Source organism: Kitasatospora sp. NPDC042419 (genome assembly GCF_056437345.1).
The window spans coordinates 56,417-111,568 of sequence record NZ_JBWKAW010000033.1; the positions used below are offsets into that span (position 1 = coordinate 56,417).

Annotated in this window: 51 protein-coding genes and 1 pseudogene (1 of these 52 running past the window's edge); 21 read left to right on the forward strand and 31 right to left on the reverse strand. The window is 74.8% G+C overall.

Annotated features, from left to right (window positions below):
• The 5 genes from AC067J_RS37470 to AC067J_RS37490 form a co-directional block, all read right to left on the reverse strand.
• Positions 1-560, reverse strand: the 5' portion of a protein-coding gene (locus AC067J_RS37470) for an ABC transporter ATP-binding protein (RefSeq protein ID WP_478307065.1). Its footprint begins 418 nt before the window's first position; the window shows 560 of its 978 coding nt (coding positions 1-560); the start codon lies at positions 558-560; the stop codon falls past the left edge of the window.
• The gene (locus tag AC067J_RS37475; protein WP_478307067.1) at positions 557-985 is read right to left on the reverse strand and encodes a GntR family transcriptional regulator; all 429 of its coding nucleotides are present in this window, start codon (positions 983-985) and stop codon (positions 557-559) included. The genes AC067J_RS37470 and AC067J_RS37475 overlap by 4 nt, the downstream gene beginning before the upstream one ends.
• 89 nt (positions 986-1,074) lie before the next feature.
• The gene (locus AC067J_RS37480) at positions 1,075-2,637 is read right to left on the reverse strand and encodes a DUF2079 domain-containing protein (RefSeq protein WP_478307069.1); all 1,563 of its coding nucleotides are present in this window, start codon (positions 2,635-2,637) and stop codon (positions 1,075-1,077) included.
• Positions 2,638-2,854: 217 nt separating this feature from the next.
• Complete coding sequence (locus tag AC067J_RS37485; protein WP_478307071.1) at positions 2,855-3,499, reverse strand: response regulator transcription factor; 645 nt, start codon at positions 3,497-3,499, stop codon at positions 2,855-2,857.
• Positions 3,487-4,794, reverse strand: a complete 1,308-nt coding sequence (locus tag AC067J_RS37490; protein ID WP_478307073.1) for a sensor histidine kinase — start codon at positions 4,792-4,794, stop codon at positions 3,487-3,489. Before AC067J_RS37490 ends, AC067J_RS37485 begins: the two co-directional genes overlap by 13 nt.
• A gap of 195 nt (positions 4,795-4,989) precedes the next feature.
• Between AC067J_RS37490 and AC067J_RS37495 the strand changes: the two genes are divergently transcribed.
• Complete coding sequence (locus AC067J_RS37495) at positions 4,990-6,051, forward strand: fatty acid desaturase family protein (protein WP_478307075.1); 1,062 nt, start codon at positions 4,990-4,992, stop codon at positions 6,049-6,051.
• A gap of 124 nt (positions 6,052-6,175) precedes the next feature.
• On the opposite strand, the gene AC067J_RS37500 is transcribed toward AC067J_RS37495, so the two are convergent.
• Positions 6,176-6,688 (reverse strand): GNAT family N-acetyltransferase, encoded by a 513-nt coding sequence (locus tag AC067J_RS37500; protein WP_478307077.1) that lies wholly within the window; start codon positions 6,686-6,688, stop codon positions 6,176-6,178.
• An 87-nt stretch (positions 6,689-6,775) separates the two neighbouring features.
• Between AC067J_RS37500 and AC067J_RS37505 the strand changes: the two genes are divergently transcribed.
• Complete coding sequence (locus AC067J_RS37505; protein WP_478307079.1) at positions 6,776-7,903, forward strand: hypothetical protein; 1,128 nt, start codon at positions 6,776-6,778, stop codon at positions 7,901-7,903.
• Between the two features lie 122 nt (positions 7,904-8,025).
• Here the strand turns inward: AC067J_RS37505 and AC067J_RS37510 are convergent, their stop codons facing one another.
• Positions 8,026-8,352, reverse strand: coding sequence for a rhodanese-like domain-containing protein (locus tag AC067J_RS37510; protein ID WP_478307081.1), 327 nt, complete (start codon positions 8,350-8,352; stop codon positions 8,026-8,028).
• Positions 8,353-8,399: 47 nt separating this feature from the next.
• Here AC067J_RS37510 and AC067J_RS37515 point away from each other — a divergent pair, with 47 nt between their 5' ends.
• Complete coding sequence (locus tag AC067J_RS37515; protein ID WP_478307083.1) at positions 8,400-9,137, forward strand: TetR/AcrR family transcriptional regulator; 738 nt, start codon at positions 8,400-8,402, stop codon at positions 9,135-9,137.
• A gap of 181 nt (positions 9,138-9,318) precedes the next feature.
• Here the strand turns inward: AC067J_RS37515 and AC067J_RS37520 are convergent, their stop codons facing one another.
• Positions 9,319-9,606, reverse strand: coding sequence for an SHOCT domain-containing protein (locus tag AC067J_RS37520; protein ID WP_478307085.1), 288 nt, complete (start codon positions 9,604-9,606; stop codon positions 9,319-9,321).
• A gap of 85 nt (positions 9,607-9,691) precedes the next feature.
• Positions 9,692-10,171 (reverse strand): DUF6325 family protein, encoded by a 480-nt coding sequence (locus tag AC067J_RS37525; RefSeq protein WP_478307087.1) that lies wholly within the window; start codon positions 10,169-10,171, stop codon positions 9,692-9,694.
• Between the two features lie 370 nt (positions 10,172-10,541).
• On the opposite strand from AC067J_RS37525, the gene AC067J_RS37530 reads away from it, so the two are divergent.
• Together AC067J_RS37530 and AC067J_RS37535 are read left to right on the forward strand one after the other, a co-directional pair.
• Entirely contained in the window at positions 10,542-10,919 is a 378-nt protein-coding gene (locus tag AC067J_RS37530) for a YciI family protein (RefSeq protein ID WP_478307089.1), read from the forward strand.
• 266 nt (positions 10,920-11,185) lie between these two features.
• Complete coding sequence (locus AC067J_RS37535) at positions 11,186-12,466, forward strand: RNA polymerase sigma factor (RefSeq protein ID WP_478307161.1); 1,281 nt, start codon at positions 11,186-11,188, stop codon at positions 12,464-12,466.
• Between the two features lie 4 nt (positions 12,467-12,470).
• Here AC067J_RS37535 and AC067J_RS37540 read toward each other — a convergent pair whose 3' ends face one another.
• The gene (locus AC067J_RS37540) at positions 12,471-12,992 is read right to left on the reverse strand and encodes a MarR family winged helix-turn-helix transcriptional regulator (protein ID WP_478307091.1); all 522 of its coding nucleotides are present in this window, start codon (positions 12,990-12,992) and stop codon (positions 12,471-12,473) included.
• A gap of 125 nt (positions 12,993-13,117) precedes the next feature.
• On the opposite strand from AC067J_RS37540, the gene AC067J_RS37545 reads away from it, so the two are divergent.
• Positions 13,118-13,900, forward strand: coding sequence for a dioxygenase family protein (locus AC067J_RS37545; protein WP_478307093.1), 783 nt, complete (start codon positions 13,118-13,120; stop codon positions 13,898-13,900).
• A gap of 122 nt (positions 13,901-14,022) precedes the next feature.
• Here the strand turns inward: AC067J_RS37545 and AC067J_RS37550 are convergent, their stop codons facing one another.
• Positions 14,023-14,715 carry an NAD(P)-dependent oxidoreductase gene (locus AC067J_RS37550; protein WP_478307095.1) on the reverse strand — a complete coding sequence of 231 codons (693 nt, stop codon included), beginning with the start codon at positions 14,713-14,715 and terminating at the stop codon, positions 14,023-14,025.
• Positions 14,716-14,825: 110 nt separating this feature from the next.
• Between AC067J_RS37550 and AC067J_RS37555 the strand changes: the two genes are divergently transcribed.
• Positions 14,826-15,425, forward strand: coding sequence for a maleylpyruvate isomerase N-terminal domain-containing protein (locus AC067J_RS37555; RefSeq protein ID WP_478307097.1), 600 nt, complete (start codon positions 14,826-14,828; stop codon positions 15,423-15,425).
• Between the two features lie 73 nt (positions 15,426-15,498).
• Here the strand turns inward: AC067J_RS37555 and AC067J_RS37560 are convergent.
• Positions 15,499-15,870, reverse strand: a pseudogene (locus AC067J_RS37560) (VOC family protein); the annotation flags it as partial.
• A 202-nt stretch (positions 15,871-16,072) separates the two neighbouring features.
• Complete coding sequence (locus tag AC067J_RS37565; RefSeq protein WP_478307099.1) at positions 16,073-16,531, reverse strand: group II truncated hemoglobin; 459 nt, start codon at positions 16,529-16,531, stop codon at positions 16,073-16,075.
• 170 nt (positions 16,532-16,701) lie between these two features.
• Here AC067J_RS37565 and AC067J_RS37570 point away from each other — a divergent pair, with 170 nt between their 5' ends.
• The 3 genes from AC067J_RS37570 (at position 16,702) to AC067J_RS37580 (ending at position 19,616) form a co-directional block, all read left to right on the forward strand.
• Complete coding sequence (locus tag AC067J_RS37570; protein ID WP_478307101.1) at positions 16,702-17,487, forward strand: SDR family NAD(P)-dependent oxidoreductase; 786 nt, start codon at positions 16,702-16,704, stop codon at positions 17,485-17,487.
• Positions 17,488-17,586: 99 nt separating this feature from the next.
• A complete protein-coding gene (locus tag AC067J_RS37575) occupies positions 17,587-17,946 on the forward strand; it encodes a MerR family transcriptional regulator (RefSeq protein WP_478307103.1) in 360 nt (119 codons plus the stop codon).
• Between the two features lie 137 nt (positions 17,947-18,083).
• The gene (locus AC067J_RS37580) at positions 18,084-19,616 is read left to right on the forward strand and encodes an AMP-binding protein (protein WP_478307105.1); all 1,533 of its coding nucleotides are present in this window, start codon (positions 18,084-18,086) and stop codon (positions 19,614-19,616) included.
• 60 nt (positions 19,617-19,676) lie between these two features.
• On the opposite strand, the gene AC067J_RS37585 is transcribed toward AC067J_RS37580, so the two are convergent.
• On the reverse strand, positions 19,677-20,453 hold the full coding sequence (locus AC067J_RS37585; RefSeq protein WP_478307107.1) for a helix-turn-helix transcriptional regulator: 777 nt from the start codon (positions 20,451-20,453) through the stop codon (positions 19,677-19,679).
• Positions 20,454-20,620: 167 nt separating this feature from the next.
• Here AC067J_RS37585 and AC067J_RS37590 point away from each other — a divergent pair, with 167 nt between their 5' ends.
• Together AC067J_RS37590 and AC067J_RS37595 are read left to right on the forward strand one after the other, a co-directional pair.
• Positions 20,621-21,454 (forward strand): TIGR03084 family metal-binding protein, encoded by an 834-nt coding sequence (locus AC067J_RS37590; RefSeq protein ID WP_478307109.1) that lies wholly within the window; start codon positions 20,621-20,623, stop codon positions 21,452-21,454.
• A 94-nt stretch (positions 21,455-21,548) separates the two neighbouring features.
• A complete protein-coding gene (locus AC067J_RS37595) occupies positions 21,549-22,034 on the forward strand; it encodes a hypothetical protein (protein WP_478307111.1) in 486 nt (161 codons plus the stop codon).
• 177 nt (positions 22,035-22,211) lie between these two features.
• On the opposite strand, the gene AC067J_RS37600 is transcribed toward AC067J_RS37595, so the two are convergent.
• Both AC067J_RS37600 and AC067J_RS37605 read right to left on the reverse strand, forming a co-directional pair.
• The gene (locus AC067J_RS37600; protein ID WP_478307113.1) at positions 22,212-22,841 is read right to left on the reverse strand and encodes a DUF7691 family protein; all 630 of its coding nucleotides are present in this window, start codon (positions 22,839-22,841) and stop codon (positions 22,212-22,214) included.
• Positions 22,842-22,990: 149 nt separating this feature from the next.
• Positions 22,991-23,803 (reverse strand): DUF4232 domain-containing protein, encoded by an 813-nt coding sequence (locus AC067J_RS37605; protein WP_478307115.1) that lies wholly within the window; start codon positions 23,801-23,803, stop codon positions 22,991-22,993.
• A 73-nt stretch (positions 23,804-23,876) separates the two neighbouring features.
• On the opposite strand from AC067J_RS37605, the gene AC067J_RS37610 reads away from it, so the two are divergent.
• Positions 23,877-24,680 carry a serine/threonine protein kinase gene (locus tag AC067J_RS37610; RefSeq protein ID WP_478307117.1) on the forward strand — a complete coding sequence of 268 codons (804 nt, stop codon included), beginning with the start codon at positions 23,877-23,879 and terminating at the stop codon, positions 24,678-24,680.
• A gap of 64 nt (positions 24,681-24,744) precedes the next feature.
• Here the strand turns inward: AC067J_RS37610 and AC067J_RS37615 are convergent, their stop codons facing one another.
• The 3 genes from AC067J_RS37615 to AC067J_RS37625 all read right to left on the reverse strand — a co-directional run bounded on the left by AC067J_RS37615 (position 24,745) and on the right by AC067J_RS37625 (position 31,276).
• Complete coding sequence (locus tag AC067J_RS37615) at positions 24,745-28,119, reverse strand: error-prone DNA polymerase (protein ID WP_478307118.1); 3,375 nt, start codon at positions 28,117-28,119, stop codon at positions 24,745-24,747.
• Between the two features lie 168 nt (positions 28,120-28,287).
• Positions 28,288-30,444, reverse strand: a complete 2,157-nt coding sequence (locus AC067J_RS37620) for a DNA polymerase Y family protein (RefSeq protein ID WP_478307119.1) — start codon at positions 30,442-30,444, stop codon at positions 28,288-28,290.
• A 1-nt stretch (position 30,445) separates the two neighbouring features.
• Complete coding sequence (locus AC067J_RS37625; protein ID WP_478307121.1) at positions 30,446-31,276, reverse strand: hypothetical protein; 831 nt, start codon at positions 31,274-31,276, stop codon at positions 30,446-30,448.
• A 399-nt stretch (positions 31,277-31,675) separates the two neighbouring features.
• On the opposite strand from AC067J_RS37625, the gene AC067J_RS37630 reads away from it, so the two are divergent.
• Positions 31,676-31,921 carry a hypothetical protein gene (locus AC067J_RS37630; protein ID WP_478307123.1) on the forward strand — a complete coding sequence of 82 codons (246 nt, stop codon included), beginning with the start codon at positions 31,676-31,678 and terminating at the stop codon, positions 31,919-31,921.
• 246 nt (positions 31,922-32,167) lie between these two features.
• Here AC067J_RS37630 and AC067J_RS37635 read toward each other — a convergent pair whose 3' ends face one another.
• A complete protein-coding gene (locus AC067J_RS37635) occupies positions 32,168-32,974 on the reverse strand; it encodes a class I SAM-dependent methyltransferase (RefSeq protein ID WP_478307163.1) in 807 nt (268 codons plus the stop codon).
• Positions 32,975-33,423: 449 nt separating this feature from the next.
• Between AC067J_RS37635 and AC067J_RS37640 the strand changes: the two genes are divergently transcribed.
• Positions 33,424-34,032, forward strand: coding sequence for a DinB family protein (locus AC067J_RS37640; protein ID WP_478307124.1), 609 nt, complete (start codon positions 33,424-33,426; stop codon positions 34,030-34,032).
• A gap of 103 nt (positions 34,033-34,135) precedes the next feature.
• On the opposite strand, the gene AC067J_RS37645 is transcribed toward AC067J_RS37640, so the two are convergent.
• The 6 genes from AC067J_RS37645 to AC067J_RS37670 all read right to left on the reverse strand — a co-directional run bounded on the left by AC067J_RS37645 (position 34,136) and on the right by AC067J_RS37670 (position 41,213).
• Entirely contained in the window at positions 34,136-35,008 is an 873-nt protein-coding gene (locus AC067J_RS37645) for a class I SAM-dependent methyltransferase (RefSeq protein WP_478307126.1), read from the reverse strand.
• A complete protein-coding gene (locus AC067J_RS37650; RefSeq protein WP_478307165.1) occupies positions 35,005-36,294 on the reverse strand; it encodes an RNA polymerase sigma factor in 1,290 nt (429 codons plus the stop codon). Before AC067J_RS37650 ends, AC067J_RS37645 begins: the two co-directional genes overlap by 4 nt.
• Positions 36,295-36,425: 131 nt before the next feature.
• Entirely contained in the window at positions 36,426-36,818 is a 393-nt protein-coding gene (locus tag AC067J_RS37655; RefSeq protein ID WP_478307167.1) for a YciI family protein, read from the reverse strand.
• A 366-nt stretch (positions 36,819-37,184) separates the two neighbouring features.
• The gene (locus AC067J_RS37660) at positions 37,185-38,834 is read right to left on the reverse strand and encodes a trypsin-like serine protease (RefSeq protein ID WP_478307128.1); all 1,650 of its coding nucleotides are present in this window, start codon (positions 38,832-38,834) and stop codon (positions 37,185-37,187) included.
• A 166-nt stretch (positions 38,835-39,000) separates the two neighbouring features.
• Entirely contained in the window at positions 39,001-40,647 is a 1,647-nt protein-coding gene (locus AC067J_RS37665) for a trypsin-like serine protease (protein ID WP_478307130.1), read from the reverse strand.
• Between the two features lie 77 nt (positions 40,648-40,724).
• Positions 40,725-41,213, reverse strand: coding sequence for a hypothetical protein (locus AC067J_RS37670; RefSeq protein WP_478307132.1), 489 nt, complete (start codon positions 41,211-41,213; stop codon positions 40,725-40,727).
• A 468-nt stretch (positions 41,214-41,681) separates the two neighbouring features.
• Here AC067J_RS37670 and AC067J_RS37675 point away from each other — a divergent pair, with 468 nt between their 5' ends.
• Positions 41,682-45,224 (forward strand): ALF repeat-containing protein, encoded by a 3,543-nt coding sequence (locus AC067J_RS37675; protein WP_478307134.1) that lies wholly within the window; start codon positions 41,682-41,684, stop codon positions 45,222-45,224.
• Positions 45,221-45,751 (forward strand): hypothetical protein, encoded by a 531-nt coding sequence (locus tag AC067J_RS37680; protein ID WP_478307136.1) that lies wholly within the window; start codon positions 45,221-45,223, stop codon positions 45,749-45,751. Before AC067J_RS37675 ends, AC067J_RS37680 begins: the two co-directional genes overlap by 4 nt.
• 107 nt (positions 45,752-45,858) lie before the next feature.
• Here AC067J_RS37680 and AC067J_RS37685 read toward each other — a convergent pair whose 3' ends face one another.
• The gene (locus AC067J_RS37685; RefSeq protein ID WP_478307138.1) at positions 45,859-46,311 is read right to left on the reverse strand and encodes a MarR family winged helix-turn-helix transcriptional regulator; all 453 of its coding nucleotides are present in this window, start codon (positions 46,309-46,311) and stop codon (positions 45,859-45,861) included.
• 71 nt (positions 46,312-46,382) lie between these two features.
• On the opposite strand from AC067J_RS37685, the gene AC067J_RS37690 reads away from it, so the two are divergent.
• The 3 genes from AC067J_RS37690 (at position 46,383) to AC067J_RS37700 (ending at position 50,181) form a co-directional block, all read left to right on the forward strand.
• On the forward strand, positions 46,383-47,498 hold the full coding sequence (locus AC067J_RS37690) for an ABC transporter substrate-binding protein (protein ID WP_478307140.1): 1,116 nt from the start codon (positions 46,383-46,385) through the stop codon (positions 47,496-47,498).
• 218 nt (positions 47,499-47,716) lie between these two features.
• Positions 47,717-49,153, forward strand: coding sequence for an APC family permease (locus AC067J_RS37695; protein WP_478307142.1), 1,437 nt, complete (start codon positions 47,717-47,719; stop codon positions 49,151-49,153).
• Between the two features lie 8 nt (positions 49,154-49,161).
• On the forward strand, positions 49,162-50,181 hold the full coding sequence (locus AC067J_RS37700; protein ID WP_478307144.1) for an acetamidase/formamidase family protein: 1,020 nt from the start codon (positions 49,162-49,164) through the stop codon (positions 50,179-50,181).
• Between the two features lie 116 nt (positions 50,182-50,297).
• Here the strand turns inward: AC067J_RS37700 and AC067J_RS37705 are convergent, their stop codons facing one another.
• From AC067J_RS37705 to AC067J_RS37720, 4 genes are all read right to left on the reverse strand, one after another.
• Positions 50,298-50,672, reverse strand: a complete 375-nt coding sequence (locus tag AC067J_RS37705; RefSeq protein WP_478307146.1) for a hypothetical protein — start codon at positions 50,670-50,672, stop codon at positions 50,298-50,300.
• 34 nt (positions 50,673-50,706) lie between these two features.
• Positions 50,707-52,092, reverse strand: coding sequence for an MFS transporter (locus AC067J_RS37710; protein ID WP_478307148.1), 1,386 nt, complete (start codon positions 52,090-52,092; stop codon positions 50,707-50,709).
• Positions 52,093-52,239: 147 nt separating this feature from the next.
• Positions 52,240-53,220: an aminoglycoside phosphotransferase/kinase family protein gene (locus tag AC067J_RS37715; RefSeq protein WP_478307150.1), complete on the reverse strand. Its 981-nt coding sequence runs from the start codon at positions 53,218-53,220 to the stop codon at positions 52,240-52,242.
• A 152-nt stretch (positions 53,221-53,372) separates the two neighbouring features.
• Complete coding sequence (locus AC067J_RS37720; protein WP_478307152.1) at positions 53,373-53,882, reverse strand: SgcJ/EcaC family oxidoreductase; 510 nt, start codon at positions 53,880-53,882, stop codon at positions 53,373-53,375.
• A 328-nt stretch (positions 53,883-54,210) separates the two neighbouring features.
• Here AC067J_RS37720 and AC067J_RS37725 point away from each other — a divergent pair, with 328 nt between their 5' ends.
• Positions 54,211-54,975 carry a MerR family transcriptional regulator gene (locus tag AC067J_RS37725; RefSeq protein WP_478307154.1) on the forward strand — a complete coding sequence of 255 codons (765 nt, stop codon included), beginning with the start codon at positions 54,211-54,213 and terminating at the stop codon, positions 54,973-54,975.
• Positions 54,976-55,152 lie beyond the last annotated feature (177 nt).

The window sequence follows — 55,152 nt, forward strand, 5'->3', positions numbered from 1 at the left end:
GTGCCGCGGTCGGCGGCCTCGGCCATCAGGGTGCCCATCAACTCGTGCCGGGCGAGCGGGTCGAGGTCGGCCATCGGCTCGTCCAACAGGAGCAGGTCGGCGCGCTTGCCGAGGGCCACGGCGAGCGCGACCCGCGTGCGCTGGCCGCCGGAGAGCGAGCGGATCCTCGCCCGGTGGTCCAACTCCCCCATGTCGACGACCCGTTGCGCCGCCTCCTCGTCCCAGTCGGGGTTCAGCTCGCTGCCGAGGCGGAGGGTGTCGGCCACGGTGAAGGAGGGGTAGAGCGGCTTATCCTGGGTCACGTAGGCGACCCGGGCGCGCAGCTCCGGGGTGATCGACGGCTCGCCGAAGACCCGCAGTTCACCTTCGGACGGCTTGATCAGACGGGCCGCCAGGGCCAGCAGGGTGCTCTTCCCGGCCCCGTTGGCGCCGACCACCCCGCAGATCCGGCCGACCGGGACGGTGAAACTGCAGTCGCGCAGCGCCCAGCGGTCCCCCCGGTAGCGCTTGCCCAGCCGCACGGCCTCGACCGCCGGTCGGTCGTCAGCCTCGGATGTCATGCGGTCCCCCCGCCCTCCTTGTTCGGCGCCGCCGGGGCGACCCCGGTCTCGAAGCGCTGTTCCAGTACGGAGGCCATCAGTGCGGCGATGTCCTCCCGGTCGAGCCCGGCCTCCCGGGCCTCGTCCACCCACCCGACCAGTCCCGCCCGCAACGGTCCGTCGGCGGCCGCCTCCGGTCGGGCGAGGGAGCGGCGGACGAACGTGCCGAGCCCCGGCCGGGGTTCGACCAGCCCTTCGCGTTCCAGCTCGCGGTAGGCCTTGAGCACGGTGTTGGGGTTGATCGCGGTCTGCTCGACCACCTCCCGCGCGGTCGGCAGCTTGTCTCCCGGCTGGAGCACTCCGAGCCGCAGCGCCTGCTTGGTCTGCAACACGATCTGCTGGTAAGTGGAGACGCCGCTGCGCCGCTCGATGCGGTACTCGATCACACTCGCTTCGCCCTTTCACTAGTTCAATAGTGGAATGGTGGCGCACCGCGGCACCGCGGTCAAGTCGGACCAGGGGGGCGTTCTGCGGGCTACGGCCGTTCCAGCAACAGGAGATCGTCGCCGTGGACGACGGTCCGGTAGCCGTCCCGCTCGTAACGGGCGAGCATGCGCCTGGTGTCCTCGATCGCGCAGGGTGCCCGCACGCTCGGGTCCGAGAGGTCGACGGCCACCCACTGCGGCCCGTCCGGCACCGGCGCACCGGGGCCCGGCGCGGGCTCGCGGCAGACCAGCGCGACCGTCGCCCGCCCGGTCAGCTGCGCGGCGAGCCGGTTGGACGCGGCGACGGTCGCACCGTCGGGTATCCGGGCGAGCAGCTCCCGGGTCTGCGTGAGCCGGGGCGAGGTCCGCCAGGCCTCGGGCATCACCACCTCGTGCAGCGGGTAGGCGGGGAGCGTCACCGCGGCGACCAGCCCGCTGACCGCCAGCGCACGCCGGGCGCTGCGGACACGGCGGGCACGGCCGGCGGGGTCGGCGGGGTCGGCGTGCCGCTCGGGACGGGTCCGAGGGGCACCGGCGGCGGCGCCGTCCGGCGGTTCGTCCGCGGCCCCCGGAGCCGGAGCCGCCCCCCGCACGGCCACAGCCGCAGCCACAGCCGGAGCCCCCGCCCGCACGGCCACAGCCGCCCGGCCCGGCAGGTCGGCCCGCCCCAGGGCGTCCACCAGGGCCGCCACCGCCAGTGGCATCAGCACCGCGCTGTAGTGGTAACTCACCCCCCAGTAGTGCGGGTTGTCGGCGAGCATCCGCCAGGCGAGGGTGGGCACGCAGAGCAGCGCGAGCGGCGATCGCAACCCGAGGAACCCTGCGGTCGCGGCGAGCAGGAACAGCAGCAGCCACTTCAGCGGCGGCCACCCGAGACGGGCCGCCGCGGCCCACGGCGACACCGCGCCGTCGCCGGAGCCGAGCTGCCGCCAGTAGTCGAAGCCGCCGTCCGGATTGAACGACGGCAGCACCACCAGCACGGTCAGCGCCGTGGCGGCGACCCCGAGGAGCGCCACGGCGAATCCCATCGCCCGGCCCCCGCCCGCCCGCGGCGCCCGCCGGAAGATCAGCACCCCGAAGGCGGCGACGGTCAGCCCGAGGTCCTCCTTCACCAGTACCAGCGGCAGCGCCCAGAGGGCCGCCGCCACCGGTCGCCCCCGCCCGAGCGCCGTCGCCGCGAAGGCGAGCAGCGGCACGGCGAACGCGATCTCGTGGAAGTCGTCGGCGGCCGCGTTGACGATCCCCCAGGACGCCCCCGTGACGACGCCGACGGTGAGCGCGACCCGCCGCCCGCCCACCTCGTACGCCCAGCGCGTGAGCGGCACGACGGCCAGCGCCATCAGCACCGCCTGTGCGAGGAGCAGCGTCTCGGCGTGGGGGAACAGGCGGTAGAACGGGGCCAGCACGGCGAGCACCGGGTGGAAGTGGTCCCCGAGCAGGTGGTACCCGGGGCCCTTGAGCAGGACGACCGGCGCTTCGCCGTGCGCGTAGGCGCGCACCGCCTGCTCGAAGATCCCCAGGTCGTACGCCTGGGTGAGCACGCGCCGGTGCCGGTTGACGGCGACGCAGCCGTACAGGGCGGCGAACAGGCCGGCCAGTGCCCAGGGCAGCACACGGGCCGGCACCCGCGGTCGGCGGGGTCGGGAGCGGAGGCGGGAGCGGAGGCGGGACCGAGGACGGGAGCGGAGGACGGACACGGACGGACGCACGGGCAAAGTACCCTTCCACTATTGGATTAGTGGAAGGGTTATTCAGTTCCGGACGGGTAGTCAACCCCGGACCGGCCGACGCCGGTCCGGCCTCCGGCCTGCCCGAACGTCGGCCGGCGGGTCAGAAATTGAGGTGCGCGAGGACGGCGAGGACCCGTCTGTTGTCGTCGCCCGACTGGGCGAGGCCGAGCTTCCCGAAGATGCTGTTGGTGTGCTTGCTCACCGACTTCTCCGTGATGCAGAGCTCCCGCGCCACCGCCGCGTTGCTGCGCCCCTCGGCCATCAGGGCGAGCACCTCGCGCTCCCGGGTGGTCAGCGAGCGCATCGAGTCCTTCGTCGAGTTGCGTTGCAGCAGCTGGGAGATGACCGAGGTGTCCATCGCGGTCCCGCCCGCGGCGACCCGCCGCACCGCGTCGACGAACTCGCTGACCTCGAAGACCCGGTCCTTCAGCAGGTAGCCGATGCCGCCCCGGTGGTCGGTGAGCAGCTCCCTGGCGTAGAGGTGTTCCACGTGCTGCGACAGCACCAGCACGGGCAGGTCGGGGAGTTCGCGCCGGGCCCGGGTGACCGCCTGCAGCCCCTCGTCGGTGAAGGTCGGCGGCAGCCGCACGTCGACCACCGCGACGTCCGGGCGGTGCTCCAGCAGGGCCGTCAGCAGGCTCGGGCCGTCGTCCACCGCCGCGACCACCTCGAAGTCGTTGAGGGTGAGCAGCTGGGTGATGCCCTCCCGCAGCAGCGCCAGGTCCTCGGCGATCACAACACGCATGGCAGCTCCATCGTCACCGTGGTGGGGCCACCCACCGGACTGTCCAGGTCGAGCGTCCCGTCGAAGGGCGCGAGCCGCCGCCGCAGGCCGGCCAGCCCACCGCCCTCGCGGACGGTCGCGCCCCCGCCGCCGTCGTCGCCGACGACCAGCCGGAGCCGGCCGTCGGCGTACCCGAGCCGGACCCAGGCCGAGGCGGCGGCGCTGTGCTTGGCGACGTTCGCGAGCACTTCGGCGGCGGCGAAGTAGCCGGCCGACTCGACCGGCGGCTCCGGACGCCCGGGCAGGTCTATGTCGACCCGGACGGGGATCGGCAGGTCGAGGGCGAGCGCCCGGACGGCGCCGTCGAGGCCGCGTTCGGCGAGGACCGGCGGGTGGATGCCGCGGACGAGGTCCCGCAGCTCGGCGAGGGCCTGGGCACTGGCCGCGCGGGCGTCGGCCAGCAGCCGGTACGCGGTGTCCGGGTCCTTGCGGAACATCTGCGACGCCAGCCCGAGCTTGAGCCCGATCGCCACCAGCCGGGCCTGGGCGCCGTCGTGCAGGTCGCGCTCGATCCGGCGCAGTTCGGCGGCCTGCGCGTCGACCGCCGCCGACCGGGTCTCGGTCAGCTCGGCGACCCGCCGGGAGAGGTAGGCCTCGGCGGTCGGGGAGAGGAGCCGGCGGCTGATCCGGCTGTGCGCGCGCAGCAGCCGTTCCGCGCTCCAGAACCCGAGGAGGAGGAAGCCCACCCCCTGGAAGAAGGAGAGCAGCGCCGCCGTGGTGCTGTGCACGGGCCAGATCAGCCCGTACCCGTAGCCGGGGTCCATCAGCGGCCAGAACAGCGGGGTGGCGACCACGCCGTGGGCGCCGTAGATCATCAGCCAGCCGGGCAGGAGTCCGAGGAGCAGGCCCACCGGGACGTCGATCAGCAGCCAGAGGAGGTCCCGCCAGGTCGACCGGTCGGTCAGCAACAGCCGGCAGTAGCGCACGCTGCTCGGCACGTCCAGCAGCTCGAACTCGTCTCCCTCGCGGGGCCGGTACGGGCTGGGAATGGCGGCCCCGCACCAGCTGCCGAGGAACCGCCGGTGCAGGTCGGCGAGGCCGCGGACGGCGAACAGCGCGATCGGCAGGGTGATGAAGCCGACCCCCAGCGGGAGCAGCCCCAGCGACACGACCGAGAGCACGAGCAGGGGGACGGCGCCGAGCTGGGAGAGCAGGGCCACGGCCAGCCCCCGCCGCGCCGCCACCAGACCGTCCCGCAGCCAGGTGAGGAGATCGGCACGCGGCCACGGCGGCCACCGGGCACTGGTCAAGGGCACTGTCGGCTCCCGGCTCACGGCTCGCGTCCACGGCTCGTCCGCCCACGGCTGCCGCCACGGACCCCCACCACGTCTCCCCCGCACGAAGGGTACTTGAGCAGGACAGCCCCAGGACGCGAAGGGGGGTTAACTCCCCCTCCAGGAGGGGGGTTATTCCGGTTCTCCCGGCACCTCCCGCCGACCAGACTTCTCGCCATGAGCGCTGAGTCCGCGACATTGCCCGAAGTCCCCGCCCTCCGCCGGGGCGCCGCCCGGCCCGAGTCCGGCGGCAGCGACTTCGCCCAGCTGGGCCGCCGAATAGCCGCCGAGGGACTGCTCGACCGGCGCCCCGTGTACTACACGGTCCGGGTCGGTGTGGTGCTGACCGCGTTCGCCGGCGGCTGGTGGGCGCTCTTCGCCCTGGGCGACACCTGGCTGCAACTGGGCCTCGCGGCGGCGATGTCCGTCGTCTTCGCCCAGCTCGGACTGCTCTCGCACGACCTGGCCCACCGCCAGGTGTTCAACCAGCGCCTCCACAGCGAGGTCGGCGGGCGGATCGCCGCCAACCTGCTGATGGGGATGAGCTACGGCTGGTGGATGAACAAGCACACCCGCCACCACGCCAACCCCAACCACGAGGAGCGGGATCCGGACGTCAACCCGGAGATCGTGGTGTGGTCCCAGCGGCAGGCCCGCCAGGCGCGCGGGGTGGCCCGGTTCATCGGCCGGCGGCAGGCCTTCCTCTTCGTGCCGCTGCTGACCCTCGAAGGCCTCAACCTCAGCTTCAACAGCTTCCGTGCGCTCCGCAGCCCGATCATGAAGCGCCCCTACCTTGAGGGCACCCTGCTCGTCCTGCACTTCGCCGCCTACTTCGGGCTGGTCTTCGCCGCCCTCCCGGTCGGCAAGGCGTTCGCCTTCCTCGCCGTCCACCAGGCGCTGCTCGGCATCTACCTGGGGTGCGTCTTCGCCCCCAACCACAAGGGCATGCTGATGGTGACGCCCGAGATGAAGCTCGACTTCCTGCGCCGTCAGGTGCTGACCTCGCGCAACGTCCGCGGCGGCTTCGCCATCGACGCGCTCATGGGCGGCCTCAACTACCAGGTCGAGCACCACCTCTTCCCGAGCATGCCGACCCCGGCCCTCGCCCGCGCCGCGCAGCTCACCCGCGAGTTCTGCGCGGAGAAGGACATCCCGTACTACGAGACCGGTCTCCTCCGTTCCTACCGCGAGATCTTCGCCCACCTCCACCGCACGGGCGAGCCGCTCCGCAGCGAGTGAGCGGAGGACCGGCCGGCAGGGGGCGCCTCCTCCTGCCGGTTCGCGCCGTCGGGGGGGTGACGGCGCCGGCGGGACGGCGCGCGCGACGGTGGCGGCGGGACGGCGCCGGCGGCGCCCGGCCGGGCTAGACGAGTTCGTCGGCGAGCAGGTCCATGAGCAGGTTGTCGTGCCACGTCCCGTCCGGTCCGCGCTCGTACTGGCGCATCGTCCCCACCGGCCGGAAGCCGACCTTCGCGTAGCAGCGGATCGCCGCCGCGTTGTCGGCCGCCGGATCGATGATCAGCCGGTGGTAGTGGTGGTGGTCGACGAGGTGGCGGGCCAGGGTGCGGACGGCGTCGGTGCCGTACCCGCGGCCGTGGGCGGCCGGGTCGACGTAGATGTCCATGCCCGCGTGGCGGTACTCGTCGTCGTTCTCGGCGTACCACTGGATGGCGCCGACGATCCGGTCGACCGCCTCGATCACCAGGGTCTCGGTGCCCGGTTCGGCGAGGTCGGTGGTGACGGCGTCGGTGAGGTCGTCACCACCGCGCCAGCGGGCGTAGACCTCGGGCGTGCGGCGGATGGCGACCAGGGCCGGGATGTCGTCCGCCGTGGCCGCGCGGAGCGTGACGTGGGTGCCGTGCAGAATCGTCCCCATATAGCGCATGTTTCCACGGAAAGGCACATTCGGCGAGCCTTTTTCCGCGTTGCACGCACCCCCTGCCACCAGGAATGATTCGCCGCCGTGACACGTCTGCTGCTACTGCTGGTCTTCCTCGCCGGCTACATCGTCTACCGGGTCGTCCGCCGGAACCGCCACCGCAAATGGGCGCTGACCGGATTCGATCCCGCCGTGTACGGCCTTCCGCCGCGCGAGCGCCTCGACCCGAGCCGCTCCGGGCCGCCGACGCCGCTGGAGAAGCGGGAGCGCTCGCAGGCGATGGCCGACGCCGCCTGGGCCGGGGACTGGCGTCCGGCGGCGGCGTACCTCGCCGACGCCGGGGACGACTGGGACGAGCACTGGTCGCGGATGGACCTGCTCGCCGCGATCGCCAAGCAGGGCGACGGCTGGCTGACCGCCTGGCGCACGGCCGACCCGAACTCCTGCGACGCCGCCACCCTGGAGGCCAAGCTGATGGTGCGCCGCGCCTGGGAGGTCCGCGGGTCCGGGTACCGGCACGAGGTGGGCGACGACGCGATCAACGAGTTCCGGGAGCTGCTGCCGGCCGCGATCGAGGCGGCGCGCCGGGCGGCGCTGCTGGCACCGGAGAACCCGGGCCCGTGGGTGGTGATCGTGACGGCGGCGCGCGGCGCGCAGTTCACGCCGGAGCAGTTCCGGGAGGTCTGGGACGAGCTGGTGAAGCGCGCCTGGTACCACTACGAGGGCCACTGGCAGGGCATGCAGTACTGGTGCGAGAAGTGGTTCGGCTCGAACAAGCAGATGATGGAGTTCGCCGAGCGCGCGATGGACGCCGCGCCGCCCGGGAGCCCGCTGGGCGGGATCTACCTGCACGCCCTCGCGGAGCTGGAGGGGCGCGGGAGCAGCGCCTCCACCCTGACGGCCGACAAGACCAAGTGGCGGATCCGGAACCTGGCCGCCCAGCTCCGCCTGGTCCGGCCGGACGACGACCGCCTGCCGCCGCTGCGGCACCTGCTCGCGCACTACGCGGGCGAGGTGGAGGAGTACGACCTGGCGCTGGAGCAGTTCCGGGCGATCGGTCCGTGGTGCGGGGCGCGCCCGTGGGCCGAGGAGGACGACCCGGTGGCGGCGTTCGACCTCGCGCGCGGGCTCGCGGTGAAGCGGGCCAAGGCCCGGCCGCTGGCTCCGGAACTGCGGCCGGCCAAGAGCTCGGAGCACCAGCACAGCCGGTGACCACGTCATCCGCGGCGAGCTGACGGTCCGTCGACCGGGTGCGGTGCGGCCGTCGGAGGCGCCCCCCGAAGGGGACGGGACGAGCCCGGCCGGGTGCCGACGCACCCGGCCGGGCTCGCCGCTCAGGCGCTCTCGACCGGCAGCCCGGCCCCGGACCAGTCCTGGATGCCCTCGCGGTACTTGCGGACGTCGGTGTAGCCGAGGGCGGTGAGGCGGTCGGCGACCTGGCCGCTGTTCGGGCAGGCCTCGTTCGAGCAGTAGGTGACGATGGCGGCGCCGAGGTCCGGGAGCAGGGTGGGGGCGAGGCGGTCGACGTCGGCGCGGACCAGCTCGACGGCGCCGGGCAGGTGCTGCTGCGCGTAGTACTCGCCGCCGAGGGTGTCGACGACGGTCACCGAGCCGGTTTCGATGGCGTGCGCCAGCTCGTCCCGGGTGATGAGTGCGGTCATGGAGCGGCCTCCTGGGGCTGCGAGCCGATTCGGACTATAGTCCGCTTATGACTCAGGACAGTACCGGACCGCAGTCCGCTTATGCAACGGGTGGGAACCCCGCCGGGCCCGTTCCGCTGGAACTGCTGCGCACCCCGCCGCCCGTCGAACGCGCCGACGCCGCCCGCAACCGGGCCGCCGTCCTGGAGGCGGCCGCCCGGCTGTTCGCCGCGCACGGGGTGGAGTCGGTCTCGATGGACCAGGTGGCGGCGGAGGCGGGCGTCGGCAAGGGCACGCTGTTCCGCCGGTTCGGCGACAAAGCCGGGCTCGGAGCGGCGCTGCTGGACGCGCGCGAGCGCATGCTCCAGGACGCCGTCCTGCGCGGACCGGCACCGCTCGGCCCGGGCGGCGGGGAGGCGGGCGGCCGGGAGGCCGAGGCCGGCGGGGAGAGCAACGGCGGGGAGAGCATCGGCGGCGGGGAGGCGGGCGGCGGCGCCCCGGCCCCCGGTGAACGGCTCGCGGCCTTCGTCACCGCGTACCTGGACTACCTGCTGGAGCACCTCGACCTGGTCCGGATGTCCGAGACCGCGGGCCGTGGTGCCCGCTACCGCATCGGCGCGTACCGGTTCTGGCACCGGCACATCACCGTCCTGCTCGTGGCGGCCGGCGCCACCGACGATCCCGAGCACGACGCGCACGCCCTGTTGGCGACCCTCGGGGCGGAGCACGTGGCTTCGCTGCTACCGGAGTTGGGCGAGGAGCGGATCCGGGCGGGCGCACTACGGCTCGCCGCCCGGCTGGTGTGAACCGGCCGGGCGGCAGTGGATTCGGGCGGCGGACGCCAGGCGGCGGGCAGCGGACGGACGCCTTCGAGCGCCGGGCGCCGGACGCCGGGCTCCTCGCGGGCACGCGGGCACGCGGGCACGCCGCCGCGCAGGGCGGAGGACGAAGCGGAGACGGGCCGGGGCGGCCGGCCGCCCCGCACGGTCAGCTGCTGAGGATGCGGGCCTTCTGGGCCGCGAACTCCTCCTCGGTGAGGACGCCTTGCTCCTTCAGCGTGGCGAGTTCCTTGAGCTGGTCGAGCTTCGCCTCCATGGAGGTCGGCGCCGCGGCCGCGGGGGGCGGAGCAGCGGGCGCGGGAGCGGGCGCCGGAGCAGCGGCGGTCTCCTGCTGGGCCCACCGGCCGGCCTGGCGGCGGGACACCCGGTTGGAGACGGCTGTCGCCGTGCCGGCGACGACCGCGGTGCGGGCGACCCCGCGGAGCAATCCGGGCATGGTCTCCTCCTTCGGGGAGCGGGGACGGACGTGCGTCGCGACGGACGTCCGTCGGGACGGGGCGGGCGTGGTTCGTCGGGTGCTGTCAGCGGAGCGTTTCGAGGGCGTCCAGCGCCTCCACGAGGTCCTGCAGCGGGACGCGCCCGCTCGCGATCATCCGGGCGCCCGTGCGGCGCAGCGCGGCGGCGAGCGGCGCGGCCCAGAGGTTCTCGTAGAGGAGCACGGCGGCGGAGTCGCCCGGCTCCAGGAGGGCCCCGGCCTCGGCGACGTCCTCCTCGTCGACCAGACCGGTGGAGGCGCCCTCGAAGACGGTGAGGTCGAGTTCGCCGTCCCCGTTGACGTCCGCCAGTTCGAGGCCGACCAGTGAGCCGTCCTCCTGCTTCTTGACGAAGGTCAGGTCGAGGATGCGGATGATGCCCCGGTCGACCAGGTCGACCAGCAGCGGCATCCCCTCGCCGGTCAGCCGGCTGCCGGGGAACTGGATGATCACGTAGTCGATGGGGCCCGGTTCGAGCGGTTCGCCGGCTTCGCCGGTCCCGGCGGCTTCGGCGGGTTCGTTGCTCACATCAGCTCCTGGGGGGCGCGGCCCGGGGGGAGGGCGGGCCCGGCGCCGCCGGGGAACCGTGCCGCGGCGGGGGCCCGGGCGTCGGATCGACGCCTTCGGGCACGACGTGGCGGCGACCGGGGCGGCCGCGAGCGGGCCGGGGAGAAGTGTCGTCTGTGACGCTACCCCTCCGGGCCGGGCCCGGCATCACGGACGAGGGCGGGGGCGTCGAGGGCCGGGGGCGGCGGCCCGCGCCGGGCCGGCCCCGGTGGCCGGGCCGAAGATCTCTCGGAAGAATTCCGGCGTGGGTGTCGATCCGGCCGCTGCCCGTTCGACGCAGGGGTGAGAGGCGGGGAGAGGCCCCGCCGCCATCGACGAGGAGTGAGCCACCATGCCGCGCTTCATGACGCTGATCCGTATCGACGAGCAGAACGGCCCCGGCCAGGCCGAGCCGGACCCCGGCTTCGAGGAGCGGATGGGGGCGCTGTTCGCGGAGATCACCAAGGCCGGGGTGATGCTGGACACCGCCGGGCTGCTGCCGACGAAGGAGGGCACCCGGATCCTCTGGGAGGGCGGGAAGCTCAGCTACACCGACGGGCCGTTCACCGAGACCAAGGAGGTGGTGGGCGGCTACGCGCTCCTGCAGTGCAAGGACAAGGCCGAGGCGCTGGAGTGGACCAGGCGCTTCCTGGAGACCCACCCGGTGAACTGGACGGTGGGGGCCGAGCTGCGGCAGATCGACGAGGCCGCCGCGCCGCCGGAGGCCTGACCGTCCGAGGCCTGAGCGCCCGGGGCCCGACCCGCCGGGAGGACCGACCCTCCCGGGGGGCCGGCCGCGTTTGCCCCGGCCCCGCGCGGCTGCTCTGATGGGTGACCGTGACGGAGCGCAACGGGGCCCACGCGGCCGGCCCGGTCGGCGGCACCGGTTCGGTCGACGGGACCGGTTCGGTCGGCGGCAGTGACCCGGCCGACGGGAACGCCCCGGCCGACGGGGCGGGAGCAGCGGACGCGGCCCGGGCGGCCGACGTCGCCGCGATGGTCGAGACGGTGTTCAGGATCGAGTCCGCCCGGATCATCGCCGGCGTCACCCGGATCGTGCGCGACGTCGGCATCGCCGAGGAGCTGGCGCAGGACGCGCTGGTCGCCGCACTGGAGCAGTGGCCGGAGTCGGGCGTCCCGGAGCGTCCGGGCGCCTGGCTCACGGCCACCGCCAAGCACCGCGCGATCGACCTGGTCCGCCGCCGGGAGACCTACGCGCGCAAGCTCGCCGAGGTCGGCCGGGCCCTGGAGGACGTCCCGCCGCCCGAGCCGGCCGGTCCGGACGACATCGACGACGACCTGCTGCGGCTGATCTTCACCACCTGCCACCCGGTGCTGTCGGCGGAGGCCCGGATCGCGCTGACCCTGCGGCTGCTCGGCGGGCTGACCACGCCCGAGATCGCCCGCGCCTTCCTCGCCCCCGAGCCGACCGTCGCCCAGCGGATCGTGCGCGCCAAGCGGGCGCTGGCGAAGGCCCGGGTCCCGTTCGAGGTCCCGTACGGGGAGGAGCGGGCGGCGCGGCTCGCGTCCGTCCTGGAGGTCGTCTACCTGGTCTTCAACGAGGGCTACTCGGCCACGGCCGGGGACGACCTGCTCCGGCCGGCGCTCTGCGAGGACGCGCTGCGGCTGGCCCGGGTGCTGGCCGGGCTGGTGCCCGAGGAGCCGGAGGTGCACGGGCTGGCGGCCCTCCTGGAGTTCCAGGCCTCCCGGACGGCCGCTCGGACCGGGCCGGACGGCCGGCCGGTGCTGCTGGCCGACCAGAACCGCGCCCGCTGGGACCGGCTGCTGATCCGGCGCGGGTTCGCCGCCCTCCGGCGGGCCGGCACCGGGCCGTACGCGGTCCAGGCCGCGATCGCCGCCTGCCACGCGCAGGCCGCGCGGTACGAGGACACCGACTGGGCCACCATCGCGGCGCTCTACGCGCGGCTGATGGCGCTCACGCCGTCCCCGGTGGTGGAGCTGAACCGGGCGGTGGCCGTGTCGATGGCCGAGGGTCCGGCCGCCGCGCTGGAGGTGGTGGACGCGCTGGCGGCGGAACCGGCGCTGAGCGGGTACCACCTGCTGCCCAGCGTCCGGGGTGACCTGCTGGCCCGGCTGGGCCGGGGCGCGGAGGCCCGGGCGGAGTTCACCCGGGCGGCGGAGCTGACCCGGAACGCGCGGGAGCGGGAGCTGTTGCTGGCGAGGGCTGCGGAGGCGGATTCCCCGGCCGGAGCGGACACCTCGGCGGGGGCGGACACCTCCGTGAGGGCGGGAGGGGACGGGCGGGCGGAGGGGTGAGGGCTCAGAGCGCCTCGTCCAGCCGGAGCCGGGCGCTGACCTCGCCGAGACCCCGTGCCAGGACGGCGAGTTGCTCCCGGCTGAGGACGTCGATCAGCAGTTCGCGCACCAGGGCGACGTGGCCGGGGGCGGCGTCGCGGAGCATCTCGTGCCCTTCCTCGGTGAGTTCGGCGAAGACCCCGCGCACGTCGCTGGGGCAGGAGCGGCGGCCGACCAGCCCCATCCGCTCCAACTGGGTGACCTGGTAGGTCAGTCCGCTCTTGGAGGTGACCAGCTTCTCCGCCAGTTCGGTCATCCGCAGCGAGCCGGCCGGGGCCGCGGAGAGGTGGACCAGGATCTCGTACTGGGTGTGGGAGAGGCCCGAGTCCTCCTTGAGCTGGCGTTCCAGGCGGCGGTTCAGGAGGTTGCTCGCGGTGACGAAGCTCCGCCAGGCGGCCATCTCCTCCTCGTCCAGCCAGCGGGGTTCGCTCGGCGGTCGGGTGGAGGGCGCGGGGGGCGCGGACGGTGCGGACGGCGTGGAGGGCATGGATTGATCGTACTCCTGTTGTTCAAATTCGAACGAAGGTGTACGGTCCAAGTGTCGGAGTTCAAATTTGAACTACTCGCCGAAGTCGCCCGACCACCCGCCCGAGGAGCAGAGGAAGAGACGACATGAGCACCGCGGCACCCGAGCGCATGCCCGCCCTCTACCTGTCGCACGGCGCGCCGCCGCTCGCCGACGACCCGATCTGGCCCGGTCAGCTGGCCTCCTGGTCCGCCGAGCTGCCGCGCCCCAAGGCCATCCTGATGGTCTCCGCGCACTGGGAGGAGGCCCCGCTCGCCCTCGGCGCCGTCACTCCCGTGCCGCTGGTCTACGACTTCTGGGGCTTCCCCGAGCACTACTACCGGGTCCGGTACGCCGCCCCGGGCGCACCGGAGCTCGCCGAGCGCGTGCGCAAGCTGCTGCGCGCCCCCGGCACCCCCGTCCAGGACATCCCGGACCGCGGCCTCGACCACGGCGCGTACGTCCCGCTGGTGGAGATGTTCCCGGAGGCCGACGTCCCCGTCCTCCAGGTCTCCATGCCCACCCTCGACCCGCAGCGGCTGATGGAGATCGGCCGCCGGCTCGCCCCGCTGCGCGACGAGGGCGTGCTGATCGTCGGCAGCGGCTTCTTCACCCACAACCTGCGGGCGCTCAGCCAGGACGGCCGGGTCACCTCGGTGATGGCCGAGTTCGACGACTGGGGCCGGCGCGCCCTCGCGGCGCAGGACCTCGACGCCCTGCTCGACTTCGAGCAGAAGGCCCCGGCCGGGCGGCTCGCCCACCCCCGGACCGAGCACTTCGCGCCGCTGTTCGTCACGCTCGGCGCGGGCGAGGGAGAGCTCGGCAGCCAGCGCACGGTCATCGACGGGTTCTGGATGGGGCTGGCGAAGCGGTCGATCCAGGTGGGATGACGGCGAGTCCGCGCGGGGAGTCCGGGCGGGGAGTCCGCGCGGGGAGTCCGGGCCGGCCGTCGGCGCCGGCCCGCCCGAGCAGGGCGCCGCCCGGGCGGCGCCCTGCTCGGGCGGCGCGGCGCTCAGGCGGCGCAGCAGGTGAAGCGCTCGCCGATGTGCTCGGGCTGCTCGATCTCGTCGACCAGGGCCACCGCGTAGTCCGCGACCGAGATCCGGCTCTCCCCTGTGGAGTCGGTGAGCAGGTGCTCCAGGCCGGTGCGGTAGCGGCCGGTCCGCTCCCCCGGGCCGATCCGCGCGGCCGGGCTGAGCACCGTCCAGCGGATGTCGGTGACCGTCCGGTAGTACTCCAGGGCGTCGCCGTGCGCGTGCATGATCTGCAGCACCGCGTCCGGCAGGCCCGGGGCGTCCCAGACCCGCACGCCCGGCGCGGTCTGCAGGCTGCCGGCGCCGCCGACCGCGAGCAGTCTGGGCGCCGCGCCGCCGAGTGCCCGCAGACCCTCGACCAGCGCGCGGGCGGCCGGTTCGATCAGCGCCCGGTGGCCCGGCCCGTCGCCGCCCCCGACCGCGCTCACCAGGACGTCCCGCCCGGCCGCGACCCGGGCCACGTCCGCGGGGTCGAGCACGTCACCGGCGACGACGGAGACCCCTCCCCCGCCGGGCGCCTCCCCCGCGGACCGCCCCGGGTCGCTCCGGGACGGGTCGTACCGGGACGGGTCGCGGACGACCGCCGTCACCCGGTGGCCGCGTGCGGCGGCCTCCGCGACGACCGCGCTGCCGATACTGCCGTTGGCGCCGAACACGGCGATCCTGGCCATGGGCTACCTGCCTGCTCTCCGGGGTCAGGGGGGATTCCGGTGACAGCAGTAGCACCCCGGGGCGCACGGAGCCCTGGTGGACACGCGGACCCTGATGAGACGGTGGTCCGATGACTGCCACCCCGATGAACGGCGACGATGTCCGGGCCGCCCTCGACGAATTGACGGCGGTGCTGGCCCCGCGGGCGAAAGCGGACGGCGCGCGCTGGGACGCCCCGGCCGGACCGCTGGAGTGGAGCTGCCGGGAGACCGCCGCACACATCGCGCACGACCTGCTCGCCTACGCCGGCCAGCTCGCCGCCCGGCCCGCCGACCGCTACCTGCCGTTCGACCTCACCGTCCCGCCGGACGCCGGGCCGGCCGAGGTGCTGACCGTCGTCACGGCCTGCTCGCAGCTGCTGGCCACCGCGCTCGACGCGGCCCCGCCCGACCTGCGGGCCTGGCACCACGGGCCGTGCGACCCGGCCGGGTTCGCCGCGATGGGTGTCACCGAGACCCTGCTCCACACCCACGACATCACCCTCGGGCTCGGGCTGGACTGGCGGCCGTCCGAGCGGCTCTGCCGCGCCGCGCTGGAACGGCTCTTCCCCGACGCGCCGGGGGCCGCGCCCGGTCGCGCGGCCGACGTCCTGCTCTGGTGCACCGGCCGCGGAGAACTGGACGGCCGCCCGCGCCGGACTTCGTGGAGCTGGCGGGCGGCCGTGGCGTAGTGGAGGGGACGGGGTCGCGTGGTGACGGGGTCGGGTGGTGGCGGGGTCAGGCGGTGGCGGCGGCCGACTCCGTCGCGCTCCGCTCGGCGGCGCTGCGCTCGACGCAGAACTCGTTGCCCTCGATGTCCCCGAGGGTGACCCAGCCCCTGCCGTCCGGCGTGCGGCGGTCCGCGAGCAGCGTCGCGCCCAGGGCGAGCAGGCGCTCCACCTCCTCGTCCCGGGTGCGGTCCTGCGGCTGGACGTCGAGGTGGACGCGGTTCTTCACCGACTTGCCGTCAGGAACCTGGACGAACAGCAGCGAGGCGCCCGGCGAGTCGACCAGGGCCTCCGGGTCGCCGGGGTTGTCGTCGTCGCCGAGCTTGCCGTCCAGCACCTGCGCCCAGAACGTGGCCAGGCGGTAGGCGTCGGCACAGTCGATCGTCACATGTCGTACGAGAGAAGCCATGAGGGCCACTCTGACCTGGTTCTTCGCTCCGGTCCAGCGCATAGGTGCGGGCCGTGCGTGCGACGGCGGTCCCCGCGTGCGCGGGGCGTGGTCCCAGTCGGAGTTCTCCCGGACCGTCTGAACGGAGCCATCCCCGCGTGCGCGGGGCGGGGGGCCTGCCGGGCTTCGGGTCAGTCGGCCGTCGGCGCGGCGGGCGCGGTCGTCACTTCAGGCCCTCCCAGCCCCAGCGCGGGGTGGGGCCGGGGTCGCCGAGGTCGGTGCCGGCCGGGGAGGCGGAGACGTCCTTGGCGATCCTGGTGCCCCACTCGAAGTACTCCAGGACGCGGCGGCGGAGCAGTTCGTCGTCGGGCAGCTCCTTGCCGACGGCCTCGGCCATCAGCTCCACCCAGCGGGCGCGCTGCTCCTCGGTGATGGCGAGTCCGAGGTGGGAGCGGAGCAGCGACTGGTGGCCGCCGAGGTCGGTGGTGAAGCGGTCCGGGCCGCCGAAGATCTCGGCCAGCCAGACGGCGACGTGCTCGATGTGGGTGCGTGTGAAGTCCGCGAAGACCGGCGCCAGCAGCGGGTCGGCGAGGACGCCCTCGTAGAAGGTGTTGCTGAGTCCGCGAAGGGCGTCGAGGCCGCCGATCGCGTCGTAGAGGCTGTCGGAGTGGTGGTCGCTCATCTGCGGTACTCCCCCGTGGGTCGGTGTGTCGTGACCCTTCCTAGCAGTGGTGCGGAGTACGCGATTCCCCCTCCCGGGCGTGTTCGCCGCCGGCTCAGCAATCGGATGTCCGGGCTCCGGTTCGAACCGGCTTGACCTTGACGCTGGCGGCAGGGTCGGAGGGTTGCGGCATGAGCGAGACGACGCGAACGGACGAGGCAGTGCGGCGGGGACCCCGGGTGGTCGTGGTCACCGGGGCGGGGACGGGGATCGGGCAGGAGACCGCGTGGGCGTTCGCCGCGCAGGGGCCGGACGTCCGGGTGGTGGCGGTCGGGCGGCGGGCCGAACCGCTCGCGGAGACGGCGGGCCGCGCGCCGGGCCGGATCGTGCCGCTGACCGCGGACGTCACGGCGCCGGACGGGCCGGAGGCGATCGTCCGGGGCGCGCTGGAGCGGTTCGGGCGGCTGGACGTCCTGGTCAACAACGCCGGCATCGCTCCGCACGGGCAGCTCGGCGACTACACCCGGGACGGCGTCGAGGCCGTGCTGGCGACCAACCTGACGGCCCCCGTCCTGCTCGGCCAGGCCGCCCTGCCCGCGCTGACGGAGAGCCGGGGCGTGATCGTCAACGTCAGCACCGCCGTCGGGCAGCGCGGCTGGCCGACGAACTCGGTGTACGCGGCGGGCAAGGCCGCCGTCGACACGATCACCCGCAGCTGGGCGGTGGAGCTGGCGCCGCGCGGCATCCGGGTCGTCGCGGTCGCGCCCGGCGCGATCGGGACCCCGATCGGCCGGCACGCGGGGTTCAGCCCGGAGCGGCAGGCGGCCGTCCGGAAGTGGCAGGTGGAGAACACCCCGCTGGGCCGGATCGGCGAGCCGGCCGAGGTGGCCTGGGCCATCGTGCAACTCGCCTCGCCGCAGGCCTCGTTCGTCACCGGAGTAGTGTTGCCGGTGGACGGCGGCGCCGTGGTGGGGTAGCGCGGCGCCGGTGGGCACCGGTGGGCGGTGCGCGCCGGGCACCGGGCGCCCGGCGGGATCGGGCGGGGAACGGACGGGGAACGGACAGGGAGCGGACGGATGCGGATCGGGGAGCTGGCACGGGAGACGGGCACGAGCACCCGGGCGCTGCGGCACTACGAGCAGGCCGGGCTGCTGTCCTCCGAGCGTGCGCCCAACGGGTACCGGGTGTACGGCGACGGCGCGGCGGTCCGGGTCCGCAACATCCGCGGGCTGCTGGACGCCGGGTTCACGCTGGAGGACGTCCGGCCGTTCCTGGGCTGCCTGGACCGCGACGCGCTCGGCCCGCCGTCCGCCGGCGCGCTGCGGATCGCCCGGGAACGGCTGGCCGTGCTGGAGCGCCGCATCGCCGCGCAGCACGAGGCCCGGGACCGGCTGGTCGCGGCGATCGCGGCCGCGGAGGCCGCCGTTCCGGCCTGACTCCCGCGTCCGGCGACGGCCCCGGGGTTCGGGGTCGGCCCCGGGGCCGGGCGTCGGCCCCGGGGGGCGGGCGCCCGTACGGGTGACACCCCCGATCGGGGGTGTGCAGGGGGCGGCGCGCGGAGGACAGTGGGCGCATGCAGATTCCACTCTCCGTGATGGACTTCCTCGACCGGGCCGAGCTGGTCTACGGCGACCGGGTCGGCATCGTCGACGAGCCGGTCCAACCGGCCGAATCCTGGGGCGATCTGACGTACCGTCGTGTGGCCGAACTGGCCCGGGCCCAGGCGGCCGGCCTCGACCGGCTGGGCGTCGGGCCGGGCGAGCGGGTGGCCGTCGTGTCGCACAACTCGGCCCGGCTGCTGACCTCGATGTACGGCGTGAGCGGCCACGGCCGGGTGCTGGTGCCGGTGAACTTCCGCCTCCGGGCGGAGGAGGTGTCGTACATCGTCGAGCAGAGCGGCGCCTCGGTGCTGCTGGTCGACCCCGAACTAGCCGACCCGCTGGCCGGGGTGGTCGCCAAGCACAAGTTCGTGATCGGCGCGGACAGCGACGCCGTGCTGTACGACTTCGACAACGCTCCGCGCCGGTACGCGGTCGCCGAGGACGACACCGCCACCATCAACTACACCAGCGGAACCACCGCCCGCCCCAAGGGCGTTCAGCTCACCCACCGGAACATCTGGCTGAACGCCGTCCTGATGGGTCTGCACTTCGGGGCCGGCGACCGGGACGTCTACCTGCACACCCTGCCGATGTTCCACGCCAACGGCTGGGGGCTGCCGTTCTCGCTCACCGGGCTGGGCGCGCAGCACGTGGTGCTGCGGAAGGTGGACGGCGCCGAGATCCTGCGCCGGGTCGAGCGGCACGGCGTGACCTTCCTGTGCGGCGCGCCGGCGGTGGTGCAGATGGTGCTGGACGCCGCCGAGGACTGGGACGGCCCGGTCCCCGGCCGGGACCGGGTGCGGATCATCGTGGCCGGGGCACCGCCGCCGACCTCGGTGGTGCAGCGGATCGAGTCCGAACTCGGCTGGGAGTTCATGCAGATCTACGGCCTGACCGAGACCTCGCCGGTGGTGACGGTCAACCGCTCCCGCGCCGAGTGGGACCGGCTCCCCGCCGCCGAGCGGGCGGAGCGGCTGGTGCAGGCGGGTTCGCCGGCGATCGGCAACCAGGTGCGGGTGGACGGCCAGGGCGAGGTGCTGGTCCGCTCCAACGTGGTGCTGGAGGGCTACTGGCAGCAGCCGGAGGCCACCGCCGAGGCGATCCGGGACGGCTGGTTCCACACCGGCGACGGCGGCACCCTGACCGACGGCTACCTGACCATCTCGGACCGGAAGAAGGACGTCATCATCAGCGGCGGGGAGAACGTCTCCTCGATCGAGGTGGAGGACTGCCTGTACGACCACCCGGCGGTGGGCGAGGTCGCGGTGATCGGCGTGCCGGACGCCAAGTGGGGCGAGACGGTGAAGGCGCTGGTGGTCCTCAAGCCGGGTGCCGTGGCCGACGAGGCGGAGCTCATCGCGCACTGCAAGGCGCGGCTGGCCGGGTACAAGTCGCCCACCTCGGTGGAGTTCCGGGACACCCTGCCGCGGACGACCACCGGCAAGCTGCAGAAGTTCCGGCTCCGCGAGCCGTACTGGGCGGGGCGGGAGCGGAAGGTCAACTAGGGTCTGTCTCTTGGATCCTGGCCCCGGCAGGGATCCAGGGGACAGGTCCTGGGCGGAAGATCAGCCGGCGGTGTCCAGGAGGCCCGACTCCCTGGCGGTGACGGCGAGTTCGGTGCGGTTGCGGACGCCGAGCTTGTGCATGGCGCTCTTCAGGTAGCCGGTCACCGTGTTGCAGGTGAGGCCGAGCTGGGCGGCGATCTCCGGATTGGTCCGGCCGGTCGCCGCCCAGCGGAGCACCTCGTGCTCGCGCCGGGTCAGCGGCACGGCGGGGGCGGCCGCCCCGGGCGTGCACCGGGCCGGCGGGCCGCTCCAGGCGGCGGCCCCGGCCAGCGCCCGGGTGGCCGCCTCGGCCAGCCTGCCGACGGCGGCGATCCGGACGTCCCCGAACGGGACCACCGTGCGCAGCGACGCGTACACCACGCCGTGCACGGTGCCGCCGTGCAGCAGCGGCACCGTGAGCATCGCGTACAGGTCCTCGGCGGTGACGGCGGCGTCGTAGTGGTGCGAGATGCCGGTGGCGGCCCGGTAGTCGGGCACCCAGCTGGGGGTGCGCTCGGCCAGCGCCCGGCCGCCGAGGCCGGTGCCGGCCGGGACGGCGAGGTTGTGCAGCAGCTCCGCCCGGGTGCCCGCCCAGTGCCGCAGCACCATGCCCGCCGGCCCGCGGGCGCGGGCGCCACCGTCGGCGGCCGGCTCCGGCACGCCGACCAGGCCGACGTCGGCGCCGCAGTCGGCCACCACCCGGCGGGCGAGGTCGCCGAGCACGGCGTCCCGGACCAGCTCGGCGGCCCGGACGGCGAGGTCGTCCGGGGGTCCGGCGGCGGCGGTCGAGACGGTCATCGCGTGATTTTCACACGGAGTCCGGGCGGTGGGGAGAGGGCGGACGCGCCTTCGGCGTGCGTGTTCCGTGGAGTTCCGGGCGGGCCCGGGCGGGGCGGCGTAGGGTGCGGGCGCGAGGTTACCGGCGAGTCACTGACGGGTTGGCCACAGTTGCGAAGGGGATATCCATGACGGACCCGAGTGTTCCCAGGGGATCGGCCGTGCCGGCCGGGCTGTTGGCCGATCTGCGGGCCGAGAGCGAGGTGCTGGACGGGCTGGTCGCCGGGCTGGAGCCGGAGCGGTGGGCCACGGACACTCCCGCGCCGGGGTGGACGGTCGCGCACCAGATCGCGCACCTGGCGTGGACGGACGACTGGTCGGAGCTGGCCGCGCGCGACCCGGAGGCCTTCGTCGCCGATTCCGGCCGGGTCTTCGGCGAACTGCTGGCGGCCGGCGCGGACCCGGTGGAGGACGGCGCCGCGCGCGGGGCCGCCGAGGAGCCGGCGGCACTGCTGGCCCGCTGGCGCGCCGGGCGGGAGCGGCTGGCGACGGCGCTCGCGGCGGTGCCGGCCGACGCCCGGCTGCCGTGGATGGGCCCGCCGATGAAGGCGCCGTCGATGGCCACCGCGCGGTTGATGGAGACCTGGGCGCACGGGCAGGACGTCGCGGACGCGCTGGGCGCCGTGCGGGAGCCGACCGCGCGGCTGCGGCACATCGCCCACCTGGGCGTGCGGACGGCGGGGTTCGCGTTCACCGTGCACGGGCTGCCCGCGCCGGAGTCCCCGGTGCGGGTCGAACTCACCGCCCCGGACGGGGAGCTGTGGACGTGGGGCCCGGCCGACGCGGCGGACCGGGTGGCCGGACCGGCGCTGGACTTCTGCCTGCTGGTCACCCAGCGCCGGCACCGGGACGACCTCGCGCTGACGGCCGTCGGCGGGGTGGCGGAGGCCTGGCTGCCGATCGCGCAGGCCTTCGCGGGACCGCCCGGGAAGGGCCGCGAAGCCGGATCATCGCCCCAGTAGATGGAGTGATGATGCGTCAAATATGCGTGCGATCAGGCTAAACCACACGTTTCGGCGATATGCAGAGTTCGTCGGCGAATGATGGACTTCCGTCATGAACCGGATGAACTCGATGCGCACCTTCCTGGCCGGCGCCGCGGCCCTCCTCGCGGTGGGCGGCCTGGCCGCCGCTCCCGCCCAGGCCGCGTCCGCACCGCCGGCCGGCACGGCCGTCGCCGCCCGGGCCGAGGTGCGGGCCGGCACTCCGGCCTCCCACCGGGTGGTCACCTTCTTCGAGGAGTACCGGCGGGCGGTGCTCGGCCAGAGCGGCGCGACCCCGCGCGCCGTGCGCGGGCGCTACCTCGCCCCGCACCTCGACTTCCGGCTCGACGCGTGGGCCCAGGAGCACGACGCCGACCCGGTGTTCCGCGCCCAGAACGTCCCGGCGGACTGGTCCGTCCAGCAGGTCGAGGAGGAATTCGGCTTCGCCTCGGTCAGGCTCACCGAGTTCTGGAGCGGGGGCGGCAGCCAGGACGTCTGGTACGTCGTCCGCCTCGCCGACCTGCGGATCGTCGAGCTCAACGACCAGCCCGCCTTCTGACCTCCGACGGGGAAGAGCGGGGAGCGCACCCGGGAGGGTGAGAAAGAGCTCCGGCGCGGCGCAGGCACCCCCCACGACTGCGCCGCGCCGGTGTGCCCGTCAGGAGGCCGGGTCCGGCAGGCGCCGTCGGGCCGGGTGTCGGGCCCGGGTGTCGGGCCTCGGCGTCCTGCCCGGGCGTCACCGGCCGCCGTCGCGGACGAGCAGCAGCCCGCGCCCGGCGGCGAGTGCTCCGTCGACCCAGTCCGGGAGGTCCTCCCCGACCAGCGCCTCGACGTCCTCGGCCGCGTCCTCGTCGCCTCCCGGGAGCAGTTCCGCGTCGTCGTGGATCCGGTCGGGGTCGAAGGCGGCCAGTTCGGCGCGGACCGCCGCGAGCTCGTCCGCCGCGGTGAAGGAGGGGAAGGGCCACGGGTCCGCGTCGCGCGCCTCGGTGCCCGGCGGGAAGAACCACGGCCGCCCCCAGAGACCGGCGAGAGCGGGCAGCTCCCAGGCGCGGAAGGCCTCCGCCAGGTCGTCCCAGCTCCGCCCCGGCAGGACGACCGAGCCGAGCGGCTCCCCGAGGAGGGGGCCGAGGAGTTCCAGCAGCCAGGTGTAGCCGCCCGGGCGGGCGGGGTCGAGGCGCCCGGTGACGATCTCCCGCAGCGCGGCCCCGACCTCGGCGGGCTCGGTGGCCCGCAGCAGCCTGCCGGCCTCCGTCAGGTCCTCGATCCTGCCGAGGGCCGCCCGGACGAGCGCCTCGTCGTGGGAGCCGGCCACGGTGAGGAGGACGTCTGCGTCCACCGCGAATGCGGACAGGTACTGTTCGGCCATTCCTGATTATCTGCACACCGCCATGTCCCCTGTGCGGCGGGGGCCTTGGGAACGCGGTGGCGGCACGGCGGGCCGCCACGGGGGCTCCGTGGGGGTGCGGGGGCGCTGCGGGGTCGAGGCCACGAGGTCACCCGGTCACGGTCACCCGGTCACCGGGCCGGCTGCCCGGGCGGGCGCTGGTCCGGCGTCCGGGCGGCGGACGGGTCCGGCTTGGTCCAGGGGGCGACGCCGAGCTTGCCGGTGGTGCCGAGGTCGAGGTCGGCGGGGACGGTGAGGCGCGGGCGGCCCGGGAGCGGGGCGACGTCCAGGAAGCGGCCGTTGTCGGCGGCCTTGTTGCCCAAGGTGACGGTGTTGCGCCAGACCAGTTGGAACTCCGCGTACTCCTGGGGCTGGAGGGTCAGCGGCTTCGGAGCCGCGTCGAAGTGCTCCAGCATCGCGATGCCCGCCGAGCCGTGGCGGACGGTCACGGCGAGCGGCGCCCGTTCGGCGTCCAGGACGCGGATGCCGGGGTGGCCGTTGAGGGTGTAGGGGCGGGTACCGCAGTTGGTCAGCCGGATCGGCATGACCCGCAGGCCCATCGCGGCATCGGCCGGGCCGGCGGCCAGTGAGACGCCCTCGGGGGAGCAGACGGGTGCGGGGGTCGGCGTCGCGGTCGCTCCGGCGGCGGAGGGCAGGGGGTCGGCGGTGACCAGCGGGAAGCCGGTCGGCCGGGTGACGGTGGGCGGCGTGACGGTCGGCAGGGTGACGGTCGGCGAGGTGGTGGGTGCGGTCGGAGGCGGCGCGTCGCCGATCGTGCGCGCCGGGCCGGACGCTCCCCCGCCGGCAGTGGTCACCGAGGTGCTGCCGCACCCGGCCGCCAGCGCGACGGCCCCGAGCAGTACGCCCGCCCGGACCGCCGGCGGTATCCGGCGGGCGGCGGGCGACGACGACAACGGCAACGGCGGCGGCGGCGGCGAGATCATGGGACCGATCATGGCACGAAGGACGGGACGCCCCGGCCCCGCCCGGCATGGTGTCACGGCATAGTGTCACGGCATGATCGAAGCTTCCTCGGTACCCGAACTCCTGCCCTGGCTCGGTTCCGTGGGGAGGGTGTTCGCCTCCTTCACCGAGCAGGACTCCGGCTGCGTGGCGTACGGGGTGGAGGAACCGGCCGGCGCCCGCTGGTTCGTGAAGGCCGCCACGACGGAGCACGCCGCGTCCTCGATGGAGCGGGCGGCCGCGCTGCACGCCGCCGTCCGGCACGAGGCGATCGTCCCGCAGCTGCACCGCTTCACGGCCGCCGGGCTGCCGGCGGTGGTGATGCCGTGGCGCGACGGCGAGGTGCTGTACCACCCGACCGCGGGGGGCGGCCGGGGCGCCGCGGCCCGGACCGACCCGGCGGGCCCGATGGCCCGGTTCCGCGCCCTGCCGGTCGCGCTGGTGGCCGCGGCCCTGGACACCGTGCTGGACGCCCACCTGGCCGTCTCCGCCGCCGGGTTCGTCGCCTGCGACTTCTACGACGGCTGCCTGCTCTACGACTTCGCGCGGCACCGGCTGCACCTCTGCGACCTGGACGAGTACCGGCCGGGGCCGTTCACCGTCGAGGCGGACCGGCTGCCGGGATCCAAGCGGTTCATGGCACCGGAGGAGTTCCGGCGCGGCGCGGTGATCGACGCCCGCACCACGGTGTTCACCCTGGGGCGCGCCCTGCGGCTGCTGCTCGACGCGGGTGACGGGGAGCGGGACTGGCGCGGCACCGGGGAGCAGCTCGCCGTACTGGAGCGGGCGACGGCGCCGGACCCGGCCGGGCGCTGGCCCACCGTGGAGGAGTTCGCCGCCGCCTGGCGGGCCGCCTGAGCCCCGGCGGCGGGCGGGGCCGCCCGGCGCGCCGTCCGGGCGGGCCGACTCGGATCCGGCCGGCTCAGATGCCGATCCGCAGCGGCGTGAGCCGGGTGGCGATCAGATTGGTGGCGCCCCGGTCGCGTTCGATGTGCCCGTGGACGAGCAGTCCGGCCCGGTCGAGGGCGGTGCGGCGCTGGGACTCCCAGACCGGGCGGCTGCAGATCACGTTGATCAGCCCGGTCTCGTCCTCCAGGCTGAGGAAGAGCACGCCGCCCGCCGTCGGCGGCCGCTGCCGGTGGGTGACCAGCCCGCCGACCACCACCGCCGATCCCGGTACCACGTCCGGGAGTTGGGCAGCGGTGAGGGCGCCGCCGCGCTCCAGGTGGTCGCGCAGGTGCTGCAGCGGATGGCTGGTCGCGGAGGTGCCGGTCGCCCAGAGGTCGGCGATGGTCTCCTCGATCGGGGTCATCCCGGGCAGCGGCGGGGCCTCCGTGCCGGGCGTCGTCCCCGGGATGAGATCCGCCGTCACTCCCGCGAACGCGCCCGCCGCCCACAGCGCCTGACGTCTGTTCAGTCCGAAGCAGCCGAACGCGCCGGCCGAGGCGAGCGCCTCCAGGGCCGGCGCGGGCAGGCCCGTCCGGCGGGCGAAGTCCTCCAGGTCCGCGTACGGCTGCCCGGCCGCGATCGCCTCGGCCTGCGCGGTGCCGATGCCGCGCACGGTGTCCAGGCCAAGCCGGATCGCGGGCTGCGGCTTGCCCGCGGTGAGCGGCGGTGCGGGCGTCGGCCCCCGGTACGGCTCCAGGGTGGGCCGGGACCCGCTGGCGTTGACGTCCACCCCGCGCACCCGGACGCCGTGCCGCCGGACGTCGGCGATCAGGCTGAGCGGCGAGTAGAAGCCCATCGGCTGGTTGGCCAGCAACGCGCAGGTGAAGGCCGCCGGGTAGTGGTACTTGAGCCAGGCGCTGGCGTACACCAGGTAGGCGAAGCTGATCGCGTGGCTCTCCGGGAAGCCGTAGTTGGAGAAGGCCTCGATCTTGGTGTAGACGTCCTCGGCGACCTCCTCCGGGATGCCGCGTTCGGCCATCCCGCCCAGCAGCCGCTCGCGCAGCCGGGCGACCCGCTCGTGCGAGCGCTTGGCCCCCATCGCCTGCCGGAGGCGGTCCGCCTCGGCGGGAGTGAACCCGGCGCAGTCGATGGCCAGTTGCATCATCTGCTCCTGGAACAGCGGCACTCCGAGGGTCTTTCCGAGGGCGTTCTCCATCAGCGGGTGCGGGCAGCCGGCCGGCTCCGCCCCGGCACGCCGGCGCAGGTACGGGTGGACGGACCCGCCCTGGATCGGGCCGGGGCGGATCAGCGCCACCTCGACCACCAGGTCGTAGAAGTGGTCCGGCTTGAGCCGCGGCAGGGTGGCCATCTGGGCGCGCGACTCGACCTGGAAGACGCCCACCGTGTCGGCCCGCCGCAGCATCGCGTACACGCCCGGGTCGTCGTCCGGGATCGTCGCCAGGTCGTAGCGCCGGCCGTGGTGCCGCTCGACCAGGTCGCAGGTGTCGTGCAGGGCGGCGAGCATGCCGAGGCCGAGCAGGTCGATCTTCACCAGACCGGCGCCGGCCACCGATTCCTTGTCCCACTGCAGCACGGACCGCCCCGGCATCCGGGCCCACTCGGTCGGGCAGATCTCCGCGATCGGCTCCCGGGTGAGCACCATGCCGCCCGAGTGGATGCCCAGGTGCCGTGGCAGGCCGTGGAGTTGTCCGGCGAGGGAGAGCACGTCGGCGGGCACGACGGCCTCCGCGCCGGGCGGGGAACGGAAGTCGGCCTGCCGGCTGAACGCGTCCACCTGCCCCTGCGGGTAGCCGAGCACCCGGGCGGCGTCGCGCAGCGCCAGCCGGGGCCGGTAGGTGATCACGTTGGCGACCTGGGCAGCGTGCTCGCGCCCGTAGCGGCGGTAGACGTACTGGATGACCTCCTCGCGGCGGCGGTTCTCGATGTCCAGGTCGATGTCGGGCGGCCCGTCGCGGGCGGTGGAGAGGAAGCGCTCGAAGAGCAGCCGGTAGTGGACCGGGTCGACGGCGGTGATCCCGAGCGCGTAGCAGACCGCCGAGTTGGCCGCCGAACCGCGCCCCTGGCACCAGATCCCCTCCCGGCGGCAGAAGTCGACGATGTCGTGGACGATCAGGAAGTACCCGGCCAGGTCGAGGTCCTCGATGACGTCCAGCTCGCGGGCGAGCTGGCGCCGGGCCGGGCCGTTGCCGGGCCCGAAGCGGGCCGGCCCGCCCTCGGCGACCAGCGCGCGCAGATGGCCGATCTCGGTACGGCCGGCCGGGACGGGGTAGCCGGGCAGCTCCGGGTCCAGCCGGGCGAAGTCGAAGGCGCAGGCACGGGCCAGGTCCACGGTCGCCTCCCGCACACCGGGGAAGCGGGCCAGCCGGGCCGCCATCTCCCGGCCGGAGCGCAGGTGGGCGGTGCCGGCGGCCTGCGTCCAGCCCGCCGCCTCCGGGAGTGTCCGGCGGTCGTGCAACGCGGCGAGGCTCTGGGCGAGCCGCCCCTGGGCCGGGCCGGCGTGGTGGGCGTTGGTGGAGGCGACGGCCGCCAGGCCCGTCCGGGCGGCGAGGGCGGCGAGGGCGTCGTTGCGCAGGTCGTCACCGGGAAGCCACTGGTCGATCAGTTCGACGTGGACGTTGTCGCGGCCGAACGCCTCGGTGAGGGTGAGGAGTCGGCGCTCGGCCTCTGCGGCGTCCGCGACGACGGAGGCGCCGGGGAGACCGGACGGGCCGGAGGTGCCGGACAGGCCGGGGAGGCCGGGGAGGCCGGCGGGACGTCCGGCAGGGGCCCCGGCGGGGGCGGCCGCCGCGAGGGCGGCGGGGACGCGGCCGAGCCGGCAGCCGGTGAGCACCGCCCAGTGGCCGCCGTGCGCGTCGGCCAGGGCCGCGAAGTCGTAGACCGGCTTCCCCTTGGCCCCGCCCGCCAGCTGGGCCGCGCCGATGACGGCGGAGAGGCGGCGGTAGCCCTCCGGGTCGCGGGCCAGGACGAGGAGGTGCTCGACCCCGTCCCGCTCGTGACGGATCGTCAGTTCGGCTCCGAAGACCGTGGCCACACCGGCCTCGCGGGCCGCCTCGGCGAAGCGGACCGCGCCGTAGAGGCCGTCGTGGTCGGTGAGCGCGAGCGCCTCGACACCCAGCCGGGCGGCCTCGGCGACCAGCGCCTCGGGGTCGCTGGCGCCGTCGAGGAAGCTGAAGGCGGAGTGGACGTGCAGTTCGGCCCAGGCGGGAGCGGGGGCCGGATCGGCGGTGCCGGACGGTCCGGCCGGAACAGCGGGCGACTCGGCCGGCTCCCGGCCCCCCGGGTCGCGGCGCAGCGGGACGACGTCGCCACCCGCCGGGCCCGGCCGGCCACCGGCCAGGCGTCGGTGCAGCTCGCTCCAGGGGAGGGTGGGGTGACTGGTGAATCCCATCGGGGACGGCGCCTTCGGTCTCTCGTGTTCCTGCCCCCCTTGGTTCTGCTTCCCTTGGCCCTTCTGCCTTTGGCCTTGCTCCCTTCGTCCTGCTCCCCCCTTGGCCCCGCTCCCCCTTGGCTCCGCTCCCTTTGGCCGTTCGCATCGGGCCGCCGGAGCGCCCGGCCGTCAGTCGTAGCCGGCCTCCACGAACCAGGCGCCCCCTTCCACCGTGAGCAGCAGCGCCCGGCCGCCCGCCACCGTGACCTGGAAACGGGCCCGGCGGCGGGCGCGCGCCTGGTCCCACCAGTACTCGACCACCGGCCAGGGCCCGGTCCAGCCGTCCACCGTCAGCTGCCGCCCGCGCACCGCGACGGTGGCCGGCCGGGACGACACCCCCGCCCGGCCGTCCACCGTCACCGGCCGCCCGTCGGCGTCGAGCACCGCCGCCGGCACCGGGCTGCGGTGCACCACGGACGGCCAGACGTCCCGCAGCCTCCCCGGCCAGGGCGCGTCGGCGGGCGCCGCCGGGTCGTAGGGCTCGCCCCACGGCACCCGGACCGCCTGTTCGTCCGGGCCGCGCCCGCCGGCCGGTTCGATCCGGCGCAGCCCGGCATGCCCGAGCACCGCCTGGACCCGGGCCACCGCGCGTTCGACCCGGTCGTCCGCCACCGCCTGTCCCCAGAGGGCGAGTTGGCGGCCCTGGTCGGGGGTGAGGTCGTCGGGGACGAGGCGCAGCGCGGTGAAGCCTCCCGCGCCGGGGCCGTCGGGGGCGTGGGGGGCGTCGGGGGCGTGGGGGTCGTGGGTACCGGCGGCGGGTGCGGCTTCGAACGTGCCCGCGCTCTGCCAGGCCTGGAGCTGCCAGCGGACCCGTTCGGCGAGCGCCGTCGCCGAGAGCCTGCCCTCGTGCCGCCAGAGCCGCGCCACGGTGCGGCCGTCGGCGCACTCCACCTCGACGGCGACCCGCTGGCAGGTCAGCCCCGCCCCGGCGAGCTGCTGGTGCAGCCGCTCGGCCAGCATCCGGGCGACGAACACCAGTGGCTCGGCGAGCGGCTCGGGCGGGTCGAAGCGCTGCTCGACCGAGAGGTCCGGTCCGCCGGTACGCGGTGCCAGCGGGCGCGGCTGCAGCCCGCGGGCCAGCCGGTGGGCAGTCGTACCGGCCGGGCCGAAGCGGTCCGCCACCGCCTCGGCGGGCAGCGCGGCGAACGCCCCGACCGTGGGCAGTCCCAGCCGGTCCAGCAGTTCCGCCAGTACCTCGTCACCGAGCGCGGCCACCGGGTAGGGCGCGAGGAACTCCGCCGTCCGCCCGGCCGGCACCAGTACCCCGGCGCGGGCGGCGAGCACGGCGGCGAACAGGCCGTCGGCCACGCCGACCTGCCCGCGCGGGGCGGGGACGGGGGCGGGAGCCGGGGCAGGGGCCGCGGGGGACTCCGCCTGAAGGCGCTCCGGGCGGGCCTCCGGGCGCACCGGGTCCGAACCCGTGGGCTCAGGGTCCGTGGACTCAAGGGGCACGGGCTCGGGGCGCGCGGGCTCAGGGCGCGCGGAGTCCGGGCGGGCGGCCTCCGGCGGGTAGGCGGCCGGGCGGGCGAAGCCGCCGCGGGCGCCGTCCCGGGCGGCGGGCGCCGCGTCGAACAGCTCGTCCACCCCGGCGGTCCGGCGCCGGGACGCGGTCCGGCCGGCGTCCGCCGGGTGCAGCGGGACGACCTCGGCCACCGGAGCGGCCGCCGAAGCGGGCGCCGGATCACCGGAACCCGCCCGGGGGCCCGCCCCGGGGCGGGCAGCGGCCGACTCGGCGTCCGCCGGGTGCACCTGGCCGCCGGACGACGCCGCCCGGGCCGTCGCCGCCAGGACGGCCGTCACCGCGCCCTGGACCTTCGCCGCCAGCGCCTCCTCCCCGCCGAAGTACCGGCCCGGCCCCTTCACCGGGATCGCGCACAGCCCCGGCCGCAGCACCTCCACCCGCGGGGTGAACGCCTCCACCGCCGCGACCACCGGTTCGAACCGCCGGGCCTCCGCCTCCGGGTCGCGGTCGCGCAGCTCCAGCGCGGGGCAGAGCCGCTGGGCCAGCTTGAGCCGCTGCCCCTGCCGCACCCCGGCCGCCCGGGCCGCCGCCGAGCACGCCAGCACCCGGCCGCCCTCGACCACGGCCACCGGGGTGCCCCCGTCGCCACCCGCCGCCGGGCCGGCGTTCACGTTCGCGCCGCCGTTCCCGTTCGCGCCGCCGCCCGTCGCCGCACCGGTGTCCCCTGGGCGTTCGACGGCCACCACGGGCCAGTCCGGGCACCAGACCACCAGGATCCGCGGGGTGCCGGCCCCGCTCGCCCCGACCGCTCCGCTGTCGGTCATCTCACACCACCGCCATGCGGTCGAGGCCCGCCCCGGTCCCCGACGCCACGTCCTCCCCCGCCACGTCCTCCCCCGTCCCGGCCGGCACGATCCCGCCCACGACGGCACCGCCCACCCCGGCCCCGGCCGGCACGACCCCGCCGGCCGTCTCCTCGACGGCCCGCACCGCGCCGTGCGCGTCCGGCAGCCAGAGCCGGGCGGTGAGCCCGCGCACCGCCGAGCCGCGCCCCTCCGCCACCACCTCCACCTGCCGTCCGGTGAGCTGCCCGTGCCCGTCCCCCAGCCCGAACCACCGCCCGGACCGCACGCCGAGCCGCAGCCCGGCCCCCGGCCAGGGCCCGGCCACCAGCAGCACGCAGCCGCTGCGCCGCAGCACGGCCGCCAGGCGGGCGGCCAGGTTCGGCGGGACCGGGCCGTCCGGGCGCAGCATGATCAGTTCGACCGCCCCGGCCAGTACCGACACCACCTCGGCCCAGTGCGGCCCGGGGTCGTCCGCCACGAGGAGTCTCCGCAGGTCGAGCCCGTACCCGGCGGCCGCGGCCAGCCCGAGGTCCGGCAGCCCGACCGCCGCCGCCCACCCGCCGTCCGTCTCCCGCACCCCGGCGGCCAGCGCCAGCAGCAGCCCTGCGTCCCCGCCCGCCACCGACACCGCCGTTCCCCGCCGCAGTCCGCCCTCCGGCAGCACGCCCCGCAGTGCCGGCACCACCGGCAGCAGTGCCCGTCCGGTGGCGGCCGCCGCCCCGACGCCCTCCCGCGGCGCAGCCGCAGGCGCCACCGGTCGGAGCGGCTTCCGCTCGGCGGTGGATTCGAAAACAGATTCGATAACGGGCACACCCCCAGGATCGAACATTCGTTCGCAAAGATTCAAGTCCGATTAACCCACCCCACCCGTCACGCTCCGTGTCTCGTCTCAGCGAAGACTGCCCGTTCTCACTGGATCTTGGTCGCCGGCAGGTTCGTCCCACCGAAGATCGAGCGACTGGCCGCCAAGGGGCGAGGGTGGCGGTGGGGAAGCTCGCGGGAGCGCATGGGGATCCGGCTCCCACCGCGTTTGAGCTGGTGTTTTACGAGGACGAACTGCTCGTCCGGCGGTCGTTGGGCGCCGGGTGGAACTGCGCGTTCGAGCGAGTGACGCCGGTGCGTCCGTTCCGCCGGTCGAAGGGCGGGGAGAGCTTCGCGGGCTGGAGGACAGGGCTGCTCCCGCGACTCGGCGATCCACTACGTCATCGCGATGGCCGACGAGCACATGCGGGCGTTCCTGGACCTGCAACAGGGCGTCGCAGGGTTCTGCGACCGGCCGGGCCTGTCCGGCAGCGATCGCGAAGCGGTGCACCGTCACCTCGACAACGCCCGCGACATGATCGCCGGCAACTACTACGTACACGCCTCCATAGGGCGATACAGCCCGGCCGGCGCCGCCCGGCTCGGCCCCGACACACCCGGCCTTCTCGGCCAGGACGGCATCACACCCTCATGACCGGCCCCGACCAGCCCGCACCCCTGAAGCTGATCTTCGGCGAACAGCCAGTGACGGAAGGGCTGCGCTCCAGCCGCAGGTGACAAGTGCGAGCAGACGGTGACAACCATCGCGCTTCATCCCGCAGCTTCACCCAGGTCGTTCGGCGCACCCGGTGACAGGTACCGCGCTTCGGCACGCTCTGTCCCGTCCCGCTGAAGGCCGGCCAGTCTCATCGGACTTTGACGGTCCGGCCGGGGTGGCAATTCAGCGTGCGGTGACCCAGTACGCTGCGAGCGGGCGGTTGCCGTGCGGTGCGGCGACGGCCCGCAGGACGTCGCGCTGGCTGAGGACGAGTTGTCGTACCGGTTCGGACAACGTGGCCAACCGTTCCCCTCCGGTGATCAAGTCCAGACAGGCGGTGATCTCCCAGTCCGCGTCCTGGAGTCCGTCGGTGTCGACCGGCCCGTCGCCGTCCGCTGTCCAGCCCGCCTCGGGCAGGAGCCGCAGCAGCGCCTCGCGGGAGAACGACGTGCGGATGTTGCCCTCGCCGTGTGAGCCTGCAGCCTCGATCTGGCCCTGGATCAACACTGCGAGCAGGTGCGCCAACTGGTCGCCGGAGGAGGGCGTCAGGTCCCACTCGGTGAACCACAGCCGCCGCGCCCAGGGCCGCACCCGGGCCAGCGTGTCACGCAGCTGCCCGAGCGAGGCGAAGTACCAGGAACAGTGGGCGAGCACGACGTGGTCGAAGGCGTCGGAGGGGAAGTCGACCGACGGGTCGCGGACATCCGTGCTCAAGCGAAAGCCAATGCGCGGCCCGAGCGGGCTCGCCGCGAGCCGGGCCGCCGACTCCCCGAGCGTGACCGGTGCCCCGTAGGCCGGACCGGCGACATCGACGGCCACCACGTGTCCCTCGGGTCCGACGGCCTCCGCGAGGACGGCGGTCATGTCGCCCTGCCCGCAACCCAGTTCGAGGACGGTGGATCCGGGCCCGATGTCCCAGCTCTCCACGAGTGAAGCGCGGTGGCGTGTCTGTACCAGCTGGGCGTCCGGGCTGTGGTCGGCAGCGGCCATGGCCTTCACGAGCAACGGAATCCTGGTGTGGAGATCGACGTGCTTCACACGATCCTCAGTGGTGTTCGGCGAACCGGTAGGACGAGGGTACGAGACGCCCCTCGGCGGCGCCTGCGATTTCTCGCCCGAGTCCTGCGCACGACAACAGCAGGTCGGACCGGACTTCAGTGAGAATCGGTCCGCCTTCGGTGAAACGGGGCATCCGTGACGGCCTTGCCCGGCGAAGGCCGCACGTTTCCACCGCGGCGGGCTCGGCTTCTCGGCTTCTCGGCTTCTCGGCTTCTCGGCTTCGCGGCTTCGCGGCGGACATCGTCCACAGCGTCGAACGCCCCTGGCCGGAGGTCCGGCCCGGGCTTCCGGCGAGGCCGTCAGCGCCGCGGCCGGAAGGCCGAAGTCCGGTGCCGGGAAAAGGTGGTGAACAAAGGTCTCGGGAGCACCAGACTTCCCCCATGACGCGAACGGATCACTTCAAGAAGGACCTCCGGACCTATCTGCAGGACGCCCGGGACGCCCTGCTGTGGAAACTCGAAGGATTGTCGGAGTACGACGTCCGCCGGCCGCTGACCCCGACCGGGACCAACCTGCTGGGCCTGGTCAAGCACGTGACCGCGGCGGAGGCGCTGTACTTCGGGGAGACCTTCGGTCGGCCGTTCGAGGCACCGCGCCCCTGGATCACGGGTGACGCCGAGCCCAACTCCGACTTCTGGGCGACCCCGGAGGAGAGCCGGGAGCACATCGTCGAGCTGTACCGCGCGGCCTGCGCCCATGCCGACGGGACGATCGAGTCGCTGGCACTGGACGCGGTCGGACGGGTGCCCTGGGGGAACCGGAGCGAGGTGACGCTCCACCACAGCCTGGTCCACATGACCGCCGAGACCCAGCGGCACGCCGGGCACGCCGACGTCGTCCGGGAACTCGTCGACGGGGCCACCGGCCAGCGGCGGGAGAGCCCCAACACCGCGCCCGGCGACGAGGCGTGGTGGGCGGAGCACCGGGACCGGGTGGAGCGCGCCGCCCGGGAGGCCGGGAAGGCCCGGGCGGGCGGGGTCGAGGCGTAGCGGCGGACGAGGACGGCGCCCGAGGACGACACCCGAGGGCGCCGCCTAGCCACCGACACCCCGTCACCGGCACCCCGCCGCCCGCCCGGTGGTACCCCGGCGGCTACGCCCTCCCGGTGAGGACGGAGACCCGGACCTGCTCCCGGTAGCCGTGCCCGCCGGGCTCGGGCAGTGCGGCGCGCAGCCGGGCGGCGAAGGCGGGGCGGTCGGCCGGGGCGGGCAACTCGGGGGCGGGGATGGCGGAGTAGACGGTGCCGAGGAGTCGGTCCGGGGTCAGCGTGTCCTCGTAGTCGAGGACGTTCTCGTCCACGTCCGCGAACCCGGCGGCGGCCAGCGCGCGGGCGTACCGGTCGCGTTCGGCGGCGGCGGTGCCGCAGGAGGCGGTGAGCGGACGGCCGAAGTGCTCCTCCAGGGCGGCCCGCAGGGCGCGTGACCAGTCGGTGTCCTGGGCCCAGACGGGGGTGCCGTTGGCGATCACCGCGACGCCGCCGCCCGGGCGGGTGAGCGGGTGGAGGGTGCGGAACAGCTCCTCGGGGCGCATCCAGTGGATGGCGTTGCCGATCACGGTCACGCCGAGCGGGCGGTGGCCGGGCAGCAGGGCGGCCAGGGCCGGGACGTCGGCGTCGGTGCCGAGCAGCCAGAGCGCGTTGTGCACGCCGTCGCGTTCGGCGGCGGCCCTGGCCCGGCGGAGCATGTCCGGCTCGGGGTCCATGCCGATGACGGTGCGGACGTGGGCGGCGAGCGGGAGGGCGAGTTGGCCGGTGCCGCAGCCGAGGTCGAGCGCGAGGTCGCCGATGGCGGGGTGGGCGTCCAGGGCGAAGGCGGTACGCAGCGCGTCGAGGACGGGCGGCGGGTAACCGCGGCGGTGGTCGGCGTAGTAGTCGGCCACGTCTCCGGAGAAGTCGGGGCGCGCGGGCGCGGGAGTCACGGTGTCGGGGCGCACGGAGGCGGCCCCGGCGGCGGCGGGCGTCGTCATGGTCCGCAGCCTGCCCCGCCTCGGAGCGCTTCAGGCGGCTGATCGCTGTCGGCGGACGCGTCCCCGCCCCGGGCCGCCAGTCGGGCGGCGCGCAGGCTGAGGTGGTGGCGTTCCGGGAGGCTCGCGGTGCGGCGGGCGGCGGTGCGGTAGTCGGCGACGGCGGCCTCCCGCTCCCCCGCCAGCTCGTGCAGGTGGGCCCGGACCGCGTACAGCCGGTGGTGGTCGGCGAGTGCGGGCGGCACCTCGGCGAGCAGGGCGAGGCCGGCGGCCGGGCCGTCCACCATGGCGGTGGCGACCGCCCGGTTCAGGGTGATCAGCGGATTGTCGGAGATCCGGGCCAGCACCCCGTACAGGGCGAGGATCTGCGGCCAGTCGGTCCCGGCGGCGGTCGGCGCCTCGTCGTGGACGGCCGCGATCGCCGCCTGCACCTGGTACGGGCCGACCGGGCCGCGCGGCAGGGCGGCGGTGACCAGGGCGACGCCCTCGGCGATCGCGGCGGCGTCCCAGCGGGTGCGGTCCTGTTCGGCGAGCGGGACGAGCTCGCCGTCCGGGCCGGTGCGGGCCGGGCCGCGGGCCTCGGTGAGCAGCATCAGCGCGAGCAGTCCGGCCACCTCCGCGTCGTCCGGGAGCAGCGCGTGGACGGCCCGGGTGAGGCGGATCGCCTCCCGGGACAGTTCGACGCGCCGCAGCTCGGGGCCGGTGCTGCTGGCGTAGCCCTCGTTGAAGACCAGGTAGAGCACGTGCAGCACCGCGTCCAGCCGGACCGCCCACCCGGCGGTGCCCGGCCGCGGCATCCGGAACGGCACGCCGGAGGACTTGATCCGCTGCTTGGCCCGGCTGATCCGCTGGCCCATGGTCGCCTCGGGGACGAGGAAGGCGCGGGCGATCTCGCCGGTCGTCAGCCCGCCGACCGAGCGGAGGGTGAGCGCGATCGCCGAGGCGGGCGAGAGGGCGGGGTGGCAGCAGAGGAAGAGCAGGGTGAGCGTGTCGTCCCGGGCCGCGTCGTCCCCGGCGTCGGCCGGGGGTGCGGCCTGCCGGTCGGCCGGGACCTGCCCGGCCACCAGGTCCTCGCGCCGGCGGCGGGCCTGTTCGCTGCGGACCTGCTCGGTCATCCGGCGGCCGGCGACCTGGATCAGCCAGCCGCGCGGGTTGCGCGGCACGCCTTCGGCCGGCCACTGGGTGGCGGCGTCCAGCAGGGCCTCCTGGACGGCGTCCTCGGCGGTGGCGAAGTCGCCGTGGCGGCGGGTGAGCACGCCGACGACCTGCGGCGCGAGGGTGCGCAGCAGGTCGTCGACGGCCGGTTCGGGAGCGGCGGCCGGTTCGGGAGCGGCGGCCGGTCCGGGAGCAGCGGCCGCTGTGGGAGCAGCGCCCGGTCCGGGGGCCGGCGGTTCGGGGACGGCGGCCGGTCCGGGTGTGCTCACTGCTCGGTCGGCGGGGCCGACATGACCTGGCGCACCTCGATCGGCATGTTCAGCGGCGCGCCGCCCGGGCCGGGAGCGGCGGAGACGGCGGCCGCGATCTCGACGGCCCGGCCCTCGGTGTCGCAGTCCACGATCCACCAGCCGGCCACCCACTCCTTGCTCTCGGGGAACGGGCCCTCGGTGACCACCGGGGCGCCTCCGCTGTGCGAGCGGACGATCCGGGCGGTCTCCGGCATGGCCAGGCCCTGGGCGTCGACCAGTTCGCCGGCCTCGGCGAGCTTCACGTTGGTGTCCCGCATGAACCGGATGTGCGCCTGGATCTCCTCGGGCTTCCACTCGTCGATCTTCGGGAAGTCGGCGGTCTTCTCGCTGAACTGCATCAGCAGCATGTACTTCACGGTCCCGCTCCTCGTTCGTCGTGCCCGCCCCGGTCGGAGGGGCTCTCACGGGTAGGTAGAAGCACGCCGCGCGATTTCGACATCCCCGGCGGGAATCCCCGGAAGAAGTTAGCCGGAACCTTCGCCGCCCCGGGCGCAGCGACACCCGCCCACCGCGGACGGACCCGAAGAGCCCGGCCGGGCCGGGACGTCAGGCGGGCCGCAGCGGAGCGGCGGAGGCGGAGACGGAGGCGGAGGCCGCGGCGGTCGCCGGGTGGGCGGGCCGGTGACCCGTCGGCCCGGTTCCCTCCCGGCGGCCGGAAGCGAGCGTGCGGCCGAGGCCCGGAAGGGGTCTCGGCCGCACCGCCGGGACGGGGGTCAGCCGGTGGTGGTGGCGGTGATGGCCTTGGCCCCGGCGGCGCCGCCGGGGACCTCGCCCCAGCCGGTCCAGCGGCCGGCGTTGTAGTCGGCGTCGATGCCGTAGACCTTGGAGTCGTCCTTGTTGACGGCGTAGACGTGCACGACGTTGTTGAAGGTGGTGCTGGTGATCGCCGTCAGCCGGTTGTCGCTGATCTTGGTCCACTGCGGGTCCCAGAAGCCGGTGTCGAAGTGGCCGCTGGTGCTGTAGAAGGCGTCGGTGCCGGCGATCGCCAGGTCGATGGTGGTGCCGTGGGTGCTGGCGGAGATGGCCTTCACGCCGGGCAGGCTGCCGGGCAGCTCGACCCAGCCGTCACCCCAGTTGCCGGCGGTGTAGTCGGCGGTGCGGGTGTAGACCTTGTCGTCCTCGTTGATGGCGAAGACATGGGTGGCGTTGTCGAAGTACGCGCTGGTGACGGCCTTCAGGTGGTTGTCACCGATCTTGTCCCAGACGGGCCGCCACAGGCCGGTGTTGTAGTCGCCGGTGTTGGCGTAGAGGGAGCCGTCGCTGCCGACGATCTCCACGTCGACGAGGTTGGTGGTGCCGCGGACGGTGGCGGTGATGTCCTTGGCGCCGACCGCTCCGCCGGGCACCTCGCTCCAGCCGCCCCAGCGGCCGCCGACCTTGCCGTCCCGGCCGTAGACACGGCCGTTGTCGAGGACGGCGTACATGTGGACGGTGTCGCCGATGGCGACGCTGTCGACCTTCACCAGGTGCTGGTCGCCCATCGGGGTCCAGGCACGCTTCCAGGTGGGCACGGTGTAGTCGGCCACCGCGTCGTACTGCGTGTCGTCGGAGCCGACGATCTGCACGTGGGTGCCGGCCTGGACGTCCGCCGTCCGCAGCCGCAGGCCCTTGATCCACGCGCCGAGGTCGTCGACGCGGCTGTTGACGGCGCCGGTGCGGGTCTCGGTGGCGGGCACGCCCAGGCAGCCGCCCTGCCAGGAACGCGACGCGACGGCGACCAGTTCGGCCGTGCCGTTGGTCTCCCGGACCACCGGCGCACCGGTGTCGCCCTTGCACACGGCCGCGCCGCCGGTACCGGTGGTGTCGATCGCCGTCGAACCCACCGCACCGAGGGTGAACACACCCGAGTGAAGACGGTTCGGGATCCAGTCGGCCTTGGTCCGGCCGTAAGCGGGCACCCGCAGGCTCTGGCCCGCGACCGGAGCGGACGCGGCCACCCCGACCGGGACGACACCGTCGACGGGCGTGGCCAGACGGGCCATCACCAGATCGCGCTCGGGGCGCACGACCAGCTCGGCGATCTCGCTGGTCCCACCGGTACCGCCGGTCAGGTCGGTGCGGCCGACGGTGACGGTGGTGCGCCACTTCGGCGCGCCGGCGGCGAGCGCGGCCGGCTGGGCCGGGTCGTCGGCGAAGCAGGACGCCGCCGTGATCACCCAACTGCGGTCGACGAGAGCGCCGGTGCAGGCACGGAAGTTGTCACCGATCGCGAGCCGCGCCGTGTACGCGTACGAGCCGTCGGCGGCCGGATCACCGGCGACGGCGACGGCGGACGGGGTGGAGAAGGTGGAGAGCGCGCCGGCCGCGAGCGCCGTCGCGAGCAGGCTCGTGCGCAGCGTTCGGGGCTGGGTCTTCGAATGCATCTGATCTTCCTCGGAGTTCGGACGGAAGGTGGTCGGACCAGGGCGTCGCACGAAGGCGTCGGACGAAGGCGCGGCCTCCGGGCGACCGGCGGCCGCGCCTGCTACGTGCTGACTGCCGTCTGCGGACTGCGGACTGCGGACTGCGGACTGCGGACTGCCGTCCGGCCTACAGCGTCCCGGTGAGGGCGGTGCCGACGTGGCTGCCGGCCAGGCCCTGGACGGGGACGGGCTGCAGGGCGGCCCAGCCTCCGTCGGCGAGGCGCGCGGTGGTCAGGACGCGGTTGTCGGCGGTGTCGAACGCGAAGCGGACGTCCGAGTCGACGACCGCGGCGCTGACCCCGGTGACGGTGACCTGGCCGAGGACGCCGCTCAGGGAGTGGAAGGGCTGCCAGGTCCCGTCGGCGAAGCGGACGGTGTGCTGGACCCCGGCGCCGTTGTCCGTGACCACGGTGAGGTTCATGTCGTCGCCCTGGCGGGCCATGGCCAGGGAGGTGACGGGACCGGTGGCCCCGGCGGCGTCGGCGACCCGGCCCCAGGAGCTCCACTCGTGGGTGGCACCGGAGCGGGCGGTGTGGTGGACCTCTCCGTTCGCGACGACGGCGACCTGCAGGTCGGGGCCGGATCCGGCGGCCGCGACGGCGGTGACGCCGCCGAGGTTCCCCGCGGCGGAGAAGACGGCGCCGAAACCGCTCCAGTTGCCGTCGGCGTAGCGGACGGTGTGGAAGACCTGCCCCCCGGCCAGGACGACGACCTGCAGGTCGGCACCGGTGGAGGTGACGGAGACCTGCGTGATCCCGCTGAGGTCGCCGGCGACGGTGGCGAGGTCGCCGAAGTGGGACCAGGAGCCGTCCGCCCCGCGGACGGTGTGGTGCAGGTGGCCGTCGCCGCCGAGGGCGACGACGTGGGTGGCGCCGTCGATGCCGGCCGCGCTCACGGCCTGCACTCCGCCGATGCTGCCGGCCCGGGCCTGGACGTCCTCGAAGGGTGTCCAGCTGCCGTCGTAGAGGCGGGAGGCCTGGAAGAGACCCGTGCCGCCCTTGACCAGGGCCTGGGTCTTCCAGCCGAACGCGGTGGCGCGCACCTGCTGGACCCAGCCGGCCAGGTCGTCGACGCGGCTGTTGACGGCGCCGGTGCGGGTCTCGGTGGCGGGCACACCCAGGCAGCCGCCCTGCCAGGAACGCGACGCGACGGCGACCAGTTCGGCCGTGCCGTTGGTCTCCCGGACCACCGGCGCACCGGTGTCGCCCTTGCAGACCGCCGCGCCGCCGGTACCGGTGGTGTCGATCGCCGTCGAACCCACCGCACCGAGGGTGAACACACCCGAGTGAAGACGGTTCGGGATCCAGTCGGCCTTGGTCCGGCCGTAAGCGGGCACCCGCAGGCTCTGGCCCGCGACCGGAGCGGACGCGGCCACCCCGACCGGGACCACACCGTCGACGGGCGTGGCCAGACGGGCCATCACCAGGTCACGGTCCTGCCGGGGAACCAGCGCGGCGACCTCGACCTGCTGGCCGGTACCGCCGGTCAGGTCGGTGCGGCCGACGGTGACGGTGGTGCGCCACTTCGGCGCGCCGGCGGCGAGCGCGGCCGGCTGGGCCGGGTCGTCGGCGAAGCAGGACGCCGCCGTGATCACCCAACTGCGGTCGACGAGAGCGCCGGTGCAGGCACGGAAGTTGTCACCGATCGCGATCCGCGCCGTGTACGCGTACGAGCCGTCGGCGGCCGGATCACCGGCCACCGCGCCGGCGGGGGTGGACGTGGTGTTGACGAGCACCCCGACGGTCGCCGCGGTCAGTGCACCGGCGATGCGCAAGGTGCGTGAACGTACGGGGGTCATGGTCTCCTGGCCCGTCCGGTGGAATGTGGCTGCGTGGTCTGCCGAGCGGTGCTTCACCGGGTGAAGGACAGTTCGACCAGGGTGTGGTCACGGTGCTGCGGGTCGGTGATCTCACCGACCGGGGTGGTGGCGTTCTTCCGGATCTTCACCGAACTCTCCGTCCCGTCGACCGTCAGTCGGGCGGTGGCGTCGGTGTCGTTCCCGGTGATGGCGTAGACGTTGGCCAGCTCCATGGTGAGGAAGCCGCTGCTGCCGATGGTCCGGAAGCAGAACTTCTTCTGGAATCGAGCTTCGACCACGATCAGGCCGCTCGGCCCGCAGTCGGTGAGCACTATGCGCCCGTCGCCCTGCTTGAGAAGAATCCCCCGCTCCGCGAGGAGATGCTCGGAGCCGGGGTGGACGTAGTCCTCGACGGCGACCGGCGGCGCGTCCGAGGCGGCCTGGGAGCCGGTGGCGCCGGCGGCGAAGACCGCGCCGGTACCGGCCAGGAGCGCGGCGGTGGCGACGACCGACGCGGAGATCAGCCGAAATGAGACCTTCATTGGGATTCAACCCTTCATCCGAGAGTGAACAGATGGCAAAGAACTGCCCGAACGGCCGGACTGCGCCTGCGCCGCGGTCGGCTGCATGCCTCCCGACCTGCCGGTCCGGGCCGACCGGTCACATTGATACCACCTGACCGGGGGCATTTTCGAGAAAATTACCGGGGAAGTTACGGCGCCTGCCGGAGCCGTCCGAATACATACCTTTTGGACGCACTTGGCACTTTAATCGACCTTCAAAGCGGACATTTCACAAAGCGAGATCCGGCCATCCCCAATGGCTCAAAAGCGTTTCCCTTCTTCTGTATATTCGACGACCGTGCGACCACGCACAGGGTGATTCCAGATGCCCGGAAACCGGGCGCCAATCGGGCGCCGGCCGACCATTGAGGTGAAATGGGACACGGGAAGAACAGGTGGAGGTGGGCGCCGGACCGCACAGCGGTCGCGCGCGCCACTGCGGTGGGGGTGACCGTGCTCGCGCTCTGCGTGGGAACGGTGGGCGCCTCGCCGGCCGCGGACGGCGGGACGTCCACGGGGACCGCGCCGATCAGCGACCGCGGCCGGGTCCTCGCCGCATGGCTGGACGGCGGCCGCTCGACTAGGACCGCCGCGGAGAAGGCACTGCTCGGTACGGACGCGGAAGTCCGCGCCTTCCTCGCCGGGCCGCAGCAGGCGGCCGCCGCGGAGGACGACCGGGTCACCGCACTCGCCCTCCTCGGCGAGGGCGGCAAGTCGGTCCGCCAGGCGGTGGACCAGGGACTGGCCGGCACCCCCGAGGCGCTGCACACCGTCCTCACCGGCGGGCTCAAGCCGGCCTGGGAGGAGGACCTGCGCGTCTCCGTGCTGACCGTGGTCAGCCTGTCCGACCGCAGCGTGCGGTACGCGGGCGAGCAGGCACTGAAGACCGGCACCAGCGAGGCGCTGCTGAAGTTCCTGAGCGAGGGCCGGGAGGCGGCGCAGGCCGAGGACGACCGGATCGCCACCATGGGCCTGCTGGGCTCCGGCGGACCGCAGGTCCAACTGGCGGCGGAGGAGGCGCTCAAGGGCACGCCCGCCGACGTCGCGGAGTTCCTGCGCAACGGCCAGCACCTGGCCCGGGCGAGGGACCAGGAGCGCATGACGGTCGCCCAGCTCGCCGCCGAGGCCAAGGCCGCCACCGCCAGGGCCAAGGAGGAGACCGCGGCGGCGAAGTCCGCCGCGGAGCGGGCCGTCGAGGCGACGTCCAAGGCCAAGGAGGCCGCGGAGCGCGCCGAGCGGGAGACCGCGGCCGCGCAGAACTCGTCGACGGTGGCGGCCAGTGCGGCCGGGAAGGCGGCCGACGCCGCCGAGCGCGCGGCGGAGGCGGCCAGGACCGCCGTCGACGCGTCGAGCGCCGCGCGGTCCGCGGCCCGGGCCGCGGCCAACGCCGCCGCCGCGGCGTCCTCCGCCGCCTCGGCGGCCGGACAGGCCGCGGCACGCGCGTACCGGAAGGCCAGTGCCGCCGGGGCCAACCGGGCGGAGGCCTCGGCTGCCCGCCAGGCCGCCCAGGAGGCGCGGGACGCGGTCGTGAGCGCCAACCTGGCGGCCGCCGCCATCGAACCGCTCGCGCAGACGGTGTCCGACGCCGCCAGTGCCGCGCGGTCCGCCGCCCGCGCGGGCGCCAACGCCGCCGCGGCCGCCGGCGCCGCCGCCCAGGCGGGCGGGTACGCGCAGGCCGCCGGCGTCCAGGGCCAGCGGGCCAAGCAGGCCGCGGCCAACGCCGACGCCGCCGCGCAGGCCGCGACCGCCGCGGCCAACGCCGCCGAGTCGCTCGCCAACCAGGTCGCCACGGCCGCCGCCGAGGCCCGGAAGGCGGCCACCGACGCCGCCACGCACGCCACCGCCGCGGCCGCCGCCGCCGACGAGGCCGCGAACCACGCCGGCGAGGCGGGGAACCAGGCCGACCAGGCCACCGCCCACGCCGACGCCGCCGCGCAGGCCGCCGACGTCGCGACCAAGGCCGTCGACTCCGCCGCCAAGGTCGAGCAGACCGCCCGGGCGATCGAGGCCAGCCAGTTGGAGACCGACAAGGCGGACGCCCTCAAGGCCGCCGGGACTGCCCGCGAGCAGTACGAGAAGGAGCAGGCCGCCCAGACCGACGCGCGCACCGAGGAGGCGCGTGCGGACGCCGAGACCAAGCGCCTGCTCGACGAGGCGGTCAAGCCCGCCACCAGCCCCGGCGACGCCGCGGCCCTGGGCCGCAGGGCCGCGCTGCGGCTCGCCGAGAACGGCGGCTCGTGGACCCAGGAGTCGGCCCGGGCGGCACTGTCCGGCACCGACGAGGACGTCCGCGCCTGGCTCCGGTCCGGACGCAGGCTCGCGACCGAGCAGGACGACCGCGCGAAGGTCGCCTACGTGGCGCGGGACGGCCAGCGGCCGGAACTGCGGGCCGCGGCGACGACCGCGCTGAACGGGAACGCCCAGGCCGTCGAGGCCTTCCTGACCCAGGGGCAGGACGCGGTGCAGGAGGACGACTTCCGGGTCCGGATCCTCACCGTCATGAACGGATCGGGCCGTTCGGTGAACGCGGCCGGCCAGCTCGCCCTCGACGCCCGCACCCCCCAGGCGTACCGCAAGTTCCTGGAGGTCGACCAGCACAAGGCGCGGGCCGAGGACGACCGGATCATCGCGCTGACCCTGCTGGAGTCCGGCGGGCCCCGGCTCAAGGCCGCGGCCGAGGTCGCCCTCGCCGGGCCGCCGACCGTGCTGCGCGCCTTCGTCACCACCACCCAGTTCCGGGCGTTCAAGTCCGACACCGACACCGTGGTCCACGTCGCCGACATCCAGCGGATCATCGCCGACGCCGCCGCCGACGCCGCGACGGCCCGGCAGTACGCCGCCGAGGCCGGCGAGGTAGCGGCGTACGCCCGCGACCAAGCGGCCGAGGCCGGCCGGTACGCCGACCAGGCCCGGGTCGCCTCCGGCCAGGCCCAGGGCTACGCGGGCCAGGCCCGCGAGTCGTCCCGGCAGGCGGACGAGTCCGCCCAGCGGGCGGCGGCCTCGGCCGCGCAGGCCAAGGAGGCCGCGAAGACCGCCCAGGCCGATGCCCGGACGGCGGCGAAGTCCGCGTCCGAGGCGACCACTTCGGCGAGCCGCGCGACGACGCACGCACGGTCCGCGTACGCGTCGGCGGCCTCGGCCGCCGCGTCGGCCGTCGCGGCGGGCAAGGACGCGGCGGCCGCCGCCGCGGCCAGGAGCGAGGCCGAGGCGGTCCAGGCGGCCCGGATCATCGAGGAGCAGCGCGCCGCCGCCGCCGCGGCAGCCGCCGCCGCTGCCGCCGCCCAGCAGCCGGCCCCCGTGCCGCCTCAGAACCCGAGCCTCATCCCGCTCCAGGGCGGCGGCAAGGACGCTCCGTTCAGCGACCAGGGCGACCGGAACCTCCACCCGCCCTACAACAACCCCGGCTTCTTCGAGAAGATGTCCAACTCCGTGAGGATGGGGCTGACCCAGGTCGAGATCACGGGGGCGAAGGGCACCTTCTGCGGCATCGGGCTCAAGCTGAGCTGCCCGCTGTTCAACCACTGGGACGACGGCTCCGGCAAGCCCTACGTGCTCAACGAGACGCAGATGAAGGACGTCTACGGCGACACCGCGCTGCAGGCGGAGCTGAACCGCGAGGCGATGCGCTACGCCCAGTCCGCGGCGGAGAAGTGCGGCGGGCCCGCCGGGACCACCTGCCGCGTCAGCCTCGACAGCAAGTGGATGGGCTTCACGTTCAACCAGAAGAACTCGGACAAGTTCTTCGCGTTCCGGGGCATCGACTACCGGATCACCGCGGACAACCTGACCGCGACGGTGGGTTCGGACGGCTCGGTCCGGCTCGCCGGCGACTACGATTTCGAGATCAGCAAGGCCTACAACTTCGACCGGGGCGAGAGCATCGCGGGCATCAGCTTCGACCTCCTCGCCGAGGCACCCAGTTGGGGCATGGCCCGGGACTACACCGTCACCGGCAAGACACGCGGCTCCCTGGGGGTCAGCAACAAGTGAGGACGACACGACGCGCGTTCGCGGTGGCGGCCGTGTCCGCGCTGGCCGCCGGGCTACTCGGCGGCTGCACGACGGCCGAGCGGGACCCCCGGGCCTACCCGGGCAGTCCGGGCGGCCAGAAGCTGGAGAACGTGCTGGAAGCGTTCGCGCTCCGGCTGCCGGACTGCCAGGTCGACGAGCTCGGGTTCGCGGGCTCGGCGAAGCGGGGGGAGGAGCGCCTCGGGCTGAGCTTCCGGGCGCCGAAGGACTGTGTCCAGGGCTTCCTGGCGGCGCACGGGACGAACACCTCGCGCCCGCTCCACTGGACACCCGGGCGGGAGAAGGAGAACAACGACGCCGGTCTCCCCCCGATCCTCAAGTCGCGCTCCGACAAGCTGGGCTGGAAGTTCGACCCGGCGGTGACGTACGAGCTGTACGTCAGCGCCACGACGCCCAGCGGGAGCCGCTTCACCGTTGTCGTCGATCCGAACGGCCCGACCGAGCGGGTCTTCATGGACTCCGTGGAGTTGGGCCGCAAGAGAGGCTGACCACCACCGCCCCGAGGCCCGCCGCCGGTCACCACCGGCGGCGGGCCTCGGCGTGCCCGGACCGCTCCCGGCACCCGCCGGGGCCTTTCCTCAAGCCCTGGAAGGGCCTAGGCCTCGGTGAGGTGCCTCAGCAGGGGGCCCGGGTCGGCGGTGCCGCAGGCGGTGCGGACGGCGGCGTCGTGGGCGGCGGCGAGGGCGTCGAGGCGGGCGAGGCGGGTGTGCCCGCGGCGCGAGAGGTGGGCGGTGACGCGGCGGCGGTCGTGCTCGTCCTGGCGGCGGTAGGCCCAGCCGGCCTCCGCGAGGGCGTCGACGATGCGGCTGAGGCTGGCCTGCGGGATGAGGAGGGCCTGGGCGAGGTCGCCCATCGACTGGCCCGCGTCCCCGGTGAGGGCCCGCATGACGCGCCACTGGTCGAGGGTGCAGCCCTCGGCCTCCAACTGGGCGGCGAGGCCCCGGGCCAGGCGGCGCTGGGCGACCGTGAGGAGTTCGATCAGCAGCGGCCGGTCGAGGTCCGCGGCGGGGGCGGAGCCGGTGGCGGGGGCGGTCGTCGATGGTGTCATGGCCGTGTCTCTTTCCCCGCCGTAGTACCTGCAGCTTGCCGGATCGGCTGTCATGACGATACTCGCAAGCGATGAGCGCCGACGTGAAGCTGTTGGAGCCCCTCGACGCGCTGCACCTCCCCCGCGAGGCGCCGGCGCTCCGGGTGGGCCTGGTCGTGCCGCAGTCCGGACCGCTGGGGCTGACCGGGCCCTCGGCGCTGGACGGCGCGCTGCTGGCCGCGCACGAGGTGAACGCGGGCGGCGGGGTGCGCGGACTGCCGCTGGAACTGGTGCTGGTGGACGGCGGCGGCACGCCCGCCGCGGTGGCCCGCGAGGTCGCGCTGCTGCTGGACGCCGGGGCGGTGGACGCGGTGGCCGGCTGCCACTCCAGCGACGTGCACCGGGCCGTGGAGGCGGTGGCGGCGGGGCGGGCCGCGTACGTGTTCACGCCGCCGCACGAGGGCGGGACCCGCCGGCCCGGGGTGGTCTGCACGGGGGCGGATCCGGTCCGGCAGCTGCACGGGGTGATCGAGCGGCTCACCGCCCGCCACCGGCTGCGCCGCTGGGCGCTGGTCGGCAACGACTACATCTGGCCGCGCGCGGTGCACCGGGCCGCCGAGGCGGCGGTGGTGCGGGCCGGGGCCGGGGTGGTCCTGGAGCGGCACCTGCCGTTCGGCACCACGGAACGGGCGCTGGAACCGCTGCTGGACGCGCTGCGGGCGGCCCGCGCGGACGCCCTCATGCTGAGCCTGATCGGTGCGGACCTGGTCCGGTTCAACCGGGTGCTGCGCCGCAGCGGCCTGGACCGGCGACTGGTGCGGCTCTCGGGGGCGCTGGAGGAGAACAGCCTGCTCGCGTACGGCGGGGACGACACCGGCACGCTGTACGCGGCGATGCCCTCGTTCGTCTCGCTCGCCGAGGAGCGGCGCCTGCGCCTGGCCGAGCAGCACCGCGCGGTGTTCGGACCGTACGCGCCGGTGCTGGACGCGTACGCGGTGGGCCTGTACGACGGGGTGCACCTGCTGGCGGCGCTCGCGTCGCGCGGCGAGCTGGTGCCGGCGGGCGGGCTGGCGCGGGCGGCGGCGCGGCTGCTGCGCGGGGACGACGCGGCGGTCCGGCGGGCCTGGGCGCGGGCGCCGCTGGGGCCGGGCGGGGAGGGCGTGCACCTGGCGCGGGCGGAGGGGCTGGGGTTCACGGTCCTGTGGTGAGGCGGGCGGCTGCGGCCCGCCGGTAGGTAGTCCTGCGGTAGGCCAGCGGCAGGCCGGCGGTAGGCCAGTGCGGCGGCCCAACGGCGCTTCGGTGAGGGGCCGGTGAGGGGCCGACGGCAGGTCAAGGGCAGGTCACGGCACGAAAACCCTTCCATTTGGAAATAACTGGCCCTACTGTCTCCCCCACCACCCCGGGCCCGTCACGGAGGAGAGCCACCATGTCCGAAGCATCCGCGCCCCAGAACATCGAGAGCTACGGCTACAGACAGGAGCTGCGCCGCTCCCTGCGCTTCACCGACCTACTGGTCTACGGACTGGTGTTCATGGTGCCGATCGCACCGTTCGGCATCTTCGGCAGCGTCTTCCAGGGCTCCGGCGGCATGGTCGCGCTGGCGTACGTGCTCGGCATGGTGGCGATGATGTTCACCGCCCTGTCGTACGCGCAGATGTCGCGGGCCTTCCCGATGGCCGGATCGGTGTACACCTATGCGGGGCGCGGCATCTCACCGCCCGTCGGGTTCCTGTCCGGCTGGATGATCCTGCTGGACTACGTGCTGGTGCCCGGCCTGCTCTACCTGATCGCCGGGGTGGCGATGAACTCACTGGTGCCCTCGGTGCCGGTCTGGCTCTGGCTGGTCGGCTTCGTGCTGCTCAACACCGCCGTCAACTACCTGGGCGTCGAGATGACGTCGAAGGTCAACAAGGCCATGCTGATCGGCGAGTTGATCGTCCTACTGGTGTTCGTCGGCTTCGGCCTGGCCGCGCTGGCCGCCGGCAAGGGCCGGGGCTTCGACTTCACCCCGGTCTACAACTCGCAGACGTTCTCGTGGAGTCTGGTGTTCGGCGCGGTGTCGGTGGCGGTGCTGAGCTTCCTCGGCTTCGACGGGATCTCCACCCTCGCCGAGGAGAACCGCGACTCCGCCCGCGCGATCGGCCGCTCCATGATCGCCGCCCTGCTGCTCGCCGGTTCGCTGTTCATCGCACAGACCTGGATCGCCTCCCTCCTCGTGCCCGCCCCGGACGCGCTGATCGCCCAGGGCGACCCGGACGGCACCGCGTTCTACGACGCGGCCAGGACCGCCGCCGGCGGCTGGCTCGCCACGCTGACGGCCGCGGCCACCGCCGTGGCCTGGGGGTTCGCCAACTCGCTGGTCGCCCAGGCGGCGACCTCCCGGCTGCTGTACGCGATGGCGCGGGACCGGCAGCTGCCCGCGTTCCTCGCCAAGGTCCACCCGCGCCACCGCGTCCCGGTGAACGCCACCCTGCTGACCGCGGGCGTCTCGCTCGTCCTCGGCCTCTACATGGCCTCGCGCGAGGACGGCATCACGCTGCTCTCCACCCTCGTCAACTTCGGCGCGCTGACCACCTTCCTCGTGCTGCACGTCTCGGTGGTGGTGCACTACGTCGTGCGGCACCGCAGCCGGGACTGGTGGCGCCACCTGATCGCACCGGTCCTCGGGTTCGCGATCCTCGCCTACGTCGTCGTCAACGCGGACATCGCCGCCCAGCGGCTCGGCTTCGTCTGGATGGGACTCGGCGCCCTGGTGCTCACCGGGCTGGTGCTCACCGGCCGCCGCCCCCGCCTGGCCATGGCCGCCGACCCCGCCACCGACCCCGCCACCGCGCCCGCGCCCGGCGGCTCCCCGTACGCCTAGGAGACCCCGTGAACCTGCCCGACGCCGTCCGCCTCTCCCCCTCCCCCGACGAGTACGCCTACACCTTCGGCGGACGCGCACCGCTGGTGACCGTCCGACCCGGCACCGTGGTCGAGCTGACCACCGAGGACTGTTTCGGCGGACGGGTGCGCGGCATCGGCGACCTGCCGAGCGCGGTCTGCGAGTTCCCCTACCTCAACCCGGTGACCGGCCCGATCGCGGTGGCCGGCGCCGAACCGGGCGACACCCTCGCCGTGCACTTCGTCGAGATCACACCGGCCCGGGACTGGGGGATCTCCAGCACCTTCCCGCACTTCGGGGCGCTCACCGCGACCCACACCACCGCGATGCTGCACGCGCCGCTGGAGGAGCGGGTCTGGGTGTACGAGCTGGACACCGCCGCCGGGATCTGCCGGTTCCGGGCCCGGAACAGCGACTTCACCGCCGAGCTCCCGCTGGACCCGATGCACGGCACCGTCGGCGTCGCCCCGGCCGGCGGCGAGACCCTGATGTCGATCACCCCGGGCGCGCACGGCGGCAACCTCGACACCCCGGAGATGCGGGCCGGCACCACCGCCTACTTCGGCGTCAACGTGCCCGGCGGGCTGCTGGCCGTCGGCGACGGCCACGCCCGCCAGGGCGAGGGAGAGGTGTGTGGGACGGCGGTGGAGACCGCGATGCGCACCACGGTGGTGGTCGACCTGGTCAAGGGCGGCGGACCGGTCTGGCCCCGGCTGGAGAACGACCGCTACCTGATCTCCACCGGCTCGGCCCGGCCACTGGAGGACGCCTTCCGGATCAGCCAGCACGACCTGGTGGGCTGGACCCGGGAACTGCTCCGCCTGGACGAGCTGGACGCCTACCAGCTGGTCAGCCAGGCCGGGTTGGCGCCGGCGGCCAACGTCTGCGACACCAACTACACGATGGCCGCCAAGCTGCCCAAGTCCCTGCTCGGCCGGGTCCGCGCGTACGACGGCCTGCACGACCGGCTCCGCGAGACGGCCGCCGCCTACCTGCGGCACCGCTGACCGCGCGGCGCGGGCCCGGCCGCCCGGCCGGGCCCGCGAACCGCGGTGGCGCCCTACGCCCTTGACGACGGTGGCCCGACTGGCCGTCAGTGGCCGCCTGCCGCCCGTCCCGGCCGTCACCTGCAACGGGGCACACTCGTCGCCGGCCTGCCCGCCGGCCGCCTCCGGGCCGCGCCGGCCGGCCTCGGCCTCGGCGCCGCCGGGGCGGGCGTGCGAACCACCTCGCAGACGGCGGTGCGCCCGGCGCCGCCGAAGGCGCCGGGGAGCACCCGGCGGGTGAGCCCGGCGGTCTCGCCCCGGCCGACGAGGAACCTGCCGCGGGCGGTGGTCCAGATCGTGTCGGCCCGGAAGAGGCCGGTGAACCCCTCCCGCAGTTCGCCGAGCTGCGCGTACCGTACGGTGGCGACGACCTTCTCGACGGCTACGGCTTCGGCTTCGACTGCGGCCCCGACCTCGGCATCGACCGCACCGGTGTTCCCGTTCATGTCCATGGCGACCATGATCAGAGTTCAAGTCCACTTGAAGTCAAGGGCGGGGGCGGGGAGGCGGCGGAGCGGGGAGGACGGGGTCCGGAAGCGCCGGAAGGGCCGGAGCGGGAGGGCCCGGAGCGGGGTCGGCGCCGGTCTGGGGCCGAGGGGGCGCGGAGCCGTACACGACGGCTGCGTCGGGGAGCGACCGTCGGCTCCGGATCGGCGAGAGGAGGACCGGGAGGAACGACAGCGCGACCATCACTCCGCCGACCCACAACGTGGCGTGCAGGCCGACCAGTTCGCCGAGCAGGCCGGCCAGCGCGGCACCCACCGGCATCGCCCCGGTCAGCACGAAGCGGAAGGTGGCGTTCATCCGGCCGAGCAGGGCGTCCGGCGTCATCCGCTGGCGCAGGCTGACGCCCAGCACGTTGTCCACCCCGGTCCTGCAGAGCAGCAGCAGCCAGCCGAACCCCGCCACGTACAGCCGGAACCCGTCGCCGATCAACGGGACCAGCAGGGCGGCGGGCACCGCCGCGAGGCCCGCCAGGACGAGGGTCCGGCCGTAGCCGACCCGGGCGGCGATCGGGCGGGCGCAGCGCGAGCCGAGCAGCACCCCGACCCCGCCCACCGCCCAGAACAGGCCCAGGGCACCGGCCGACAGGTGCAGCTCCCGGACGAACAGCACCGGGAGCAGGGTGTTGACGAGCTGGTAGCCGAGGTTGACGAGGGCGGCGGAGAGCGCGAGCGCCCGCAGCTCGGCGTTGCCGAGGACGTGCCGGACCCCCTCGGCGATCTGCTTGCCCAGGCCCGGCGCGGGCGCCGTTTCCGCCCCGGGAGGTGTCGCCGGCGTCGTCGGCACGGGGGTGCGGCGCAGGGCCAGCAGGCGCAGCGCGGAACCGAAGTGGCCGACGGCCGTCGCGACGATGGCGGCGGGCGCGGTGAGCAGTTGGACGAGCGCGCCGCCGGCACCGCGTCCGGCGATGTTGCCGAGGGCCATCAGGCCGATCACGGCGGCGTTCGCCTGCACGAGGTGTCCGCGGCCCACGAGTCGGGGCAGGACGCTCTGCGAGGCGATGTCGAAGAAGACGGTCGCGCAGCCGCCCAACAGGGCGACGGCGTACAGCTGCCAGAGGGTGAGGCCGCCGAACGCCCAGGCGATCGGGATGGACGCGTAGAGCACGGCCTTCGCCAGGTCGGCGGCGATCAGCACGCGCCGGTGGCGCATCCGGTCCACCCAGGCGCCGGCCGGCAGGCCGATGAGCAGGAACGCGACGGTGCCGAGGGTCGCGAGGGCGCCGACCTGGCCGGCGCTCGCGTCGAGGGCGGTGACGGCGATCAGCGGGATGACGACGTAGCCGACGTTGGTGCTGAGCTGGACGAGGGCGGTGGCGGTGAACAGGGTGCGGAAGTCGGGTATCCGCCAGGGTGATTCGGGGGTCATCGTCCGTTCGTTCGGTCGGGGGCGGGGGTCCGGGTCCGGGGGTGGGGGTCCGGGGGTCCGGGGGGGTCCGGGGGTCCGGGGGGCTGATGGCGCCGTCCCTCGGGCCGGCGTGGGGGACGGCGGACGGACGGGCCGGGTCCGGTCCCGCTACCCGCCGTCCCCGGCCGAGGCGTCCAGCTCGCGCACCGTCCCGGCCAGGGCGGCCCAGGAGTCGCGGGCGTCCTCGCTGTCGCCGTGCGGCGAGCGGAACCAGTGCAGGTAGGCGTCGACGTCCTCCAGCGCCCAGCGCAGCCGGTACAGGGCCAGCGCCGCCGGGCGCGGTGTGTGGCCGGTGGCGTCGGCGTAGCGGGCCAGCTCCTCGGCGTCCGCGCCGGTCAGCCAGAGGTCGCGCTCGGGCGCGGCCAGCCCGACGGTGTCCCAGTCGACCAGCAGCACGCGGCCGGGCGGGCGCAGCAGGTTGCCGGGGTGCGGCTCACCGTGGGTGACGACGAGGGGGCCGTCGAGCCCGTCGGCCAGCCGGTCGAAGCGGTCCAGCGCCCGGCGCAGCCCCGCCGCGTGGTCGGCGACCAGGGCCCGCGCGCGCTCGCCGTACGGTCCGGCGGTCCACGGCCGTGTGCGGTCCGCGAGGGCGGCGTCGAGGCGGGCGCGGGCGGAGAGTCGCGGGCCGCGGTGCGGCACCGGGGCGGGCGCCTCGGAGCGGTGCAGTCGGGCGAGCGCGTCCACCAGCCTGGCCCGGTCGGCCGGGGCGAGCTCCTCGCCGAAGTGGCCGGTGGCGCCCTCGACGTGCGGGAAGACGCTGAGCGCGTACCGGTCGCCGAGCCGGACGGCGGTCTCGCCGTCGGCCGCGGCCTCGGGGGCGACCACGAGGTCCAGACGGCGCAGCGCCCGGGCCGTGGCCATGGCCCGGCGCAGCCCGGCGTACGCGGACTCCGGCTCGGGACCGCAGTGGCTCTTGTGGGCGAGGTCGGCGAGGGTGACGAACCAGCGCCGCCCGTCGGTGCCGGCCGCCGTCCAGTGGTGGTCGCCGTAGCCGACCGGCGCGTAGGCGAGGTCGGCGGCTTCGATGCCGAAGGCGCGCAGGCCGCTCCGGAGCCGGTGGTCGTCGAGGTCGTCCGGTCGGGTCTTCACTGCGGCGAGGCTAGTGAGCGGCGGCTGCGGGGGCTCGGGATTTTCCACCGGGTGGGCGGTTTCCGGCCAGACCGGCCCGGGGGCCGGGCGCGGCCGCCGCCGGGAGGTCCCGGGCCTTCGGCCGGTCCCGGCGCAGCCCGGGGGCCTGCCGGTCAGCCTTCGGCCGGGAGCACCGAGGAGTGGTGGTTGACGATCAGCCACGTGCCGCCGCGCTTCTCGTACTCGTACGTGTAGCGGGCGTCGACCCGTTCGGTCACCCCGGTCGCCGGGTCCGTGAGGTGGAAGCGGTAGAGACCGGCGTCGATCGCCGAGTCGGCGTCCAGGACCCTGACCACCGAGCGGATCTTCTCGCCGCGCGGGGTCTTCCGCAGGAAGTGCTCGAAGTAGTCGGCGATCTCCTCGGGGCTGGTGCGGATCCGCGGCGAGGCGGTCGGCAGCAGCACCGCGTCGGCCGCGTACCGCGCGGTGACCCTCGCCGGGTCGCCGGTCCGCAGGGCCGCGTTCCACTGGTCGAAGAGGGCGGCGATCTCGCGCTCGGTCGTCCTGCCGCGGCGGCCCTGCTCGTCGCCGGCCCGGGCGACGCCGACACCGGCGGTGAAGGTGCCCAGCGCGGCGACGGCGGCGGCGGCGAGAGCGGCGCGGGTGCGGATCGTACGGTTCATCGGTGCTCCTGGTCGGGAGGGTGTGCGGTCTCCGGTGTGGGATCACTCTCGCGAGGGACTGGCCGGCGTCCGTACGGAGCACAGCAAAGACGCGGCCAAGGCTCGGCCAAGAAGCCTTGGGGGAACAGGTGCGGGCACCGGGCGGGCCGGTTCGGCACCGAACCGGGCGGATTGCGGCACGGACGGACGACCGCACGGACGGGGCGGCGGCACCGGTGGGGGCGCCCGGGCCCGGCGCAGGGGCTTGAGGTTGCCGCAGCGGCAGCCCCTACCGTCCTGAACCAGGGCCGGACCGACCGGCCCGGTGGGGATACGTGAGGGAGGACGCATGACCGCCTGGCCCATCGCCGACGTGGCCCGGATGTCCGGCGTGACCGCCCGGACGCTGCGGCACTACGACGAGATCGGACTGCTGCCGCCCGCGTGGATCGGCTCCAACGGCCACCGGTACTACGAGGAGCGGGACCTCCTGCGGCTCCAGCAGATCCTCGTCCTCCGGGCGCTGGGCCTGGGGCTCTCCGAGATCGGCCGGATCCTGGCCACCCAGGTGGACGAGCTGGAGGCCCTACGCGGCCACCACCGCCGGCTGCTCGCCGAGCGCGACCGGCTGGACGCGCTGGCCGGGACCGTCTCCCGCACGATCACCGAACTGGAGCGATCCAGGAAGGACGGCACGCCGATGACCGAGATCAACCGGCCGGAGAACCTGTTCGAAGGGGTCCGGCCCACCGACTACGAGGAGGGCCTGCGCGAGTTCCCGGAGCTGGCCGAGGCCACCGAACGGGCCACCGCCGGGATGAGCCCGGAGGAGGTCGAGGCCGGGCAGCGGGAGCGCACCGCGCAGATGATCCGCCTGGCCGAGCTGATGGCCGCCGGCCGGCCCGTCGACGACGAGCCGGTGCGGGCGGAGATCGAGGCGCAGCACCGGGCGCTGACCGCGATCCGACCGGTACCGGCCGGGGAGTTCCGCGCGATGGGCCGGGCCTGCGTGGAGAACGAGCAGTGGCGGGCCGCGTACGAGGCGATCGCGCCGGGCCTGGCCGCGTACCAGCGGGACGCGATCGAGGCGTACGCGGCGACGCTGCGGGCCTGACGGAGAGCCCCTCGGCGGGGGCCGGGGGGGCAGGTGAGGCGGGGCGGGGGCGGGCGGGCGGACGGGGCCGCCCCCCCCCCCCCCCCACCCCGGGCCCCCCCCCCCCCCCGGGCCCGCCCCCCCCCCGGGGGGCCCAACTAAGTTTTTGAAAAAAAATTTAAAAAACCCGAATTAATG

Excerpts from the sequence above, each read along its gene's own strand:
- AC067J_RS37515 (WP_478307083.1), top strand. The coding sequence starts at position 8,400 with ATGACTCAGGACAGTACCGGACCGCAGTCCGCTTATGCAACGGGTGGG.
- AC067J_RS37685 (WP_478307138.1), bottom strand. The coding sequence starts at position 46,311 with ATGACACCATCGACGACCGCCCCCGCCACCGGCTCCGCCCCCGCCGCG.
- AC067J_RS37540 (WP_478307091.1), bottom strand. The coding sequence starts at position 12,992 with ATGCCCTCCACGCCGTCCGCACCGTCCGCGCCCCCCGCGCCCTCCACC.
- AC067J_RS37570 (WP_478307101.1), top strand. The coding sequence starts at position 16,702 with ATGAGCGAGACGACGCGAACGGACGAGGCAGTGCGGCGGGGACCCCGG.
- AC067J_RS37565 (WP_478307099.1), bottom strand. The coding sequence starts at position 16,531 with ATGAGCGACCACCACTCCGACAGCCTCTACGACGCGATCGGCGGCCTC.
- AC067J_RS37545 (WP_478307093.1), top strand. The coding sequence starts at position 13,118 with ATGAGCACCGCGGCACCCGAGCGCATGCCCGCCCTCTACCTGTCGCAC.
- AC067J_RS37600 (WP_478307113.1), bottom strand. The coding sequence starts at position 22,841 with ATGGCCGAACAGTACCTGTCCGCATTCGCGGTGGACGCAGACGTCCTC.
- AC067J_RS37610 (WP_478307117.1), top strand. The coding sequence starts at position 23,877 with ATGATCGAAGCTTCCTCGGTACCCGAACTCCTGCCCTGGCTCGGTTCC.
- AC067J_RS37620 (WP_478307119.1), bottom strand. The coding sequence starts at position 30,444 with ATGACCGACAGCGGAGCGGTCGGGGCGAGCGGGGCCGGCACCCCGCGG.
- AC067J_RS37555 (WP_478307097.1), top strand. The coding sequence starts at position 14,826 with ATGACTGCCACCCCGATGAACGGCGACGATGTCCGGGCCGCCCTCGAC.
- AC067J_RS37595 (WP_478307111.1), top strand. The coding sequence starts at position 21,549 with ATGAACCGGATGAACTCGATGCGCACCTTCCTGGCCGGCGCCGCGGCC.
- AC067J_RS37485 (WP_478307071.1), bottom strand. The coding sequence starts at position 3,499 with ATGCGTGTTGTGATCGCCGAGGACCTGGCGCTGCTGCGGGAGGGCATC.
- AC067J_RS37495 (WP_478307075.1), top strand. The coding sequence starts at position 4,990 with ATGAGCGCTGAGTCCGCGACATTGCCCGAAGTCCCCGCCCTCCGCCGG.
- AC067J_RS37580 (WP_478307105.1), top strand. The coding sequence starts at position 18,084 with ATGCAGATTCCACTCTCCGTGATGGACTTCCTCGACCGGGCCGAGCTG.
- AC067J_RS37660 (WP_478307128.1), bottom strand. The coding sequence starts at position 38,834 with ATGCATTCGAAGACCCAGCCCCGAACGCTGCGCACGAGCCTGCTCGCG.
- AC067J_RS37640 (WP_478307124.1), top strand. The coding sequence starts at position 33,424 with ATGACGCGAACGGATCACTTCAAGAAGGACCTCCGGACCTATCTGCAG.
- AC067J_RS37535 (WP_478307161.1), top strand. The coding sequence starts at position 11,186 with ATGGTCGAGACGGTGTTCAGGATCGAGTCCGCCCGGATCATCGCCGGC.
- AC067J_RS37705 (WP_478307146.1), bottom strand. The coding sequence starts at position 50,672 with ATGGACATGAACGGGAACACCGGTGCGGTCGATGCCGAGGTCGGGGCC.
- AC067J_RS37655 (WP_478307167.1), bottom strand. The coding sequence starts at position 36,818 with ATGCTGCTGATGCAGTTCAGCGAGAAGACCGCCGACTTCCCGAAGATC.
- AC067J_RS37575 (WP_478307103.1), top strand. The coding sequence starts at position 17,587 with ATGCGGATCGGGGAGCTGGCACGGGAGACGGGCACGAGCACCCGGGCG.
- AC067J_RS37630 (WP_478307123.1), top strand. The coding sequence starts at position 31,676 with ATGGCCGACGAGCACATGCGGGCGTTCCTGGACCTGCAACAGGGCGTC.
- AC067J_RS37670 (WP_478307132.1), bottom strand. The coding sequence starts at position 41,213 with ATGAAGGTCTCATTTCGGCTGATCTCCGCGTCGGTCGTCGCCACCGCC.
- AC067J_RS37590 (WP_478307109.1), top strand. The coding sequence starts at position 20,621 with ATGACGGACCCGAGTGTTCCCAGGGGATCGGCCGTGCCGGCCGGGCTG.
- AC067J_RS37550 (WP_478307095.1), bottom strand. The coding sequence starts at position 14,715 with ATGGCCAGGATCGCCGTGTTCGGCGCCAACGGCAGTATCGGCAGCGCG.
- AC067J_RS37725 (WP_478307154.1), top strand. The coding sequence starts at position 54,211 with ATGACCGCCTGGCCCATCGCCGACGTGGCCCGGATGTCCGGCGTGACC.
- AC067J_RS37605 (WP_478307115.1), bottom strand. The coding sequence starts at position 23,803 with ATGATCTCGCCGCCGCCGCCGCCGTTGCCGTTGTCGTCGTCGCCCGCC.
- AC067J_RS37510 (WP_478307081.1), bottom strand. The coding sequence starts at position 8,352 with ATGACCGCACTCATCACCCGGGACGAGCTGGCGCACGCCATCGAAACC.
- AC067J_RS37695 (WP_478307142.1), top strand. The coding sequence starts at position 47,717 with ATGTCCGAAGCATCCGCGCCCCAGAACATCGAGAGCTACGGCTACAGA.
- AC067J_RS37585 (WP_478307107.1), bottom strand. The coding sequence starts at position 20,453 with ATGACCGTCTCGACCGCCGCCGCCGGACCCCCGGACGACCTCGCCGTC.
- AC067J_RS37710 (WP_478307148.1), bottom strand. The coding sequence starts at position 52,092 with ATGACCCCCGAATCACCCTGGCGGATACCCGACTTCCGCACCCTGTTC.
- AC067J_RS37720 (WP_478307152.1), bottom strand. The coding sequence starts at position 53,882 with ATGAACCGTACGATCCGCACCCGCGCCGCTCTCGCCGCCGCCGCCGTC.
- AC067J_RS37520 (WP_478307085.1), bottom strand. The coding sequence starts at position 9,606 with ATGCCCGGATTGCTCCGCGGGGTCGCCCGCACCGCGGTCGTCGCCGGC.
- AC067J_RS37615 (WP_478307118.1), bottom strand. The coding sequence starts at position 28,119 with ATGGGATTCACCAGTCACCCCACCCTCCCCTGGAGCGAGCTGCACCGA.
- AC067J_RS37500 (WP_478307077.1), bottom strand. The coding sequence starts at position 6,688 with ATGGGGACGATTCTGCACGGCACCCACGTCACGCTCCGCGCGGCCACG.
- AC067J_RS37530 (WP_478307089.1), top strand. The coding sequence starts at position 10,542 with ATGCCGCGCTTCATGACGCTGATCCGTATCGACGAGCAGAACGGCCCC.
- AC067J_RS37645 (WP_478307126.1), bottom strand. The coding sequence starts at position 35,008 with ATGACGACGCCCGCCGCCGCCGGGGCCGCCTCCGTGCGCCCCGACACC.
- AC067J_RS37635 (WP_478307163.1), bottom strand. The coding sequence starts at position 32,974 with ATGGCCGCTGCCGACCACAGCCCGGACGCCCAGCTGGTACAGACACGC.
- AC067J_RS37690 (WP_478307140.1), top strand. The coding sequence starts at position 46,383 with ATGAGCGCCGACGTGAAGCTGTTGGAGCCCCTCGACGCGCTGCACCTC.